This is a genomic window from Streptomyces sp. NPDC050164 (assembly GCF_044459945.1).
GTDB classification, from domain to species: Bacteria; Actinomycetota; Actinomycetes; order Streptomycetales; family Streptomycetaceae; genus Streptomyces; species Streptomyces coeruleorubidus_A.
On sequence record NZ_JBITJK010000017.1, the window covers coordinates 56,925 to 114,595 of the forward strand.

The following is a 57,671-nucleotide window of genomic DNA, read 5'->3' on the forward strand; positions in this document are numbered from 1 at the left end:
GCAAGCGCGCGTGCCGCGCGTACGCCCAGGTGAACAGGAACGTGGTCAGGAACTGCCCGAGCCCCGCCACCAGCGCCACGTTCACGGCTCCCGCCACCGGCCGGGCCATCAGCTCGGGGGCGGTCGTGGCAGCCACGACGTAGCCCACGTACCAGGCGAAGAAGGCCACGAAAGCCGGCACCACGAACCTCCGGTACCGCCGCCGCACCTCCTGGAAGGCCGCGCTGCGCTGCACCTCCAGATACACATCGGCCGCCGCGACCCCGGTCCGGCTCTCCCCGCGTGCCGACGGAACCACGGCCGGATCCGGCACCCCGACACCGGCCGAGTCGCCCCAGCCGGAGGCGAGGGCGTCGTACCAGGGATCGTCGTACCTGAGGTGTCCGGCCTCCTCGGCCGGGCCCGGGTCGACACCGTCGAGTCGCTCGACCGGACTTTCCTGACCAGCCCCATCTCTACCGGGACGGCCCTTGCTTGGCTGCATGCCCAAGGATGGACAGAACGGAAGATCCTCGACTCTTCTTCCCCTCGCTCTTCACCCCATCAGGTGACTCAATCCGCTGGTGGCCGCACCAGCCCCTTTCCGTACGCGTAACGCACCGCCTGCGCACGGTCCTTGAGCCCCGTCTTGGCGAAGAGGTTGTTGATGTGGGTCTTCACGGTCGCGGTGGAGACATGCAGCCTGCGGCCGATCTCCTGGTTGCTGAGCCCCTCGGCGATGAGGAGGAGCACCTCGGTCTCCCGCGCGGTGAGCCCGTCCGGCGCCTCCGGGGGCGCGGCCGGTCTCGTCTCGGTCTCCGCCAGACGCTCCAGCAGCCGCCTCTGAATGCTGGGCGAGAGCCCCGCGTCCCCCGACAGCACGCTGTGCACGGCCCGCACGATCTCCTCTCCGCCGGCATCCTTCGTGAGATAGCCACGCGCTCCCGCAGCCAGGGCCGGGAAGAGCGACTCGTCATCGGCGTACGTCGTGAGCACCACGACCTGCGTCCCCGGATACTCCGCGCGGATCCTGCGGGTCGCCTCCACCCCGTCGCAGCGAGGCATGCGCAGGTCCATCAGCACCACGTCCGGGGCGACTTCGGCGACGAGCCGTACCGCCTCCTCCCCGTCCCCCGCCGCACCGACGACCTCGATCCCGGGCAGCAGACCGAGCAACATCACGATGCCCTCCCGCACCACGGTCTGGTCGTCCGCGACCACCACCCGAGCGGGCTTCCGCTCGGCGTCCTCCGTCATACCGGCACCTTCAGCGTCACCACGAACCCCTCCTTGCCCGGCCCGGCCTCGAACGAACCGCCCAGCAACTCGGCTCGCTCCCGCATGCCCAGCAGACCGTATCCGGCTCCCGTACCGGTCAGCTCGCCCGGCGAGCCGCCCGAATCCCGCACATCCAGGGTTACTTCGCGCGGGCTGTAGTCGAGCCGCAGGCGCACCTTGGCGCCCGGGGCGTGCTTGCGGGCATTCGTCAGAGCCTCCTGAGCCGCTCTGCGCACAGCCTGTGAAGCCTCCACCGGAAGCGCCCTGCGTTCACCCGTGATGGTGATCTCGGCGCCGTCGGCCGTACCCACCAACTGGTTCAGGAACTCCTCCAGCGGGGTCAGATCCCCGCGCAGGGCGGAGAGCGCCTGCCGCGTCTCGGAGAGCCCACCGCGCGCCATCTCCCGTGCCGCTACCACTCGTTCGAGAACCTGCTTTCGTTCCCCGCCACGCTCGATCAGCAGCCGGGCCGCCTCCAAGTGCACGAGCTGGGCAGACAGGCTGTGCGCGAGCACGTCGTGAATCTCCCGCGCTATGCGCGCCCGCTCCGCGAGCGCCGCCGTCTCCGCCTCGGCGGCGCTCGCGGCCCGCTCCTGGGCGAGCAGCCGCTGAGCGCTGGCGCGGGCCTCGGCGTCCAAGCGCAGCGTGTATCCGGCCAGGGCGAGGCCGACGCCGGTGACCACGGACGTCAGCACTTCGTCGCTGTTGACGACTCCGAACGAACCGAGTGCCACGCCCGCTGCGCTGAGGGCGACTGCCGGTGGGAGCCGCTCCAGCGCCGAGACAGCGCATCCACACCACATGACCAGGGCCGCGACTTTGAAGCCCGACATCTGGGCCGCGACGGCGACACCCTGAAGCAGCGCGAGCGACGCCAGCGAAGGCCACAACTTGTGCTGGAGCGTGGTCCGGAAGAACACCCAGGCGAGCAGTGCCGCCAGAAGTACTCCTCCGGCTCCGGCCGCCGCCTTCCAGCCAAGCACCTCGCTCTCGGCGAAGGCACCCCACATCAGCACACCGAGGACCAGGGCCCTCACTGTCCAGGCCAGCAGGCACCGGGAGCGTGAGAGTCCCTCGCGGCTGAGCGCCTCCTGGGAAGGCCAGCGTGTCCAGGCGTTCTCCTTCACGCGTGCTCCTCCCCCGCAGGCGCCATCCTGCTGTCACCGTATGCCCAGCCCGAGTTCGCGGCAGGGCGCAGCAACTGACCGCGCCGGGCCAGGATTCCGGCCCGCGCGAGCAGGGTGCCGGCAAGTCCCAGCAGCAGGGCGGAGCTGTCCTGGTGAACGCCCACCGCGGCACCGAGCGCGAAGAGTCCGACACGCAATCCGATTCCGGCGCCCCAGACGGCGGCGCTCGCCCTGCTGCTCTTGCTCCACACGGTGCCGTCCGGCTCCACCCATATCCGGGTGGTCCAGGCCCAGCCCGCCCCGGTGGCCACGCCGAGCAGCAGTTCGGCGCCGAGCAGCAGCGCCGAGGCCGTGTGGTGATGGGCGTCGAGTATGCCGGGCTCGCGCAGTGCGACGACGGCCAGGATCGTGGGCAGGAGCCACCAGCGGCGCTCGCCCTCGATGGGGGTCGCCCGAGACTGCCGGGCGATCACCAGCACGGCAACGACCACGATCACCAGCGCGTCGACGAGCCCGGACATCACAACCTCCGTGAGCGAGAAAGGGGATGCCGGCAGCAGTGCCGCCGACGCCTTCGACGCTACGGAAATCGCCAGGTCACGGGATCGGAGTGCGGGTGGATCATGGGTGGATCCCCGACCGGGCGCTTCTCCACCCAGGGGTGGAGAAACGGCTCGGACACGGCGGCCTGAGCCGCCTGCGGGCCGGGGCGTCCAAGCCGGTCGGGCCGTACACCAGGCATGGCATGGACCATGCGCTTTCCAGCTGAGCCGGACCACCCGGAACCAGCTGGAACCAGCCCAAGCTCCCCGCCGATCCCTTGCTCTGTCAGCCCAAGCTCAGGCCCACACCAGGACCCAACCAGCACCGGCCCCGACCAGTACCCGACCCGCTCAGATCACCAGCACCCCAGTCCCGCCCTACCCGGCCAAAGCCCAGCGCAGCGGCTACGCATCGATCCGCGACCGATCCAGCGTCGCAGCCGAGTTGGAGATGAACTCCTTGCGTGGCGCGACGTCGTTGCCCATCAGCAGATCGAAGACCTGCTCGGCGGCCTCGAGGTCGGAGAGGTTGATCCGGCGCAGAGTGCGGTGGCGCGGGTCCATGGTCGTCTCGGCCAGCTGGTCGGCGTCCATCTCGCCGAGACCCTTGTAGCGCTGGATCGAGTCCTTGTAGCGGATGCCCTTGCTCTGGAGCTCCATAAGCGTGTCGCGCAGTTCCCGGTCCGAGTACGTGTAGACGTACTTGTCCTGGCCCTTCTTCGGCTGGACGATCTCGATGCGGTGCAGCGGCGGCACCGCCGCGAAGACCCGGCCGGCCTCGACCATGGGCCGCATGTAGCGGTGGAACAGGGTCAGGAGCAGCGTGCGGATGTGCGAGCCGTCGACGTCGGCGTCGGTCATCATGATGATCTTGCCGTAGCGGGCCGTGTCGATGTCGAAGGTCCGGCCCGATCCGGCTCCTATGACCTGGATGATCGCGCCGCACTCGGCGTTCTTGAGCATGTCCGTCACAGACGACTTCTGGACGTTGAGGATCTTGCCCCGGATCGGCAGCAGCGCCTGGAACTCGGAGTTCCGGGCGAGCTTCGCCGTACCGAGCGCGGAGTCGCCCTCGACGATGAACAGCTCGCTGCGGTCGACGTCGTCGCTGCGGCAGTCGGCGAGCTTGGCCGGCAGCGAGGAGGACTCCAGGGCCGTCTTGCGACGCTGTGCGTCCTTGTGCTGCCGTGCGGCGATGCGCGTACGGGCCGCGGCGACGGCCTTCTCCATCACGACACGGGCCTGCTGGGCGGCGTCCCGCTTCGTGGACGTCAGGAACGCCTTGAGTTCCTTGGTGATCACGTTGTTCACGATGCGGCGGGCCGCCGAGGTCCCGAGGACCTCCTTGGTCTGGCCTTCGAACTGCGGCTCGGCGAGACGCACGGTGACGACCGCGGTCAGGCCCTCCAGGGCGTCGTCCTTGACGATGTCGTCCTCGGCCACGCGCAAGAGCTTCTTGGCGCGCAGCACCTCGTTCATCGTCTTGGCGACGGCCTGCTCGAAGCCGGCGACGTGCGTACCGCCCTTGGGGGTGGCGATGATGTTGACGAAGGACCTGAGCGTCGTGTCGTAGCCGGTCCCCCAGCGCAGTGCGACGTCGACGCCGAGTTCGCGGGTGACCTCGGTGGGCGTCATCTGGCCGTGGTCGTCCAGGACGGGGACCGTCTCCTTGAAGCTGCCCTGTCCGGAGAAGCGGAGGACGTCGCAGATCGGCTTGTCGTTCGCCAGGTACTCGCAGAACTCGCTGATTCCGCCGTCGAAGCGGAAGGACTCCTCGCCCTTGCTGCCACCCTCGCCGAGCCCGTACTCGTCGCGCACGACGATGGTCAGGCCGGGCACCAGGAAGGCGGTCTGGCGGGCGCGCTGGTGCAGATTCTCCAGGGAGAGCTTGGCGTCCTTGAGGAAGATCTGGCGGTCGGCCCAGTACCGCACGCGCGTGCCGGTGCGGGTCTTCGGGATCTTCTTGGCCTTGCGCAGGCCGCTCTTGGCCTCGAACTTGGCGTCCGGGCCGTTCCCGGCGAAGGCGCCGGGGACACCGCGCCGGAAGCTGATCGCGTGGGTGTGTCCACCGCGATCCACCTCGATGTCCAGACGGGCGGACAGGGCGTTCACCACGGAGGCGCCCACGCCGTGCAGACCGCCGGAGGCGGCGTACGAGCCGCCGCCGAACTTGCCGCCGGCGTGCAGCTTGGTCATGACGACCTCGACACCGGAGAGGCCGGTCTTGGGCTCGACGTCGACCGGGATGCCCCGGCCGTTGTCCCGGACCTCGACCGAGCCGTCGTCCTGGAGGATGACCTCGATGTGGTCGCAGTAGCCGCCGAGGGCCTCGTCGACGGAGTTGTCGATGATCTCCCAGAGGCAGTGCATCAGGCCACGGCTGTCGGTCGACCCGATATACATTCCGGGGCGCTTCCGCACGGCCTCGAGCCCCTCGAGGACGAGCAGGTGCCGCGCGGTGTAGTTGGAACCGTCCCGGTCTGCTCCTGCCAGCAGAGCTGTGGACGGCACGGACGTTTCGGCGGTCACGCGGTTCGCTCCTCGCTGAATTTCAGATGGCGCCCTGATGGGTAAGGGCGCGGCTTCAGTCACCGGTGAGAGGGTACCGAGGCCTGGTAGAGCCGTTGTAACGCCACCCTCGTCGGAAACTCACCCTAGTCCAGACTCGCATGCCTGTTCGATCCCTCGTTGGAGTGAAGCACACATCACGTTCCCTTCCAGGCATGAACCATTTAGGCTCCGGGCACGTCCTCATGAACAACCGGCAACCCAGCCGGGAGGACCGACCACCGATACAACGCGAAGCCCCGTAAGACACATAGACACGCAATACGGCACATTCGCCGCCAACCGGCAGCAGACAGCCGCCTCGCAAAGATTTTTTCGAGGAATAGCCACGAGCGGGAACGTTTTCGGGCTGGTTGGATGTTGACCCTGGTACGACAGCTCGTCGAGCTAGAGAAGAGGCGACGTGACTACTGTTCTGACCCCTGCGAGCCAGTTGACGGCCGCTGATCGCTGCGACCGCTGCGGCGCCCAGGCGTACCTGCGCGTCGTCCTGCTCAGCGGCGGAGAGCTGCTCTTCTGCGCCCACCACGGGCGCAAGTTCGAGCCGGAACTCAAGAAGATCGCCGCTGAGATACAGGACGAGACGGAGCGGCTGACGACCGCTCCCGCGACTGCCTCCGAAGAAGAGCGCTGACACCTCGCGTCCGACGACGAGCCAGCCCGGCACAGGCCGGTGAACGGGCGGCTGCCTCCACTACCGAGGCAGCCGCCCGTCCTCGTCCCCACACGCCCGCGCAGGGCCTCCCGGACGCCCGCTACGCGGTTTCTTTCACACCGTGCCGGCCAAGCTTGCGCATAACCTTCACGCCCGTGCCCAGCCGAGCGTGCGCAGGATGTGGGACACACGCATGTACACCCCGGGACTGTCGGCCCGACCGCAGCCGATCCCCCAGGACACGAGCCCGATCAACCGCCCCTGGGCCACCAGCGGCCCCCCGCTGTCGCCCTGACAGGCGTCCCGGCCCCCCTTCGCTTCCCCGGCGCACAGCATGCTCCTGGCGTCGTAGACGCCGTCCGCGCCTCCCGGATACGCCTCCTCGCAGAGAGCATCGGGGAGCACACGCACGCGTGCCGCCCGCAGACTGTTCGGGTACTCCCCTGCGCCCGAGATGTCGCCCCATCCGTACACCGTCGCGTCCCGGCCCACGGCGTACGCGGGGTCACCGCCGGCCGCCATGCCGATGACCGAGCCGACGGGGAGAGGTTCGGCCAGCGTGAGTACGGCGAAATCCCCGGCGTTGCTGACACCGTCGTAGGCCGGGTTCACCCAGGTGTCTCGCACGGCCACCTCCCGGCCAGCGCGATCCGAGAGCAGGTCCGTGCGCCCCGCTATGACCCTGAGGTCGCGTACGCGCTCCGGTGGACCTCCCAGGACCTCCTCGTCCACGCAGTGGGCCGCGGTGAGCACGGTGCTGCGGCCGACCGCCACGCCGCCGCAGAACTGCCCCGCGCGCGTACCCCCGAACCGGTCACGACTGGACAGGGCCACCGCCCACGGGCTCTCCGACGCGTCGACGGGGAATCCACCTATGACGACCCTGTCGGCCGCCACAGGGGCACTGGAGCCCACTGACAGGGCGGATACCGCGGCTGCCACGACCAGCGATCGGGCCAGGGCCCGGGGAAATCGACGACGCATACACACTCCTCACTCCGTGGTGTCGGCGAGAAACCCAGAGTGATCCACCTTGTTGCGACCCGCACCCGCGGAGAGGCATGACGAAGGCCCGGCTCCCTGTGGGGGACCGGGCCTTCCGCGTCTACGACCGCGACGGGCCTCCGCCCCAGGCTGGACGAGCTTCCTGACGACAGGCGGGAACGGCTCGAAGCCTCGTGGGCCAAGGTCCTCAGCGAATCGCCACTGGCATCGAGCCCCACCTCCGGGACTGAGCGCCCTGTTGCCGCGCCTGTCCGGGCAGCAGTACGACCAGTAGCCGCCGTCCGAGACGCGGAAGCAGATACGGCAGGGCGTCAGGGACACGTCACCACTGAACACCGCCGATGCGACGCCGGCTCAGCCGCCTGCGCCTGCCTTGTCCTGCACCGACTCCGGTGCCCTGCCGGGCCAGAGGGTGGTCACCACCGGCCAGAGCAGGCTGTACACAAGGACCTTGGTGAGCGGGTTGAGCCAGACCAGCAGCGGGGCACCCTTGTCCGGGCCACCGACCAGCACCACCAGACCGAAGATCATGCCGACGCTGATCGCGTAGGCCAGCAGGAACCTGAACCAGGACTTCCACGCGTCCACCACGGCCGTAGAGCCTGGGACGCGGCGGAGTGGCGTTCCCGCCGAAGCGGCGGGCGAACTTCGCGTCGGCCCAGCGCACGGTGCGGTGGCCGTACACCACGGTGATGCCGAGATAGGCCGCGGACAAGCCATGCCAGACGGTCGGCTCCGCGCCGTCCCGGACGCTGAGGACGGTGACGCCCAGGAGCACGACGTCGATCAACGGGACGCAGCCCAGCAGTGCACCGCCCAGGAGCCGCCAACCGGCGGCGTAGCGCGCCGCCAGGCCGCCGACGAGGAAGACCCAGAACAGCACGTCACAAGCGAGAACCAGATAGAGGATGGCAAGCCCCCTTGAGCGAAAGTTCGATCGTCGTTGTCCGGGCTGGTCCCCGTCCGATATCCGGTTTCGGCCAGCCGGTTCAAGGGGAGGGCGCTGCATCCGGGGCGAGCAGAATCGTGAGGAGCGTGACCCCTTACCGGGCGCTGGACCTGCAGGGCCGAACATCGCCGTGGAAGTCGGTGGGACATCTGGAGCAGCAGCGTTGTGCTGGCACACGAAAGCGCCCCCAACCCGCAAAAAAAGCAGGTCAGGGGCGCCGGGTGGGAATCTGACTCAGTCGAGGTAGTCGCGCAGCACCTGCGAACGGGACGGGTGGCGCAGCTTCGACATGGTCTTGGACTCGATCTGGCGGATCCGCTCACGCGTGACGCCGTACACCTTGCCGATCTCGTCGAGGGTCTTCGGCTGACCGTCGGTGAGACCGAAGCGCATCGAGACGACGCCCGCCTCGCGCTCGGACAGGGTGTCGAGCACGGAGTGCAGCTGCTCCTGGAGGAGTGTGAAGCTGACCGCGTCGGCCGGGACGACCGCCTCGGAGTCCTCGATGAGGTCACCGAACTCGCTGTCGCCGTCCTCGCCCAGCGGGGTGTGCAGCGAGATGGGCTCGCGGCCGTACTTCTGGACCTCGATGACCTTCTCCGGGGTCATGTCGAGCTCCTTGGCCAGCTCCTCCGGGGTGGGCTCGCGGCCCAGGTCCTGGAGCATCTGGCGCTGCACGCGCGCGAGCTTGTTGATGACCTCGACCATGTGCACCGGGATACGGATGGTGCGGGCCTGGTCGGCCATGGCGCGGGTGATCGCCTGACGGATCCACCAGGTGGCGTACGTGGAGAACTTGTAGCCCTTGGTGTAGTCGAACTTCTCGACCGCGCGGATCAGACCGAGGTTGCCCTCCTGAATGAGGTCCAGGAAGAGCATGCCGCGGCCGGTGTAGCGCTTGGCCAGGGAGACCACCAGACGGAGGTTGGCCTCCAGCAGGTGGTTCTTGGCGCGGCGGCCGTCCTCGGCGATGATCTCCAGCTCACGCTTGAGCTTCGGGGCGAGCTTGTCGGCGTTGGCCAGCTTGTCCTCGGCGAACAGACCGGCCTCGATGCGCTTGGCGAGCTCGACCTCCTGCTCGGCGTTGAGCAGGGGGACCTTGCCGATCTGCTTGAGGTAGTCCTTGACCGGGTCGGCGGTGGCACCGGCAGCGGCGACCTGCTGGGCGGGCGCGTCGTCCTCGTCATCGTCGGACAGCACGAAGCCGGCGTTCTCCGTGCCCTCGGGCTCCTCGCCGGCCTTGCCGGGAGCGGCCTCCTCGAGAACCTCCTCTTCGAGAAGCTCGACGTCGTCCTTCTTGGCGCTGGTCTTCTTCGCCGCGGTCTTCTTGGCAGGCGCCTTCTTCGCGGCCACCTTCTTGGCGGTCGTCTTCTTGGCGGCCGCCTTCTTGGCGGGTGCCTCTTCCTCGACGGCCGGCTCGGCGGCGGGTGCCGCCGGCGAGGCGGTGGCGGTGGCCTTCCTGGTGGTCACCGCCTTGGCCGCGACCGTCTTGGTGGCGGTGCGCTTGGCGGGACTCTTCGCTGCGACGCTCTTTCGGGTGCGCTTGGGCTCTGCGGCACTGACCATCAGCGTCACACCCTCTTCCTCGAGGATCTGGTTGAGGCTGCGCAGTACGTTCTTCCACTGAGTGGCCGGAATCTGGTCAGCTTCGAAGGCCCGACGCACGTCATCGCCGGCGATCTGCCCCTCAGCCTTTCCCCGCTCAATGAGAGCCATGACAGAGACGGACTCGGCGATCTCCGGCGGGAGCGTACGGGATGTGCTGGCCGACACGAACAACCTCTCGGAACGTTGGAAAACGGCTTCCGGTCCCGTCCACAGTGGACAGGAGCCGACCGCCGGCTTTGGGGGTGGGCCGACGGCGCGGGCGGGGCCGGGAAGATGCACAGCGCCGTGAACGGCGTCTGTATTCCCTCCGCGGCTGTCACCTCTTAGGTCATCGCGTTCATCCCGCGAGCGTTACGCCCAATTCGCGTGGCCCGAGTCACACCCCGTAAGCGATCAAAAGCGATCAGATGCGGGCAAAGAGGGCCGCACCTGGCTGTTACCTGGCCGCTCCAGCGGATCTGCGGCCCCTTCGCGCCGTCGGACCCCGCGGGATCGCAAGGATCCCGCGGGGTCCGACGGGAGGCGGTTCACCGTACGGGCACTGCCACAGGAGGGGGGTGGCACACCCGGCCGCGCCGCCCGCGGAACGCGGTCAGTGCTCGCGCGGGGCGGGCACCACGCGTTCCACCTCGGGGTGGACCGTGAGGAGTTGCCGCATCGCCGCCTCGGCCGCGGCTCCGTCGCCGCTGGCGAGGGCGTCACAGATGCGGCCGTGGTGCGCCAGCGACGCCTCGTTCGGCCGGTCACAGCCCGTGACCGGACCGCCCGAGACCTGGAGGGCCGCGGACACGATCCCGGAGAGGTGCTCCAGCATGCGGTTGCCGGCGACCTGGATGAGCAGCGAGTGGAACTCGGAGTCGGCGCGGGAGAAGGTGAGCGCATCACCCTGGGCCATCGCGTGCCCCATGATCTCGACCATGTCCGTCAGGCGCTGCTGGACGTCCTCGCGCCCGTGCCCGGCGGCGAGGCGGGCGGCGAGCGGCTCGATCGTCCAGCGCAGCTCGCTCAGCTCGCGGCGCTGGTCGTCGCGCTGTGGCCCGAAGGCCCGCCACTCGATGATGTCCGGGTCGAGGAGGTTCCAGTCGCTGACGGGGCGCACGCGCGTACCGACGTTCGGGCGGGCGCTCACCAGGCCCTTGGCCTCCAGGACACGGAGCGACTCGCGGACGACGGTACGGGAGACCTCGAACCGCTGGCCGATCTCCTCGGGCACCAGCGGACGGTCGGCGCCCAGGTCGCCGGAGACGATCATCTGACCCAGCTGCTGGACGAGTTGGCCGTGCAGCCCGCGGCCGCGGCTGCCCGCGGTGCGCCTGCCCACCCGGCCAAGCTCGGGGTCCCCGCCGTCCCAGGCAGGGGCACCGACGCGGTCGACGGCGGGCGCCTCTGCGTAGGGGTAGCGGTCGAGTTCGCCCGGGCTCGTGAGGCCGGTGTCAGCGGAGCGGGCGGCGGTCATCATGGTGTGCGCAAGGGTACTCACGCATCCTTTGTCGGCGCCGTCTCCAACTCCCTTGAGGTCTTTGGTGAAAAGCACACGAAAGGGTGATCGCTCACCCCGTCGCAATTGACGCCTTATCGGAAAGAAATGGGCGCTCTGCGGGGAGTTGTGCGCATGGCCGGACTAAGGGTTACGGACAGTCGTCACCGGAACCGGCTCCGCAGTGCGCTGAGCAGATACGCGCAGAGCAGTGCGGTCAGCGACAACGTCAGTGCACCGCCGACAGGTTGGGAGATCATGCTCAGCGCGGCTTCCAGGTAGCGCTCTCCCCCGAAGGGCCATCGCGGCAGCAGAGCCTCGCGCAGCCGCATGGGAAGTCCCGCCGCGGTCCGCACGGACGGCCCCTCCAGGACCTTGTGCACCGCGGGTACGACGAGGAGCGGCACGGCGGCCACGGCGGCGAGCCCGGCCGTGGTGGAACGGAAGACGCCTGCGGCCAGAACGCCCGCCCAGGCGCAGCCGACCACCAGCCCGATCCAACTCGCACTGAGCGAAAGCCAGTCGGCGGGAACCTGGGCGAGCTCCCGTCCGTAGACGAGATAGAGCACCTCGGCGTCGCAGCCGACGGTGAGGGCGGCCAGCATCAGCGCGGTGGCCGTGGCGACGAGCAGTTTGGCGGCAAGCAACCCCAGCCGGCGGGGCACGGTGCCGCGGTCCGCGGCCAGGACGGGGTGGCGGAACTCGTCGCCGAAAGCCAGCGCGCCGAGCAGCCCCGCGCCGAGCGCCGCGGGGGGCAGGGGCAGCTCCTGTGGCCACGCGGCCAGCAGGCGCGGCTGCGGGGTGTGCCCGATACGGGCGAGCACGACGGCGGTCACGGCGGAGACGACGAGCACGGCGGCCCCGGTGATGAACCCGGTGCCGATCCCGGCGGCTCGGCGGATCTCGTAGCGGAGCGGGCGAAGGGGGCTGGGGGCGGGGCGGACGGAGATGGGAGGCGGCAGAGGGGGAAGTGCGTCGAGCGTGCGTGCCGTGCGGGCGTCGGCGGGGTGGGACGGGCGCGGTGTCGTCGTCCCCTGAGGGCGGGCCTCGGCATGGGGCGGGTGGCCGGCCGAGGACACGTCCGGACGCTCGTGCGCCTCTGCGGCGGGCTGCGCGTGCCCGGCGGAGGGCAGCGGCTCTTCGGCGACCGGTTTCGGTGCGTCAACGGTGGGTCGTGGCTCAACCGGGGGTCGCGGCTCGGTGGCCCCGGCCACGGGATCGGCTGTGACCGGGGCCGGCTTCGACGCGTCGAGGGTGGGTCGCGGCTCACCGTTGGAAGCCTGCGGCGCAACGGTCGCCCGGTGCGCATCGGCGACATGCCCTGACTCGGCACCCGCGCACTCCGGCTCCACGCCGACGTGCTCCAGCGTTTCGGCGGACGTTCGCGCTGCGCCGGCCCTGTGCAACTCGCCCGCCATCTGCCCTGCCTTGCCCAGGCCGGGGCCGCGGCCGCCATGCGGCTCGCCTGCCTGTGCTGTTCCCGCCCCGGGGCCCATGTCCCCGATTTCGTCGGCGAGTTGGTGGACGACGATGCCGTGACGGAACGCCGTCTCGCCAATCTCCGCGCAGGTACTGCCGTACACGGAGAGGCGGTTGCCGCCTTCTCGTACGACCTCGACGGAGCGCTGAGCGGTGCGGGCCTGCTTGGCCAGCAGAGCCGCCAGGCGGGCCGCGTGCGGGCTGCGTACGGCAACCCGGGGGCGCAGGCGGGTGCGCGAGAACTCCGCGGCCTCCTGGTCGGCCACGAGCCTGCCCTGTTCCAACGTGACGACGCGGTCGGCGGTGCGCGCGGCCTCCTTGGAGTCGGCGGTGGTGAATAGGACCGTGCCGCCCTGGGCGGCGTGTGCGCGCAGCATGCCGTGCAGCCAGTGGCTCTCGCGGGCGGACAGACCGTCGGCGGGATCGTCCAGGACGAGCGTGTGCGGGTCGGCCAGGAGGGCGCAGCCCAGGCCCAGGCGGCGGTCCATGCCGCGTGAGAGGGTGCCGAGGCGTTCGTCGCGCAGGCCCTCGAGCCCGACCGCCTCGAGTACTTCGTCGGCGCGCCGGACGGGGACCCCGGCGGCGGCACACAGCATGCGCAGATGACCGCGGACCGTGCGGGCCGGGTGCCCCGGCAGGTCGCCCAGCAGCACACCGACCTCACGCGAGGGATGGGCGATGCGGTGCAGGGGGCGTCCCCGGAAGTAGGTGATGCCCCGGCCCTGTTGGAGTTCCAGCATGAGTCTGAGGACTGTCGTCTTGCCTGCGCCGGGTGCTCCGAGCAGCGCGGTGACGCGGCCCGCTCGCGCCTCGAAGGTGACGTCGTCGGCTGCGGGCGGAAGCTCTTTGCGGGGGTTGCTGGTCAGTCCGATGGCCTGGATCACCCGCAGCAAGATAGCGCGCTATGTCCGGTTTTTCGGGCAGCGCAAGGCCTGTCCAGGGCACGACGATCACCCTTGTCCGGGCCGCGGCAGCGTGGCATTCCGGACCCGTGTCAGACCTCGGGGCGCAGCATCGGGGGGTTGAGCAGAGTCGCGCCACCGGCACGGAAGAGCTGAGCCGGGCGGCCGCCCTGGCGGGTGGTCGTCCCTCCGGTGGGGACGAGGAAGCCCGGTGTGCCCGTGACCTTGCGGTGGAAGTTGCGCGGGTCGAGCGCCACGCCCCACACCGCCTCGTAGACGCGGCGCAGCTCTCCGACGGTGAACTCGGGCGGGCAGAAGGCCGTGGCCAGGGACGAGTACTCGATCTTGGAGCGAGCACGCTCCACTCCGTCCGACAGGATCTGCGCGTGGTCGAACGCGAGCGGCGCGACCGGCTCGGCGTCACGCCCGTAGCCGCCCTGCTGCAGCAGTTCCTCCACCGGAGCCCAGCGCGCGTTGCTGGCGTCGCCACCTGCCCTGGGCGCGGGCAGATCGGGAGCGAGCGCGAGGTGGGCGACACTGACGACCCGCATCCTGGGGTCCCGCTTGGGGTCGCCGTAGGTGGCGAGCTGTTCCAGGTGTGCCCCGTTGTCCTGGGCGGGGACGGACGGGTCGTGGACGCGCAGCCCGGTCTCCTCGGCCAGCTCGCGTGCCGCGGCCTGCGCCAGGTCCTCGTCGGCCCGTACGAAGCCGCCGGGGAGCGCCCAACGCCCCTGGAACGGCGGTTCGCCCCTGCGTACCGCCAGCGCACACAGGGCATGGCGGCGCACGGTCAGCACGACCAGGTCCACGGTGACGGCAAAGGGCGGAAACGCTGACGGGTCGTAGGGCATGCGGCGATCATAGTCGTCTGCCTGACGATAAGCACTCCTTTCGCCGGTCGCATCGGCGACTGATCCACTCCGGTCGGATATGGACTCCGCTGTCCGGCCCGGTTGTCCGGCGGTTGAACGTCGTACCAGGTCACACCCCCAGTTGAAGTCCGTCGGCCGCTTCCTCGACCATGGCGAGGCCGAGCCGGTTGACCCGCACGGAGAACGGGGCGCCCGCAATCCGCAGTCCCGTGAAGCCGATCTCGCCGAGGGGCGCGCTGCGCATGGGGCGCAGGGTGACCGTCCCGGCCGGGGCGTCGGGGCGGATGCCGACGAGCGTGGTCAGCAGCAGCACTCCGGCGGCCGCCGGTGTGGCCGCGGGGCGGCAGGCCGCCGGGTGCGGGAGGGGAGCGCTCCCCTCCGTGCGCTGTTCCCCCGCGTACATGTCGGGCAGCCGGTGGGCGAAGGTCTCGGCGGCCGCGAGTACGCCGCGCAGCAGCGAGGTCGCCTCCTTCTCGTAGCCTGCGGCGGCCAGGCCCGCGACGGCGAGTGCGGTCTCCTGGACCCGTACGGCCCCGGCGCGGTGGCCGAACGGATTGAATCCCGGTTCCTTGGCGCCCAGTCCGCGCAGGCCCCAGCCCGAGTCCATGACAGGGCTGCCGAGGAGTCGGGCGAGGTTCCCGGTCTGAACCTTGTCGAGCAGACCGGGCGCCAAGGCTCCCCCGCCCAGCAGGCCGGTGTCGAGGAGGTGGACGGTGGCCGCGCCCAGATGGGGCACGGGCCTGCCGTCCGGGGCACGGGCTGCCGCGGGCCGGCCGCCCCCGAGGTCGTCGACCCAGAAGTCCCTGCGGAAGGCGGTCCGTATGGCCTGCGCCCACTGCCGGAGTGCCGGTCCGCCCGTGCGGCCGCAGGCGTCGAGCAGGTCGGCGCCGAGGAGCGCGGCACGGTGGGCGTGGGCCTGTGTCTCGCAGCGGACGGGACCGCCGGGGTGCGGGTCGCGCAGGTACGTGCCGTCGCCCACGGTGGTTCGCAGCCAGGTCAGACAGCGCTCGGCGGCGGGCAGCAGCTCCTCCGTCTCCTGCTCACCCAGGCCCCATCGGCGGGACTCGGCGAGCAGTGCGGGGAAGAGCAGCGTGGCCTCCGTACCGGTGCACTGCGGCGGAAGGTGTGGGCCTGCGTCCCGTCTCGGGCCGGGGATCATCCCGGACTGTGCTCCCGGGCCGGTGAGTTGGGTACGGGCGAGGATCCGCAGCGTCCCCGCTGCCAGGCCCGTACCGAGCGGCAGGGCCATCCGGGCGGCCACGAGCGCGTCGGCGGGGGCCAGACCGCAGCGCCAGGGCGCCCCGGCCGCGAGGTGGGTGTCGGCGGGGTTCGCCGCATCGCGCAGCAGGAGGGCCTGGAGGTCCTCGATGCTCGTCCTCAGGAGTGCGGGGACTTTGGGGTCGTCGCCTTCCGCTCGCGCGGCGGCGAGGGGGCTGGTCGCCGCGCGGCCCATGGCTCGGAGGGGACCGGCGCCATCCGGCCGCACCCGCAGTTCCACGCTTCTGCTGCCGCCCGGCGGCAGGTCGAGCTCCCACCGCAGCAGCCCGGCCGAGGCCAGGGCGTCCGAGGGAGGCGGTGCGGCCGAGACGGACGCGTTGCCGGTGGCGCAGGACCAGCGCAGGCCGGAGTCGTGGACACTGGCGGGAAGCTCGGGTCCGGCGCGGCCCGAGGCGATCGCCCCGAGGTCGGCCAGGTCCGTGCCCAGGGAGACCTCGACCGGCAGACGCAGCGGGCGGGGAGCCGCGCTGTGCAGGGTGATCCTCTCCGTGCCGTCCGCGAGACGGTTGCGTTCCACGACCACGTCCGGATCCGGGCCTGCCTGCGACGACGTGCGGAGCGTGCCCACGAATCTGGCGCGGTCGGCCGCAGCCATGCGGGCCTGCACGGCGAGCGGTTCCCGTCCGGCCACGCGGATCTCGCACCGGGAGAGCACGCGCCGGCCTGAGCGGTAGAACCCTTCCAGACCCCGGCCGGTCATCTGCCCTCCCTCCGTCGAGATGGCCAGGCCGGGAAGCGCGACGCAGATCATCATGGTGTGTGCGGGCGGCAGGTCGGCAGACCAGCGCAGTCCGGGGATCGTGGCGCCCCGGGGAGGCGCGGCGGGCTGCCCGGTGGCGGAGGGGCCCCGGCTCTGAGCCAAGTGCGGCGAGGGCGAGCCGTACCCCGATCCGGAAGCCATGCGACGGCTCTGGCCCGCCCCATGGGGTGACGGACGGCCTCGGTCCGGTGTCGAGGGCGGGCACGAGTCCGGGCCGGTGGGCAGCACGGCGGGTGAGGCACCCCCGGGGAACCTGGGCCCGAACCCGTCGACACGTGCCGCCGGCCGCGGAGGGGCATCGTGGTCCCCCGTCCGCGGCGCCCGGGCCCCGGGCAGGCCGGGGCCCGAACCGCGGGGCGGTGGGGGCCCGTCCGGGGTGTGGCGGTCGTCAGCGGCGGAGGAGGGCGGAGTCGGCTGATGCATGGAGAGGCTTCCTCTGCGCTCTGTGCGCCTCGATCGGGTTCGGCGCCGGTGCCGGAGGGCTCCGACGGGGCAGGGGCGGTGCGGCGTCACGCCCCGTCCAGGCGTTCCGCCACTCAGGTGAACGGCGTGAACCTGCTCCGGGTCACGCCCGCGTCCCCGCCCCAGGCGTCGAGGCCACCAGAAGGACACTCACTCCTCCCCCTCCGGGCCCTGGCCGGGCTGCACGCCTTCCTGGCCCGTGTCCCGGCACGGCATGGCCGCCTTCCCCGGCGTACGCGCACGTGTGCCGCCCGTGCGTGCGCTACCGGCCCGTGCAGTACCCGCGGTCGCTCGTCCGGTACGTGTGCCGGTTTCTGCGGCACCGGCAGGGCGCGTAGTGCCGGTCGGGGTACGCCGACGGGGAGCCCGGGCGCTCGGGACACGGTCTCCCGTGCGGATACCGCCCTGGGCCGCGCCGGCGGCACCGGCGGAACGGGTACGGCGTCGACGACGTGGGGGCACCGCCGTGGACGCGCCTGCGGGCTCCGGCTCGAACTCGGGCGCGGCTGCCTCGCCCGTGGCGACCTCGTCGGCGTCCGACCGAGCCGGGGAGCTGTCCTGCTGCGCGACGGGGCTGTCCACCCGCCCGGCCGAGTCGTCCGCCACAGCCCGGAAGCTGTCCGCCCGCTCGACGCAGTTGTCCGCCCGAGCCAGGGAACCGCCCACCGGCTCGACGCAGTCCTCCGCCGGAACCAGGGAGTCGTCCGCCCGCTCGACACGCTCTTCCGCCGGAACCAGGGAGCCGCCCACCCGCTCGACACACTCATCCACCCCAGCCAGGGAACCGCCCGCCCGGGCACTCAAGCCGTCGGTCCGAGCCGTCGAACCGGCGGCTCCCTGGCGCCCACGGCCTTCGCGCTCCGCGCGCAGGCAGCTGCGGATCGACTCCGGGTCGAGTCCTTCGTTGCAGGCCTGGTGGAGGAGACGGGCGAAGAGGTAGTCAGGATCCGCGCTCAGGGCCATGGCAAGGGCTTCCCGGGCCTCCAGTTCGTCGCCGGTGGACCATGCGACCCAGCCGGCGAGAGTGAGCGGCGCCGCGGCGTGCTCGCCGTACGGTCCGACGCAGCGGCGGGCCAGCGACCGCCAGAGGCGAAGGGCGTGTCCGGCCTCGTCGCCCTCCATCCACTCAGCCGCCCGGTCACGGGTCGCGCGGTCCTGGAGGCCGAGGATCAACCGGGCTGCCTCGTCGTGCCGGAGAAGTTCATCGTCGCGGAGATCCGCCAGGAGCATGCCGGAGACGGGCTGTGCCCCGGCGAAGCGGTCCAGGATCCGCCCGGCCAGTTCCAGTGTCTCGTCGGCCACGTCGGCGCGGCCGGCGTCGTCCAGGATCCTCGGGACCAGCGCCAGGCTGGCGGTGTCCAGGGCGCTCTCCTGCTCGAGAGCGGCGGCGTTCTCCCAGGGGAGCAGCCGGGCCCGCAACTCCCGGAGCGTGCCGCGCACCTGGATCCCCGCGTAGGTGGCAGCGGCGGCCAGCACCGATGTGCCGGGCAGGCCCATGGAGGCTCCCTCGGGCGGGCAGCATGCCGCGTTGTCACAGCAGTACGACCAGTAGCGGCCATCGGAGATGCACAGCGCCTCGACCACCGTCACGTCCAGGGAGCCGCACTCCACGCGCAGCCTGTGGGCCAGCGGCCTCAGCCGCTCCATGATCTGTCGGCCGGACTCGCCCTTCTCCGGTTCCTGGCAGAGGAAGGCGACCATCGACTCGGGGCGGGCGCCTCGGCGCTCGCTGCCTGTCACCAGCCCGTGGGCCAGTTGCCGGGCCGCCGACGACCAGTCGTCAGCGTTGGCGGGGATGCCGAGCCGGGCCCGGCCCCCGAACCGCCCGCGTCCGTCCCTGTCGTGCAGGGCGACCAGGACGATGCTGTCCTCGGGGCGGTATCCGAGCAGATACGGCAGGGCGTCGGCCAGCTCGGCGGGGGTGCGCAGGGTGACCTGGTGCTCGCCGCCGTGGCCGTCGTGCGCGGGGTTTGGGACGTGTGGCCCCGCTTTCGCGTCGCTCCCCCGCTTCTCCTGTCCACCGTCCTTGTGCCTGCCGTGCCCGTCGGGCCCGGTGATGTCGCCGTTTTCAGAGGATCCAGTCGCTTCGCTGTGGTTCGTCATGCGGAGACGATCTCGCGGAATCCGAAGCTCCGCTTGACCCTGTGGATAACTCCGATCAGGGACACGTCACTCGAACGGCGAGGAGCCTGATTACCTCGTGCACCGCTCGCGCTGTCAGTGCCGTCCTGTTGTATGGAGCGCATGGAGCACACGAGCAACGCGGATCTCCGGGCGGCGGCCGACGCTGTCCTCGCCCGTCTCGTCGGGGACGTCTCGGGAACGGCCCGGCTGCGCGAGGACCAGTGGCGGGCCATCGAGGCACTGGTCGCCGACAGACGCCGCGCCCTGGTCGTCCAGCGCACGGGCTGGGGCAAGTCCGCGGTCTACTTCGTGGCGACCTCGCTGCTGCGGGCCCAGGGCAGCGGTCCGACCGTGATCGTGTCCCCGCTGCTCGCGCTCATGCGGAACCAGGTCGAGGCAGCGGCCCGGGCCGGCATCCATGCCCGGACCATCAACTCCTCCAACACCGAGGAGTGGGACGCCGTTCAGGACGAGATCGCCGCGGGTGAGGTCGACGTCCTGCTGGTGAGTCCTGAGCGGCTCAACAACCCGGACTTCCGGGACCAGGTGCTGCCCCGGCTCGCGGCCGCCACCGGGCTGCTGGTGGTGGACGAGGCGCACTGCATCTCCGACTGGGGCCACGACTTCCGGCCCGACTACCGTCGGCTGCGCACGATGCTCGCCGACCTCCCGCCCGGTGTGCCGGTGCTCGCGACCACCGCCACCGCCAACGCGCGCGTGACGGCCGACGTCGCGGAACAGCTCGGCACCGGCGGCAGTTCGGACGCCCTCGTGCTGCGCGGTCCGCTGGACCGGGACAGCCTGAGCCTGAGCGTGCTCCGGCTGTCGGACGCCGCGCACCGGATCGCCTGGCTCGCCGAACACCTCGACGAACTGCCGGGTTCTGGGATCATCTACACGCTCACCGTCGCCGCCGCCGAGGAGGTCACCGCCTTCCTCCGGCAGCGCGGGCACACGGTCGCCTCGTACACGGGCAAGACGGAGAACGCCGACCGTCAGCAGGCCGAGGAGGATCTGCTCGCCAACAAGGTGAAGGCGCTGGTCGCCACCTCGGCGCTCGGCATGGGCTTCGACAAGCCCGATCTGGGCTTCGTGGTGCACCTCGGGTCGCCCTCCTCCCCGATCGCCTACTACCAGCAGGTGGGCCGTGCGGGACGCGGTGTGGAACACGCCGAGGTGCTGCTGCTCCCCGGGAAGGAGGACGAGGCGATCTGGGAGTACTTCGCGTCGCTCGCCTTCCCCTCGGAAGACCTGGTGCGTCGCACGCTCGACATCCTCGCGCACGCGGAGAAACCCCTGTCGCTGCCCGCCCTTGAGCCCCTGGTGGAGCTGCGCCGCTCCCGCCTGGAGTCCATGCTCAAGGTCCTCGACGTGGACGGGGCGGTCAAGCGGGTCAAGGGAGGCTGGATCGCGACCGGGCAGCCCTGGACGTACGACGCCGAGCGGTACGCGTGGGTGGCGCGACAGCGCAAGGCCGAGCAGCAGGCGATGCGCGAGTACGCGTCGACGGCGGACTGCCGGATGGAGTTCCTGCGGCGCCAGCTGGACGACGAGGCCGCCAAGCCGTGTGGTCGCTGCGACAACTGCGCGGGCCCGCGCTTCGCCGCTGACACGTCCGTGGAGGCGCTCGACGCCGCGCGCGTGGACCTGGGGCGGGCGGGTGTCGAGGTGGAGCCGCGCCGGATGTGGCCGACCGGGCTGCCGGCGATCGGAGTGGACCTCAAGGGACGTATCCCGGCCGGGGAACAGGCCGCTCCGGGGCGTGCGTTGGGGCGCCTGTCGGACATCGGCTGGGGCAACCGGCTGCGGCCCATGCTCGCGGCCCAGGCCCCCGACGAGCCCGTGCCGGACGACGTGGCGAAGGCCGTGGTGGGCGTGCTGGCCGACTGGGCCAGGGGACCCGGCGGCTGGGCCCCGGGCGCGTCGGATCCGCAACCTCGCCCGGCGGGCGTCGTCACCGTCGTCTCCCGCACACGGCCCCGGCTGATCCACTCCCTGGGAGCGCGCATCGCGGAAGTCGGCCGGCTGCCGCTGCTGGGCGCCGTCGAGTACACGGGCGACGTGTACCCGGGGCCCCGCAGCAACAGCGCCCAGCGGCTGAAGGCGCTCGACGGGGCACTGACCGTGCCGCCGGCCCTCGCGTCCGCCCTCGCCGAGGCACAGGGCCCGGTCCTCCTCGTGGACGACTACACGGAGACCGGCTGGACCCTCGCGGTCGCGGCCCGCATGCTCCGACGCTCCGGTGCGCAGGGGGTGTTGCCGCTGGTGCTGGCCGTGCAGGGCTGACCGAGCGTCGAGAGCGACAGCCGCCACCGCCCTGCCCGCCATCGGCCCTCTGACCGGGCACCGCCACCTGCCCGGTCGCGCACACCTCTGGACGCCGCGCACCCCCGTGACGTACGAACGTGTCGTGCTCGAACGCCCCATGGGTGGCCCGGTGACGCACAGGGTGGGGATATTAGCCGCGCATCATCTGATAACGGTCGGCTGACCCAATTGCTCGTTGCCGCATTCAAGTTCGACAGGAAGAATTGAGGTCCGCTCCCGCACGGCACGACCGCCGATCCGGTAGGGCTTCGCTGCGGTGCGCGCTCCCAGAATCCGACCCCGCCCGCAGTGTGGGCGCGTAGCCGAAGGGAGGACCGTGACCTTCGGATTCGCTCCGGCCTCGGCAGCGGCGTCGACATCCGCCGCTTCCGCCAACCGCTTGCTCGAACCCGCGGAATGGGCCGCCGCCGGGATCCCGCTGCTCCGAAACCCCCGTGAAGTCGTCAGCGGACTGCACGCCCGGCACCACCCGCAGCCGGCGACCGCTGTCATCGCCGTGCTCGACCCGGACGAGCGGCTGCGGGCGAGTGCCTCGTTCGTCCGCCGACCTGCCCCGGCCGACGGCTGGATGTTCCGCAACGTGCTGCTGGCGCAGCTGCGCCGGATCATTCCGCACGACCTGCGGCGCCGGACACCGGTACGCACCGCCGTGCTCCTCTACTGCCGTGAGGGCGACGCCCGTTGGACGGAGGAGGACGGCGCGTGGATGTGGGGGCTGCGCGACGCCTGCACCCTGCACGGGCTGCGCTGCGGGGCATTCATCACGCTGACCCGTGACGGCTGGCAGGTGCTCGGCGAGGGCCGCGGCGGACGCCGCCCTCACTCGGCCTCGGAACCGGAGCCGTTCGCCACGTCGGAGGCACCGCCGCCGCTGCCGCGCACCGGCGGCGCCGCCTCCGAGGTGCTGCGCCGCGCTGCGGCGGCACGCTGAGGCCACTGGGCAGACCGTCCCTGGACAGGCCGTTCCGCACGGACTCGGGGCCGTACCCCGTCGTACGGCTCACCACCTTTTCCGGTGACCGACAGTCGGAACGCCCTCCGAACGGCATTGAGGCCACCCGGGAAGGACCGCACGCAACCACGGCGTCCAGCCCTCCGGGCACGCCGAACCACCCTCCGTGCACAGCCGCCGCAGCGGCGCCTGAAGTCAGCCCAGGGCGCCCGACCGGACGCCGCGGCACCGGCTCAGACGCTCGTACCCAGCACCGAGTTGATCCGCTGCGGATCACCGCAGACGATCAGCAGGGCGGTGGCCCGGGAGTGGGCCAGGGACAGGGCGCTTGCGGCTGCGGCCTCGGCACCGCCGTTGACGGCGACCACGACCACCGGACGAGACGCGGCGCGGCCGGCGACGGTGGCATCCGTGTAGAAGACGTCGTCACCGGCATCGTGCTGAGCCCAGTAGGAGGTCTCGCCGAAGGACAGCTCGTGGGCGGCCCACGGGTGCTGTTCGCCGGTCGTGATCACCAGGACGTCGCCGGGGGCGCGACCGGCGTCCAGGAGCAGGTCCACGGCCTCCTCGGCGGCGTCGAGCGCGCCTTCGGCGGAAGCCGGGATCAGCTGGATCTGCGGGGCGGCCGGAGCGGCGGCACCGGCTGCGGGGCCCGACGGACCGGGCTTGGCGGCCGCGTCACGCGGCGTGCGCTGCGCCGGCGGCGCGGGCCGGAGAGGACCGGGACGACCGGGACGCGACGGAGCCGCGGGACGGGGGCCGGGTACGGGGCGAGGGGTCGGCGCGGTGCGGCCGCTGGCCGGAGTGGCGCGGGGACCCTGGGCACTCTCGTGAATCTGAGGCTCCTCGGGAATGAGAGGCATGGGTTGATATTTATCAAACGTTGGTACGGCCCGCTTCGGCGGGTGGCGCATGCGTGCGAACGAAACCGTCAGAAATCGAAGCCGAGCTGACCCTCGATTTCCGGAACGCTTCCGTCCGTCAAGCTGCGGACCTTCTTGAGGTGCCGCCACTGGGGCAGCGCATCAAGATACGCCCACGACAACCGGTGGAAGGGGGTGGGGCCCCGCTCCGCCAGTGCGGCCTTGTGCACGGGTGAGGGGTACCCGGCGTTGTCCGCAAAACCGAAGTCTGCATGGTCGATACCCAGTTCGGCCATCATTTTGTCGCGCTGGACCTTGGCGATCACCGAGGCCGCCGCGACCGCCACGCACGACTGGTCGCCCTTGATCACCGTGCGGACCCGCCAGGGTGCACCGAGATAGTCGTGCTTCCCATCGAGAATGACGGCGTCGGGGCGGACCGGCAGGGCGTCCAGGGCACGTCCCGCGGCGAGCCGCAGCGCGGCCGTCATCCCCAGGTCGTCTATCTCCTCCGGGGAGGCGTGGCCCAGGGCGTATGACGTCACCCACTTCCGCAGTTCCTCGGCGAGTTCGGTGCGTCGCTTGATGGTGAGCAGCTTCGAGTCGGTGAGACCCTCGGGCGGCCGGCGCAGTCCGGTGATCGCCGCGCAGACGGTGACGGGACCGGCCCACGCGCCGCGCCCCACCTCGTCGACACCTGCAACGATCTTCGCTCCGGTCGTGGCTCGAAGGGAGCGCTCGACGGTGTGAGTAGGCGGTTCGTACGGCATGGCGACCCTAGGTTACGCCGCCCGGAACCGCCCGCGACACCCCGGTCGGCCCCAGCGATGCCACGGTCTTCGCCGACCCCTGTCAGGCGCCGCTCGACCGCAGCAGCGGAACCATCAACTGGTCGATCATCTCCTCGACTTCCTGGTCACGCCATTCGCAGCCGCACATCTTGGAGCGGTACATCATCATCGCCGGGATGGCGTCGAAGACATACCCGTTCGCAGCGTCGGAACGCACCTCGCCTCGCTTGATCCCGCGCTCGATGACCTCCCGCAGCATCTTGATAGTGGGCTCCACGACACCCTCGAAGATCACGGCATGGAAGCGCTCGGCCTGCGTCGTGTCGCACTCGTGAATCACCGAGCGAAGCGCGAAACCTGGACGGGAGAACATCGCGTCGCGGGCCCTCCGGCACAGCGCCAAGAGGTCCTCACGCACGCTGCCCTCGTCCGGCACCGCGTCGAAGTGCGGCAGTCCGGCACGCAGGGCGTCGGCGACGAGATCCTCCTTGGACGGCCAGCGCCGATAGACGGCGGCCTTTCCGGTCTGGGCACCGGCGGCGACGCCCTCCATCGTCAGGCCGTTCCAGCCGACGGTGCTGAGTTGATCCAGCGCGGCGTCGAGGATCGCGCGTTCGAGCACGGCGCCGCGGCGGCGGGCGGCCGTCTGAGCGGGGGCATCCGCCCAGCTCGGGGTAACCATCGGACTCTCTCCAAGGAGCAGATGAAGCGGGGATTTCGGGGATGGGGGGCGCGCCGGACGGCGGCAAAGGGGGACGTACCGCACGACGCCGCGAGTGAACGCTTGCGTTCACTGTCGGGGACTCACTACCGTTGACGCGACAGTGAACGCGAGCGTTCACTAATGCACTCGTGGGGGACCCATAGTGACAACCTCTCCATTGCTCAAGGAACAGAAGCCAGGTGCGGCACGCCGGGAGGGACGCCCCGGCATCGCGCTCACCGTCATCGCGGCCTGCCAACTCATGGTGGTACTCGACGCGACGATTGTGAACATCGCGCTCCCGCACATACAAGACGCGCTCAAGTTCAGCACCACCGACCTCACCTGGGTCGTCAGCTCCTACACACTCACCTTCGGCGGACTGCTGCTCCTCGGCGGCCGCGCCGGTGACATCCTCGGGCGCCGCCGGGTGTTCATGACCGGCATCCTGCTCTTCACCTTCGCCTCGCTGCTCGGCGGGCTCGCCCAGGAGCCGTGGCAGTTGCTGGCCGCACGGGTCCTCCAGGGCGTGGGAGGCGCGATCGCGTCGCCCACCTCGCTGGCGCTCATCACCACCACGTTCCCCGAGGGGCCGGAGCGCAACCGGGCCTTCGGGGTCTTCGCCGCCGTGTCCGCGGGTGGTGGTGCCATCGGCCTGCTCGCGGGCGGCATGCTCACCGAGTGGCTCGACTGGCGCTGGGTGCTCTTCGTGAACGTGCCGATCGGCGTGCTGATCGCCGTGCTCACACCGCTCTACATCGGCGAGTCCGAACGGCACACCGGCCGCTTCGACATAGCCGGCGCGGTGACCTCGACCGCGGGCATGGCGTCCCTCGTCTACGGCTTCATCCGGGCGGCGGACGAGGGCTGGCGGGACGGCCTCACCATCGGGTCCTTCGCCGCCGCGGTGGTCCTGCTGGTGGCCTTCGGGATCATCGAGTCCCGGGCCAAGGAGCCGATCACCCCGCTGCGGATGTTCACCGACCGGAACCGCTCGGGCACGTACGTGATCATGCTGAGCCTCGCGGCGGCGATGTTCGGCATGTTCTTCTACATCGTGCTGTTCGTGCAGAACGTGCTCGGATACAGCCCGATCGAGGCAGGGCTCGCCTTCCTGCCCGTGACGGTCGTGATCGCGCTCGGTGCGGGCCTGTCGCAGCGGTTCCTGCCGGTGCTGGGCCCGAAGCCGTTCATGCTGCTTGGCTCGGCGCTCGCGGCGATCGGACTGGCCTGGCAGGCGCTCATCAGCTCCGACAGCTCGTACGTGAGCGGAGTTCTCGGTCCGATGCTGGTGTTCGGCTTCGGCATGGGGCTGAACTTCGTGACGCTCACCCTCACCGCCGTCTCCGGTGTCGCCCAGCACGAGGCGGGCGCCGCGTCCGGGCTGCTCAACACCACGCAGCAGGTGGGCGGATCGCTGGGTCTGTCCATCCTGACGACCGTCTTCGGCACGGCGACCAGGGACGAGGCGGAGAAGCAGCTTCCGCAGTTCATGGCCGAGGGCTCCGCGGAGCAGAAGGCGGAGTTCGCCAGGACGCATCAGCTGCCCGCGCCGTGGGGGCACGAGGTGCTGGCCCAGGGCATCTCCGCTGCCTTCATCCCGGCCGCGGCGATGGCCGTCCTCGCCCTGGCCACCGCCTGGTTGGTGATCCGGGTCCGCAAGAGCGACCTGGAGGCGCTCTCCGGCTCGGCCGGGCCGGGGCTGGGCTGACGCCAAGGCATCGCGAGACGGCTTCGACGGCTCGCCGGCGGTCCGCGAACAGGCCGGCCGGCGACTGTCGGGCCGGTCCGCGACCGGCCGCGGTTGGCCGCACCGTGCCGGGGGGACGGGCGGTGAGGGCAGCGGTCCGGCCGTCCGCTCATGTCCCAAGCGGCGTGCGAACGCGTCCCACCAGCGGATCAGAACAGCGAGCAGGACCTCCATGATCACCCCCTTCGCGCTCCCTGCACGTATCTCCGGTGTGTGCGGCCTCCTGGCTGGCACAGCGGATGTCACGACAACGAGCAGACGGTCACGGAGAGTTCCCGAGATGTACGGAGAGTTCTGATCTCCAGGTCGATGCCCCCGAGACCGATGCATGCGGGTGTGATCGCTGAACCGACGCGGGAGGGTTCTGACCGCTAGACCGACGCGGGCACCCAGTCCGGCAGCGGCTCCGTCCGCTCCACCCACTCGGCGGGCGGCGCCCCCGCCTTCCCCGAGGCGATCACGCCGCCCACGATGGCGCAGGTGGTGTCGACGTCCCCGCCGACCTGGGCGGTCGTCCAGAACGCCTGCTGGTAATCGCCGAGGCTTCGCGCTGCCGACCAGATGGCGAAGGGCACGGTGTCGTGCGCGGTCGTCCGCCGTCCGCACCCCAGTACCGCCGCGACCGTGGCCGGGTCGCCGTAGTCGAGCATGTCCCGGGCCCGGCGCAGTCCCGCGCCGACCGCGCTCTTCGGTACCAGGTCGATGACCCCGTCGAGGAGGGCCTCGGCACCGGGCGGCCCGCCGGGGGCGGCGGCGAACGCGGCGGCCGCGGAGACGGCCATGGCGCCGACGACGGCCTCGCGATGCTGGTGGGTGATGTAGGCCGAGATCTCCGCCTGGTGGGTCGCCTGCTCCGGGTCGTCCGCGTACCAGGCGCCCAGCGGGGCGATCCGCATCGCGGCGCCGTTGCCCCAGGACCCCTGTCCGTTGAAGAGCGCGGCGGCGAGTTCGCGCCAGTCGCCGCCCTCCCGGACGAGCCGCAGCAGGCGGTTGACCGCGGGACCGTAGCCCCGGTCGAAATCGTGGTGCTCTGCGAAGGAGCGGGCCAGGGCGTCCTGGTCGATGCGGTGGTGAGCGACCAGGACGGCGACGACGGAGCCGGCCATCTCCGTGTCGTCCGTCCACTGCCACGGCCCGGACGGCACTTCGCGGCGCTTCAGCAGCGGGTAGTTCACCGGCACGAAGTACTGGGAGCCCAGGGCGTCCCCGACGGACAGTCCGCGCAGGCTGGCCAGGGCGCGGTCCAGGCGCACGTCGGGGGAGGAGTCAGCGGTCATCGCCCTGCCACTCTATCCGGTGATCCCGTAGGGCTCGGGATCTCGCCAGCGGTCGAACGGCCGGTCAAGCGTGTACTTGCCGTCGTCTCCCAGAACGAGCATCCGCACCTCGCCGTTCCCCGGGTTCGACAGCGACTCGAACTCCGCGACCGTCCAGTGGAACCACCGCATGCAGAACAGCCGCATGGCCAGACCATGGGTGACGATCAGGACGTTCGGCGGATGGTCGGGGTCCTCGAAGCTGCGGAACAGGCTCTCCAGGAAGCCGCCGACCCGGTCGTAGACGTCGGCGCCGGACTCACCCTGGGCGAAGCGGTAGAAGAAGTGGCCGTAGGCGTCACGGTAGGTCTTCTGCAGGCGGACCTCGTCCCGGTCCTGCCAGTTACCCCAGTCCTGCTCGCGCAGCCGGGGTTCCTCGCGCACCCGTATGAGCCCGGGGTCGAGACGGAAGGCGCGCAGCGTCTCGTGGGTGCGGCGGTACGGGGAGACGTACACGCTGACGCGCTCGCCGCCGAAGAGCTCGCGCAGCTGATCGCCCGTCGCCTCCGCCTGCCGTCGGCCCCGCTCGGTCAGCGCCAGGGCGTGGTCGGGCTCACGCTCGTACACGGAGTCATCAACATTGCCCGTTGACTCGCCGTGCCGGACAAGGACGATGCGCCGTGGTCGTGCCATGCCAAAACCCTAGATCGGGTGAGGGCCCGTCGAGCACTGGTACCGCGCCCATACAACGTAGGTCACACACATCCTGCACCACAGATCACGCCGGTCGCACACCTGTCCGACCGGGATCAATCGGTCCGGAGCTGTCCGACCCGCCCGCAGTCAGACCGTCCAGCTCGGCTCCATGTCCACGACGTCCCCGGTGAGCGCCGCCACGTCCGCCTCCGTCTGGGCCCGCAGGGCGAGCCGCTCCACGCGTTCGGTGCGGTACTTGCCGTGCTCGGCGGCCGACCGCCACATCGACAGCACCATGAACTCGTTCCCCGGCGCCTCCCCGAACAGCCCGCGCACCATGCCGGGCGAGCCGGCCATCGCCGGGTTCCAGACCTTCTCCTGCATCAGCACGAAGTGCTCGACCCGCTCCTCGTGGACCCGGCAGAGCGCCACACGCAGCAGGTCGGCGTCCGTGAAGCGCGGTTCGAAGCCGGTCTTCACGTCGAAGCGGTAGTCGAAGAGCCTGACCTGGGCGTCCTTGAACGTGCCCGACTGGGCCGACGCGAGCCGGTCGTGAGACCGGGCCATGAAGGAGTCGTAGAAGGCGCGGCTCTCCCAGAACGCGAAGATGTGTGCCACGTCCGGCCGCCCCCGGCTCCAGCCACCCCCCTGTCCCCGAAACCCCGGCTCCCCCAGAAGCCCCGCCCACTTCCGCTGCCCCCGCTCGAAACCGCGGCGGTCCACCACGGTGCAGCGAATCCACTTGACCAGCACCGCGCCATGGTAAGGCCACGGAGCGTGGCGCCGGTCACTCTCGGCTGGGCCGCTCTCCGGCGCGCACACCCGCACGCGTGGCAGGATGGACAAGCAGTCGTGAGTGCCCGGCAGTTGAGGCGGACGGGCGGGTCGTGCGGGGAAGGGGACGCTGGTGGACGGGCTCAACAAGGGGCTTCGCAAGGTCGAGATCGCGGTGCGGTGGGATCCCAGTCCGGCGGGGCAGCCGTCCACCGACCTGGACCTCGTCGCGGCGACCTATCCGGCGGACGATCCGCACGGCGATCCCGCTTATGTGGTGCACTTCGACAGCCGCTCCCCCGACGGCACCATTTATCTCAACCGGGACAGCAAGGACGGCCAGGGCTTCGGCTACGACGAGGTCATGACGCTGGAACTCGACCGGCTCGACGGCCGGTACGCGCGCGTGGTGGTCGGTGTCGTCATCCAGCAGCGCCCGGCGGAGCGCACTTTCGTCAGTGTGGTGAACCCCGGACTGCGCATCCGCGAGGGGTACACCGTCCTGGCCGAGGACGACTTCGGGGGTGTTCTGGGGGCCACGGCGGCGACGGTCGCGGAGTTCGTCCGTGAGGGTTCCGGTCCTTGGGACCTCAACCCCGGCCTCCGTGGTTTCGAGGGTGACCCGGTGGACTTCGCCAGGACGATGGGTGCCGCACACCGGCCCTGAGTCTCCACCGCGAGCCCGCAGGAGCCAGGGGTGAACCGGGTGTTCCCGGACGGCTGGGACTGCGAGGCCCGGCTGGTCGACGGCCGCTGGGTCGAACGCCGTCCCCGCCGCCCGGATGTGGAGCGGCAACTTCGGACGGAGACCCGCCTGTTGCCATGGCTCGCGCCGTACGTGCCGCTCGCTGTGCCAGTGCCCCATATCCTGGCAGGCGATCCGCTCATCGTGCGGCACGCCCTGGTCCCGGGCGAACCCCTGGCAGAGCCGGACGCCTCCCAGGGACGCGTCTTGGGGCTGTTCCTGCGGGCACTGCACAGTGCAGACACCGAAGAGGCCGTGCGACGCGGCGTGCCGCCCGCGCGGGAAGTGCTCCGGGAACGCGCCGCCCTGGCGGACGACTTCCGGGCTCGCGTGCTGCCCCTCCTGCCGCCGGATCGGCGCGCCCCCGCCTCCGACCTGCTGAAGGCCGTCGTCGCGCTGCCCACCGAGGCCCTCGTCCACGGGGATCTCGGACCTGAGCACCTGCTGGCCCAGGACGGTGCCCTCACCGGCGTCATCGACTTCGGCGACGCGCACATCGGGGACCCCGCCATCGACCTGGCATGGGCGCTCAACCGCACCTCACCGGCGTCGCCGAGGCCTGCGCCACTGCCTACGCGGCACCGCCGGCGCTGCGCGAACGCTCCCGTCTCTGGCACCGCCTGGCCCCTGGTACGAGGTCACGCACGGGTTGGACATCGGCGACCAGGACACCGTCCGTTCGGGGCTGGACGGCGTACGGGACAGGCTCTCCGACGTCCGCGGCCCGTGACGACAAGAGGGGCACCGGCCCGAAGGCGGTGCCCCTCTGTCATCGGCTCAGGCGCTCGGCGTCAGCTGCAACCGCTGGTAGAGCCGCAGCCCTCGCAGATGTAGCAGGAACCGGCGCGCTGCATCTTCGTACCGCAGGAGAAGCACAGCGGGGCGTCGGCCTGGATGCCCAGCTGCATCTCCACCAGTTCGGCGCTGGTGTGGGCCTGCTGCGGGGCGGGCGTGGCCGTCTCTTCGTTCTTCGGCGCGGAGACGGCCTTCAGCTCCTGGGCGCGCGGCGCCGACTGGGCCAGGCCCTCGACGTCGACCTCGTCCTCGTTCGGCTCGTACGAACCGGTCTCCAGGTGACGCTGGCGCTCCTCGGCGGAGTGGATGCCGAGCGCGGAGCGCGTCTCGAACGGCAGGAAGTCCAGCGCCAGGCGGCGGAAGATGTAGTCGACGATCGACTGCGCCATCCGCACGTCCGGGTCGTCCGTCATACCGGCCGGCTCGAACCGCATGTTCGTGAACTTCGAGACGTACGTCTCCAGCGGGACGCCGTACTGGAGGCCGACGGAGACCGCGATGGAGAAGGCGTCCATCATGCCCGCGAGGGTCGAGCCCTGCTTGGACATCTTCAGGAAGACCTCGCCGAGACCGTCGTCCGGGTAGGAGTTGGCGGTCATGTAGCCCTCGGCGCCGCCGACCGTGAAGGACGTCGTGATGCCGGGACGGCCCTTGGGGAGGCGCCTGCGGACCGGGCGGTACTCGACGACCTTCTCGATCTGGGGCTCGACGGCGGCGGGCTCCTCGGCCTTCTCCTCCCACTTCTTGGTGGAGAGCGGCTGGCCGACCTTGCAGTTGTCGCGGTAGATCGCGAGCGCCTTGACGCCCAGCTTCCAGGCCTCGAAGTAGATCTCCTCGACCTCCTCGACGGTCGCCGTCTCCGGCATGTTGACCGTCTTGGAGATGGCGCCGGAGATCCACGGCTGGATCGCGGCCATCATGCGGACGTGGCCCATCGGGGAGATGGCCCGCTCGCCCATGGCGCAGTCGAACACCTCGTAGTGCTCGGGCTTGAGGCCCGGGGCGTCGATCACGTTGCCGTGCTCGGCGATGTGGGCGACGATCGCCTCGATCTGCTCTTCCATGTAGCCCAGGCGGCGCAGGGCCTGCGGGACGGTGCCGTTGACGATCTGCATCGAGCCGCCGCCGACCAGCTTCTTGAACTTGACCAGCGCAAGGTCGGGCTCGACACCGGTGGTGTCGCAGGACATCGCGAGGCCGATGGTGCCGGTCGGGGCGAGCACGGACGCCTGGGAGTTACGGAAACCGTTCTTCTCGCCGAGGCGCAGCACGTCTCCCCAGGCCTCGCTGGCGGCGGCCCACACCGGGGTGTCCAGGTCGTCCATGCGGACGGCCTTGTCGTTGGCGTCGCAGTGCTGCTTCATGACGCGCTTGTGGGCGTCGGCGTTGCGGGCGTAGCCGTCGTACGGGCCGACGACCGCGGCGAGTTCGGCGGAGCGGCGGTACGCCGTGCCGGTCATCAGGGAGGTGATGGAACCGGCGAGCGAGCGGCCACCGTCGGAGTCGTAGGCGTGGCCGGTGGCCATCAGCAGGGCGCCGAGGTTGGCGTAGCCGATGCCGAGCTGGCGGAACGCGCGCGTGTTCTCGCCGATCTTCTGGGTCGGGAAGTCCGCGAAGCAGATCGAGATGTCCATCGCGGTGATGACCAGCTCGACGACCTTCTGGAAGCGCTCGGCCTCGAAGGACTGGTTGCCCTTGCCGTCGTCCTTCAGGAACTTCATCAGGTTCAGCGAGGCCAGGTTGCAGGACGTGTTGTCCAGGTGCATGTACTCGCTGCACGGGTTCGACGCGGTGATCCGGCCGGACTCGGGGCAGGTGTGCCAGTTGTTGATGGTGTCGTCGTACTGGATGCCGGGGTCGGCGCAGGCCCAGGCGGCCTCGGCGATCTTACGGAAGAGCGACTTGGCGTCGACCTCCTCGATGACCTCGCCGGTCATCCGGCCCCGCAGACCGAACTGGCCGCCCTGCTCGACGGCCGTCATGAACTCGTCGTTCACGCGGACCGAGTTGTTGGCGTTCTGGTACTGGACGGACGCGATGTCGTCGCCGCCCAGGTCCATGTCGAAGCCCGCGTCGCGCAGGACGCGGATCTTCTCCTCTTCCTTGACCTTGGTCTCGATGAAGTCCTCGATGTCCGGGTGGTCGACATCGAGGACGACCATCTTGGCGGCGCGGCGGGTGGCGCCACCGGACTTGATCGTTCCTGCGGAGGCGTCGGCACCGCGCATGAAGGAGACCGGGCCGGAGGCGTTGCCGCCGGAGGACAGCAGTTCCTTGGAGGAACGGATCCGGGAGAGGTTCAGGCCGGCACCGGAGCCGCCCTTGAAGATCATGCCCTCTTCCTTGTACCAGTCGAGGATCGACTCCATGGAGTCGTCGACGGACAGGATGAAGCAGGCGGAGACCTGCTGGGGCTGCTTGGTGCCGACGTTGAACCAGACAGGGCTGTTGAAGCTGAAGATCTGGTGCAGGAGGGCGTACGCCAGCTCGTGCTCGAAGATCTCGGCGTCGGCGGGCGAGGCGAAGTACTTGTGGTCCTCTCCGGCCTTCCGGTACGTCTTCACGATGCGGTCGATCAGCTGCTTGAGGCTGGTCTCGCGCTGCGGGGTGCCCACGGCACCGCGGAAGTACTTGCTGGTGACGATGTTGACCGCGTTCACCGACCAGAAGTCGGGGAAATCGACGCCGCGCTGCTCGAAGTTGACCGAGCCGTCGCGCCAGTTGGTCATGACGACGTCACGGCGCTCCCAGGCCACCTCGTCGTACGGGTGGACCCCAGGGGTGGTGTGAATGCGCTCGATACGCAGGCCCTTGCTCGCCTTGGTGCTCTTGGCGCGGGAACTCCGTGCCGGACCACTCGCCGTCTCTGTCATGCCGCCTCCCTGTACGGGCGAAAACGCCCTGAAGTGCCCCGTTGTTCCCGTGGCACGGTGTTCTGTCTGGTGTTCCGGGCGCCCACTCACATCGCCCGCAACAGGTCTTCACATCGCCGCCGCCCGGCCGGGCCCGGAGCTGCCGTCCGGGTCCGGCCCGCCGGTCAGTCGGCGGCGCCTGCGGGCTCGGGGACGTGTGTCGCCCCTCCGGGCCCGCGGTCGTCTTCCTGGCTCCCCGCCCCCGCGTCGTCGCGGTCTCCGTCGTCCGCTTCGGGGCGTCCCGTCTCTTCCCTGAGCTCCGCGATGGCCGCCTCGAAGTCCTCGAGCGAGTCGAACGCCCGGTAGACGGAGGCGAATCGCAGATACGCGACGAGATCGAGCTCCTGCAACGGGCCGAGTATGGCCAGCCCCACGTCGTGGGTGGTCAGCTCGGCGCTTCCGGTGGCCCGCACCGCCTCCTCGACCCGCTGGCCGAGCTGGGCGAGCGCGTCCTCGGTGACGGGTCGTCCCTGACACGCCTTGCGCACACCATTGATGATCTTGGTACGGCTGAAGGGTTCGGTGACTCCGGACCGCTTGACCACCATGAGCGAGCACGTCTCCACGGTCGTGAAACGACGGGAGCAGTCAGGGCACTGGCGGCGCCTGCGGATCGACGTGCCGTCGTCGGTCGTACGGCTGTCGACGACACGGCTGTCGGGGTGCCTGCAGAAGGGGCAGTGCATGAACTCCAACCCTCCTCACAGCAGACTCAATAGCCTCGCTGGGTCTCTTGCGCCCCACGAAGCAGCCCCAAGCATAGGCGATGACCATGGGCGCGAAGACCCGGGGGACCACAACTTGTGGGCTGCTGCTGCAATCCAACCACTAGATGTGGGGATTGGCTCATACATGCACGCCGTACGCGCGTGTCGCGCGCGTAGCCGCAGGTGACGCGCGACCGACCCGGCCGCGCCGGCCTCGTACGCCCGCAGCAGTACCGCGAACACGCCCGGCCACACACCTTCCAGCACATCCGTTCACGCACACCCGTATCGCTGCGGCATATGCGGAGATACCGTGGGCGCCGCGAGGAGGGGACGTGGGACTCCCGCACAGATGAGGGCTGGTCCCGGGGCAGGAGAATGCCGGATGGCAGACTGGGGCAACAGCCCCGAGGCGATCACCCCGGCGGTGAAGAGTACAGCAATGGGCGCTTTTGCCCGCCAGGTGGAGCGGTAGCCAATACACCCGGACACATGATCGCGTCAGCCGATTCGCGATTTTTCACTCGAACGTGTGTTTGGCGCAACCTTTCGAAAGCAACTACCGTTGTCCAGCAGGGAGACCATCGAGAGGGGCCGACGTGACCACCACCGCAGACAGTGCCGCCATCACTGCTCAGGACCGCTCCCAGGGCCGACTGGAGCCGGTGCACGCGATGAACGAAGCCACGAACCCGGAGGGGCACAAGCGCTCCCTGCCAGGACGACCTCCCGGCATCCGGGCGGACAGTTCCGGACTCACCGACCGCCAGCGTCGCGTGATCGAGGTGATCAGGGACTCGGTGCAGCGGCGCGGCTACCCGCCGTCGATGCGCGAGATCGGCCAGGCCGTCGGCCTGTCCAGCACGTCTTCCGTCGCACACCAGCTGATGGCACTGGAGCGCAAGGGCTTCCTGCGCCGTGACCCGCACCGCCCGCGTGCCTACGAGGTGCGCGGTTCCGACCAGGCCGCCTCCGTGCAGCCCACGGACACGGCGGGCAAGCCGGCCGCGTCGTACGTACCGCTGGTCGGCCGTATCGCCGCCGGTGGCCCGATCCTCGCCGAGGAGTCCGTCGAGGACGTCTTCCCCCTCCCCCGCCAGCTCGTCGGCGACGGAGAGCTGTTCGTCCTGAAGGTCGTCGGTGACTCGATGATCGAGGCCGCCATCTGCGACGGCGACTGGGTCACGGTCCGCCGTCAGCCGGTCGCCGAGAACGGCGACATCGTGGCCGCGATGCTCGACGGAGAAGCCACCGTCAAGCGCTTCAAGCGGGAGGACGGCCACGTCTGGCTCCTGCCGCACAACGCGGCCTACGAGCCGATCCCCGGCGATGACGCGACCATCCTCGGCAAGGTGGTGGCCGTACTGCGCCGCGTCTGACACCGCGCACCGCGTCGGGTGGGCCCAGTCGGCCCGCCCTCTGACCGGGCCCCGGGACCCCTGCGCCGGTTCCGGGGCCCTGCGCTGTCCGGACCAGGTACGCGCTGTCCGGACCCGCCGCGTGGGGCCGGGGCGGCCCCGTGGGGCGGGGTCGGCCCGCGGCGGCTCCGTCGCCGCAGACCGGCCCCCGTGGCTCAGTCGGCTTCTACCTACTTCGCCGCCGCGTCGATCGCCGCCAGCGACTTCCGCACCTGGTTACGGTCCGTCGTGTACCAGAAATCGGGCAGTGACGCCTTCAGATAACCCCCGTACCGGGCCGTCGCCAGACGCTGGTCCAGCACGGCGACCACACCGCGGTCGCCCGAGGCCCGTACGAGGCGGCCGGCGCCCTGGGCCATGAGCAGTGCGGCGTGGGTGGCGGCGACCGCCATGAAACCATTGCCGCCCGCGTCCTCCACGGCCTTCTGGCGGGCGCTCATCAGCGGGTCGTCGGGGCGCGGGAACGGGATCTTGTCCATGACGACCAGTTGGCAGCTCGGTCCGGGGACGTCCACGCCCTGCCACAGCGACAGGGTGCCGAACAGGCAGGTCCGAGGGTCGGCCGCGAAGTTCTTGATGAGCTCGCCGAGCGTCTCCTCCCCCTGGAGGAGGATCGGGAACTCCGGGATCCGGGAACGCAGTTCCTCGGCGGCCACCTGCGCGCCCCGCATGGAGGAGAACAGGCCCAGCGTGCGGCCGCCCGCCGACTGGATGAGCTCCGTGAGCTCGTCGAGCATGTCCCCGCGGTCGCCGTCCCGCGCGGGACGGGCCAGGTGCTTCGCGACGTACAGGATGCCCTGCTTGCGGTAGTCGAAGGGCGAGCCGACGTCGATGCCCTTCCACTGCGGGAGGTCATCGCCCTCGGTCCCTTCCGGAGCGAGCCCTAGGGAAGCACCGACCCCGTTGAAGTCGCCGCCCAGCTTCAGGGTCGCCGACGTCAGGACCACGGAGCGGTCCGCGAAGAGCTTCTCCCGCAGCAGTCCCGAGACGGACATGGGGGCGACGCGCAGGGAGGCACCGAAGCGGTCATGGCGCTCGTACCAGACGACGTCCCACTCGGAGCCGTTCGTGATCCGCTCCGCCACGTCGTGCACGTTCTCCACGGAGGCCAGCGCCTGCTTGCGGACCGCGTCCTCGTCCTGGACGGACTTGTCGCGGGTCGCGCCGATGGCGGAAATGACGGTGCGGCACGCGTCGCGCAGTGCCATGAGGGCGTAGCCGAGGTCCTCGGGGATCTCCTCGAGGCGGCCCGGCAGCGCGAGCTCCATCAGCCGCTCAAACCCCTCGGCGGCGGTCTGGAGCTGGTCCGCCGCCTTCTCGTTGACGAGTTTCGCGGCCCGGCGCACCGCGCGATTGACCTGGCCGGGGGTGAGCTCGCCGGTGGCGACTCCGGTGACGCGCGAGACCAGCTCATGGGCCTCGTCGACGATCAGCACCTCGTGTTGCGGAAGGACCGGGGCGCCCTCGATGGCGTCGATCGCGAGCAGTGCGTGATTGGTGACGACGACCTCGGACAGCTTGGCGCGCTCGCGGGCCATCTCGGCGAAGCATTCCGCGCCATAGGCGCACTTCGAGGCGCCCAGGCACTCCCTCGACGACACCGACACCTGGGCCCAGGCCCGGTCCGAGATGCCGGGAGTGAGGTCGTCGCGGTCGCCGGTCTCGGTCTCGTCGGCCCAGTCGCGCACCCGCAGCAGGTCCTGGCCCAGCTTGCTGGTGGGCGCGGCCGCCTCGAACTGGTCGAAGAGGCCCTCCTCCTCGTCCTGCGGGACACCCTCGTGCAGGCGGTGCAGGCACAGGTAGTTCGACCGGCCCTTGAGCATCGCGAACTCCGGGCGGCGGCGCAGCAGGGGGTGCAGCGACTCGACAGTTCTCGGAAGGTCGCGCTCCACCAGCTGGCGCTGAAGGGCCAGGGTGGCGGTCGCGACGACCACACGCTCCCCGTGCGCGAGCGCGGGCACCAGGTAGCCCAGCGACTTGCCGGTGCCGGTGCCGGCCTGGACCAGCAGGTGGGATCCGCTGTCGATCGCTTCTGCGACGGCTTCGGCCATGGCCACCTGGCCGGGGCGCTCCGTACCGCCGACGGCAGTGACGGCAGCATGCAGGAGTTCGGGGAGTGAGGGCTTCGTCATAGCGCGACCACCCTACGACCCGGCACTGACAAACGGGTGATCAAGGCGGGGACGGGGGACGGGATCAAGACCTTGGGCTCCTCGGTGGGGGTGGGGCGGATGGGCGGATGCGCGGATGGGTGGCGGGGTCCCGGGGGGCGCAACCGGTTCGGGACGGGCAGGGCGGCGCGTGCTGTGGGCGGGGCAGGGTGACGGGGCAGGCTGGCGCGAACTTTGGGCGGGGCGGGGTGGAACGGGCCCCGGGCGTCCGCTGCGGCCATGCGCTCTGGCCGTCCGCTCTGGCCGTGCGCGTGCGCCGACGAGCGGCTCAAAAATCTCTGCGGCATGAGTGGGAACCGCGGCCGCACGCTCCGCGTTCAATGAGTGATGGCGCGGTGACACAGCGCTACAGCAGACGCCGAAAGGCTCGGTCTCGGACCATCAGGGCGGCTCGCTTGTCGGGCAGGTCGACCTCGGCGGAGAACCGGAAGCCGGCGGTCAGAAAGGCGGCGATGGAGGGGGTGTTGCGAATGTCGGGTTCCGCGATGACACGTGCGCAGGAAGGCCGCTGCGCGAATACGAGATCGGCCACGGCTCGGAGCAGCAGACCGCCGAGACCACGCCCTCGGTCGGCGACAGCACCGACCAGCAGGTGGAGCCCCGTGTCGTGAGGCCGGGCGGGGTAGTGGCGGGCCAGCGGATCCAGGTCCGCCCGGTAGATCTCCCAGTAGCTCATGGGCGTTCCGCTCAGCACGCCGACGCACGGCACACTGCGTCCGTCGCCGGCCAGCTGGGCCAGCACGTGGTCCTCGGTCACGCTCTGGGGTCCGGACAGCTCCCAGAATGCCGCAGCTGCGGGGTCGTTCATCCAGCGGCTGATGAGCGGAAGATCACGTTCGACGCGCACGGGGACGAGGTGGAAGACGCCCAGAGGTGTGTCGGTCGGGCCCCATTCTGCGACGCGGTCGAGGAGATCGTCCTGCGTCGGGCGAACGGAGGGGAGCGAGAGGACCGAGGCCTCACGGGTCGCGGCGATGGAGACGGAGGGCTGTGCCGTGTCCTGATCCGGCCGCCGTGCTCCGTGGCTGTGGGACACCTCGTCCGCGATGAGGGCGAGGAGTTCGTCCGGGAGCCGTAGGTCCATGGTGTCTTCGCCGTGACCGCTCGCACCGGAATCGGCACCGGAGGCGGCACCCGAATCCGCACCGGGGTCCGCGTCGGCTCGCGCGCTGGAGTCGACGTCGGAACCGGCATCGAAGCGGGCGTTGGAGCCGGCCGCGGTGTCGTTGACGTCGGCCGTGGCGGGGACAGCGGTACCGGTGTGGGTGGTCGGGTCGGCGGAAGGCACCAAACGCTCCTCTCAAGAAGGGGGTGAGGCGTGTCCTCAGGGATGAAGGAGGTCGGCTGTGGTCTGGGGCGGTCAGGGTGATCAGTGGTGCAGGGGGTTGGCGATGGTGACGTAGACGGACTGGGTGTCGACCGGGCCGACGAGTTCGTCGAGGCCGTGGAGCCGGGTCAGCAGGTTGGCCTTGCAGCGCAGGACGGGTGAGTCCAGCAGCCGGGTCGGTAGCGAGGAGCGCAGCCGGGCCGGGCCGGAGGCGACGTTTCCGAGGAAACGGCGGAAGGCGGCGAGCAGCAGCCGCTCGTCGGCCAGTCCCTGGGAGCCGAACGCGCCGATGAGGCCGAGGACGTTGTTGACCGCCAGGTAGTAAGCGAAGCGCTCGTCGGTGACCTCGTCGCGGACGAATGTGTCGCTCCGCTCTCCGATGCCGGGCAGCCGGGCGTCGAGGTCCGCGCGCCGGGACTCGCGGAAGTAGTAGCCCTGGTTGTCCCGGTAGCGGCCGCCCGTGGGCCATCCGTCGGCGTCCAGCAGGACCAGGGTGTTCTGCTGGTGAGCCTCCAAGGCGATGCCGGCCTCACCGTCCAGCCACAGGACGGGACGCACGACGTGGTCGAGGTAGCGCAGGAACCACTCGGCGGCGACGGCTCCGCAGGGCCGGCCGGTCCCACGGGCGAGACGCGTGACGACCTCGGCCAGCCGGGACCGGAGGACCGGGCCGTGGATCTCCGGGCGGTCGGGAGCGGTTCCCGGCCGAGCAGGGGAGCACGGACGCGGCGAGACGAGGCCGGCGACGCAGGAGACATCGTCCGAGGGGCTGAACGGGTTGTGGCGGATCACCACGTCCAGTCCTGGCAACGGGACGCTGCCGGATCCATCAGATCCATCGAAGACATCGGAGCCACCGGAGGCACCGGCCCCGGCACCGGAAGCATCGACAGCGATCCAAGCCGGGTCGCGAACGATGTCGAAACACGGATGCACGGCCCGCCATTGCTGCGCGAGTCCGCTGCGGAGCAGGCGGTGGACCTCGACGCCGCGGTGGAGTTCCTTACGGAGGTTCTCGCGACGGGAGTTGGTGATGCGCAGGCCCAGCGACAGCTTGAGCATCGCGGGGGCACCGGTTTGGTAGACGGTTCGTACGGAGGAGGTGGGTTGCCAGGGAGTGCCATGGGTGCCGAGGTCGCGGAGCAGTCCGCCGTCGAGCAGGGCAGCGGTCTCCGGGCGGTGCCGGATCTCGCGTGCCTGCCAGGGGTGCAGGGGCAGTAGCGCGTATCCCTCCGGCAGCGGCAGGCCGGTCCCGGCCAGGCGTGCGGTGAGTCGGGCCGCGGCGACAGGGCGGCCGCGTTCGGTCCAGGCGGAGTCGGTGGCGAGGACGGAGGGGGCGACAGCCATCCAGTGCAGAGGGAAGGATCCGCGCAACTCGGGCGAGTACAGCCGTGCTTCGGCCTCGGAGAGACCCTCGCGGCTCTTCGGGGTTGGGTGCAGGGGGTGTCCGAGGAGGAGTGACTGTTCCGCGGCCAGGAAGAGGTCGGGGCCAGCGACCGGGTGTTCACGGCGGTCGCTGAGGTAGGAGGTGACGCGGCGGACGGAGTCGGCAACGCCCGCGACGAGTCCGACACCGTCACCGTTACTGTCGCCGTCACCGTCGCCGTCACCGTGGCCGTGGCCGTGGCCGTCTGCGGGCGTCTCCCGGGAGAGCAGAGCGGCGACCGTGACGGCGTCGGCCGGTGGGGCGTCGTCGGGAGCGTCGGCCAGACGTGGGAGACCGAAGCGGTGCCAGCCCGTCGGGGACCAGTAGCGGACGGGGGCGAGCAGGGCCGTGCCGCTGGCGGGAAGCGGGATGCGGAGGATGCCGTCGGCGGGGGCGGGCTGGTTGGTCTCGTGCACCCAGCAGCGGAGCAGTGTCTCCACGGCTGCTGCCCGGGCGTCGGCGTTCGGCTCGGGACGCTCCAAGAGGTCGACGGTGGCCCGCCCAGCCCTGACCTCACTGCTCCGCACTTCGCCCTCCCTCACCTCACCGCCCCGCACCTCACCGCCCCGCACCTCGGCGAGCTGCGCCTCAGGCCTCTGGCCGGGGGCCGCCGGGACCGCCGGGTTCGCCGGGACCACCGGGTTCACCGGGACCACCGGGTTCACCGGGACCACCGGGTTCACCGGGTTCACCGGGACCATCGGGTTCGCCGGGGTCTTCGCCGACACCCCCAAGGCCCGGACCTCAGCAGAGCCTCGTCCCGGCGTCGTGGCGTGGTCGTCGGGCTGGGAGATGGCGTTCAAGACAGGTACCTCGTCGGGTGGTTCCGGGGCGTGCGATCGGGGCCTGCGAGCCGGGGGCCCTACACAGGCTCACGGCGTGTACGGCTCTGCTGCGGCGCCCCCATGGCAGCGAGCCGCCGCCCGGACAGCGTCGGCCAAGCGGTCCTGCACGGCGGCCGCCTGTTCGTCGGTGATCGTCAGGGGCGGCAGCAGCCGGACGACGCTGGCATGACGGCCGCCGAGGCCGACGATGAGGCCGCGCCGCAGGCACTCCCGCTGGACCGCAGCCGCCAGTTCGGGGGCGGCGGGGACAGGCTCCCCCGCAGCCTCAACCACCCGCCCGGCTCCTCCGCCCGCCCCCTCCGGATCCACGAATTCCACCCCGATCATCAACCCCCTCCCCCGCACATCGCCCACGCACGGAAACTCCCCCGACAGCCCCTGGAGTTGGCGCAGCATGCGTGCCCCGAGGGTCGCCGCGCGTTCGGCGAGGTGGTTTTCCCGGACGTGGGTGAGGGTCGCCGTGCCGGCGGCCATGGCGAGTTGGTTGCCGCGGAAGGTGCCGGCGGGGGCGCCGGGTTCCGGGGCGTCGAGGTCGTCGCGGTAGACCACGACGGCCAGCGGCAGACTGCCTCCGATGGCGTTGGACAGGACCATCACGTCGGGGATCACTCCGCTGTGCTCCACGGCCCAGAAGGCGCCGGTCCGCCCGACGCCCGTCTGGATCTCGTCGGCGATCAGCGGGACGGACCGGTCGGCCGTGAGCTGGCGCATGCGCCGCAGCCAGGCGTCCGGTGCGGGGATCACCCCGCCCTCGCCCTGGACGGGCTCGACGATCACCCCGGCGGGGAGCGCAGCGCCCGGCCCGGGGTCGTCGAGGACGGACTCGGTCCAGCGGGCGGCGAGGTCGGTCCCGCGATCACCCTCGACGCCGAAGGGGCAGCGGTAGTCCTGCGGGTAGGGCAGGCGGGCGTCCCGTACGTCGTGGGCGCCGGCGGACGCGTCGAGTGCCCCGGCCGTCCTTGCGTGGGAGGCGCCGGTGAACGCGATGAGGCCGGTCCGGCCGGTCGCCGCGCGCACCAGTTCGCAGGCGGTCTCCACGGCGTCGCTGCCGGCCGGTCCGCAGAACCGCACGCGGGCCCGGTCGGCGAGCCCTGGGGGCAGGGTGCGGAAAAGCTCGGTGATGAAGGCGTCCCTGACGGGTGTGGCGAGGTCGAGGACGTTGAGGGGCGCGCCGGAGTCGAGGACCTTGCGGATGGCTTCCAGGACGACCGGGTGGTTGTGCCCGAGGGCGAGCGCGCCGGCGCCGGAGAGGCAGTCCAGGTAGCGGCGGCCGTCCGCGCCTTCGATGGTCAGTCCCCGGGCCCGCACCGGCACGATCGGCAGGGCGCGGGCGTAGGTGCGGGCCGCGGACTCGCGCGCGGACTGGCGGCGCAGGATCCCCTCTTGCGCGGCGCGCGCTCCCGGTGCCGTGCCGTCGACGGCACTTGGGAGGGCCCTCACCGGCATACGCCCCACAGCGGCCTCCTCGGACGCAGATCCCGCATGGGTGGATTCCGCCACGACTTCCCTGACCTCCCATTGGGCACGGGGACAGAGGACCGCACACAGACAGCAGGCCCCCCACCGCTACCAACCCCGGTCCGCCCACCGGGTTACGGGTTGCCTCAAGATCCTTTCCGTGACGGAACTGTTGCGGTTCCGTCGGGCCGCCCCCACAGCCACCGCATAGTGTGTGGTGCCGTTCCCGGACGCCGTGAGCTCGGCCTGAACTCCCCATGAGTCGGCGGAAACCAGGCCGAGGCACCGGTTCGTCCATGTTCGTTCCACATCAGGGGGAGTCACATCATGCGATCCACACGGCCGTCGTCCATCGCCAGCCGAGGGGAGAGGGCGCGCCGCAGGAACTCCCCCGTGCTGGCCGCCGTTGCCCTCGCCTCGGCGCTCGCGCTGACCGCCACCGCCTGCGAGTCGGGCGACGCCGCGGCGGGCGGTGAGGCCTCCGCGTCGGCCGGCGCCTCCGACGACGGCAAGCTGAGGATCCCGGACGACATCAGGGACCGGCTCCGCGAGCACGGGATCGACATCGACAAGTGGAAGAACGGCGCCTGGAAGAACTGGGACCGGGACGACTGGCTGCGCGAGGCCAACGAGTACATCAACCCGATCATCGAGGGCCTCTGGGACCCGGACCGCATGCGGGAGGCCGAGGAGTCCGACCAGGGCGTGGACGACAGCGACCTCGCCGGTGACCAGGGCGTGACCGATGCCACGCCCGAGCCGGTCCAGGCGCAGGCCGTGCCGCCGTCGTACCACGCAAGCGCGCCCACGGCCGGGAAGGTGTTCTTCGACTCCCCCAAGGGCTCGGCCGTCTGCTCGGCGACGGTGGTGAAGGACCCGGCCCACCCGGGCAAGTCCAACCTCGTGTGGACGGCGGGCCACTGCGTGCACGCGGGCAAGAAGGGCGGCTGGTACCGCAACATCGCGTTCGTGCCGTCGTACAACGACGACGGCAAGCCGGTCGCGGAACTGGAGAACGCCACCAGGGAGGACGTCGCTCCCTACGGCGTCTGGTGGGGCGACTGGGCGCAGACCTCGGACCAGTGGATCGAGCAGGGCGGCTCGACGGGCGGGGACGGCGCGCCCTACGACTTCGCGGTCATCCATGTGACGCCGGAGAAGGGCAGCGGCGGCAAGTCGCTGGAGGAGACGGTCGGTTCGGCGCTGCCGGTCGACTTCAAGGCTCCCGCCGTACCGAAGTTGAAGAGCGTCACGGCGATCGGCTACCCGGCCGCGGCGCCGTACGACGGGCAGAAGCTGTACCGGTGCCAGGACCAGCCGGGCCGACTGTCGGTCACCGCGTCGGACCCGACGATGTACCGCATCGGCTGCACGATGACCGGCGGTTCGTCCGGTGGCGGCTGGGTCGCGACGGGCTCGGACGGCAAGCCGGCGCTGGTGTCCAACACCTCGATCGGCCCGGTGACGTCGGGCTGGCTGGCCGGTCCGCGCCTGGGCGAGGTGGCCAAGGGCGTGTACGACTCGGTCAGCGAGAAGTTCGCGGGCCGGTGACAGTCCGCTGAACACGTCGGCGGTGGGGCATGCACCAACGGGGGTCATCGCACCATGCGTTCCACACGTACGCCCGCGGCACCGAGGCGCGTGCGGCGCACCGTGCTGGCCGCCACCGGGCTCGTCGCAGCTCTGGCGCTCACCGCGACCGCCTGTGAAGGTTCGGCGGACTCGGCGAGCGACAAGCCCGACGCCACGACCTCGCAGGCTGCGGACGCCGGCGGAAAGGTCAAGATCCCGGCCGACCTCGCGGGCAAGCTCAAGGAGCACGGGATCGACGTCGACCAGTGGAAGGACGGCGGCTGGAAGAACTGGGACAAGGACAAGTGGCTCAGTGACGCCAAGGACTTCGTCAATCCGGTGATCGAGGGCCTGTGGAAGCCGGAGCGGATGCAGTCCGCGAAGGAGGCCGACAGACGGTCACGACGAAGGACGCGTCGGCCGGCCAGGGCGTCAGCGACCCGGATCCGGCGCCCGTCCGGGCGCAGGCCGAGAAGACTCCGTACCAGCGGAACGCCGCCCCGGTCGGCAAGGTCTTCTTCGACTCCCCCGACGGCCCGGCCGTCTGCTCCGGCACGGTGATCAAGGACGTCAACCACCCGGGCAAGTCCAACCTGGTGTGGACGGCGGGCCACGGCGTGCATGCCGGCGGCAACGGCGGCTGGTACCGCAACCTCGTGTTCGTCCCGGCCTACGACGACCTCGGCAAGTCCGAGGCGGAGCTGAGCAACGCGAACCCGACGGAGGTCGCCCCGTACGGCAACTGGTGGGCGGACTGGGCCTCGACCTCGAACCAGTGGATCCAGGGCGGCTCGGAGACCGGCGGTGACGGGGCCGCGTACGACTACGCCGTGCTGCACGTGAAGCCCGAGCAGGGTGCCAAGTCCCTGGAGGAGACGGTCGGTGCCGCGCTGGACGTGGACTTCTCCGCGCCGTCCGCGGCCGAGGCCGCCAAGGTGGGCGCCTGGGGCTACCCGGCGGCGCAGCCCTACAACGGCCTGAAGATGTTCAAGTGCGTCGACGTCCCGGGCCGGTTCTCGCTCAGCCCGAGCCTGCCGACGATGTACCGCATCGGCTGCACCATGACCGGCGGTTCGTCGGGCGGCGGCTGGTTCCGGGTGCTGAACGGCAAGTCCGTGCTGGTGTCCAACACCTCGATCGGCCCGGCCGACAACAGCTGGCTGGCCGGCCCGCAGCTGGGCCGCGATGCCGAGGCGCTCTACCAGAACATGAGCAAGACGTACGGCGGTCGCTGACCGGGACATGCTGAAGGCCCGCTCCCTGTCCGCAAGGAGCGGGCCTTCTCACATCAGGGTCGACCGTCAGAGCGCCGGCGCCGGGACGTACGGCGCGAGCTCCGCCGCCAGTTCCTCGTGCACCCGCACCTTGAGCAGGGTGCCCTCCGGGGTGTGCTCCTCGGAGAGGATCTCGCCCTCGTCGTGAGCACGGGCGACGAGCTTGCCGTGCGTGTACGGCACGAGCACCTCGATCTCGACCGACGGGCGCGGCAGCTCGTTGTCGATGAGCGCGAGCAGCTCGTCGATGCCCTGGCCGGTGCGGGCCGAGACGGCCATGGACCGTTTCTCGACGCGCAGCAGCCGCTGGAGCGTCAGCGGGTCGGCCGCGTCGGCCTTGTTGATCACGACGATCTCGGGTACGCCGGTGGCGCCGACGTCCCTGATCACCTCGCGTACGGCGGCCAGCTGCTCCTCCGGGTTCGGGTGCGAACCGTCCACCACGTGCAGGATCAGGTCGGACTCGCCGACCTCCTCCATCGTGGAGCGGAACGCCTCGACCAGGTGGTGGGGCAGGTGGCGGACAAAGCCGACCGTGTCGGCCAGCGTGTACAGCCGTCCGCTCGGGGTCTCGGCCCGGCGCACGGTCGGGTCGAGGGTCGCGAACAGGGCGTTCTCGACCAGCACGCCCGCGCCCGTGAGACGGTTGAGCAGCGAGGACTTGCCGGCGTTGGTGTAGCCCGCGATGGCGACCGAGGGCACCTTGTGGCGCTTGCGCTCCTGGCGCTTGATCTCGCGGCCGGTCTTCATGTCCGCGATCTCCCGGCGCATCTTCGCCATCTTCTCGCGGATCCGCCGCCGGTCCGTCTCGATCTTGGTCTCACCGGGACCACGGGTGGCGAGGCCGCCGCCCTTGCCGCCGCCCATCTGCCGGGACAGCGACTGACCCCAGCCGCGCAGCCTCGGCAGCATGTACTGCATCTGCGCGAGCGCGACCTGCGCCTTGCCCTCTCGGGACTTGGCGTGCTGGGCGAAGATGTCCAGGATCAGGGCCGTACGGTCGATGACCTTGACCTTGACGACGTCCTCGAGGTGGATCAGCTGGCCGGGGCTGAGCTCACCGTCGCAGATGACGGTGTCCGCGCCCGATTCGAGGACGATGTCGCGCAGTTCCTCGGCCTTGCCGGAGCCGATGTAGGTGGCCGCGTCGGGCTTGTCGCGGCGCTGGATCACACCGTCGAGCACCAGCGCGCCGGCCGTCTCCGCGAGGGCGGCGAGCTCCGCGAGGGAGTTGTCCGCGTCCTGCACGGTTCCCGTGGTCCAGACGCCGACGAGCACGACCCGCTCCAGGCGGAGCTGGCGGTACTCGACCTCGGTGACGTCCTCGAGCTCGGTGGAGAGGCCCGCCACACGGCGCAGAGCCGCGCGCTCGGAGCGGTCGAACTGGTCGCCGTCCCGCTCTCCGTCGATCTCGTGGCTCCAGGCGACGTCCTCTTCCATCAGGGCATCGGCCCGAAGACCCTCGGGGTGGCTGTGCGCGAAGCTCTTGGTGTCCTGGGAAGGGGAAGAAGAGGAGGTCATTGGATCCTTACGTAGCTGGGGAACCGTTTACGGCGACGGAGCGCTGTGAGCTTTCCGTCACCCGGCATAACGCGCGAGCACTCCGGGAGATTCCCGGCGCTCGTGCCGCGCCGACCTGAAGATGGTCGCACGGCACGGGGCGTCTCGTCACCGTGTTATCGAGCGGCGGCCTTCGCGGGTGGAGCAGGTTTCGCTGGTGCGGCCGGCTTCCAGTCCGGGTGCCCGGGCATCGGCGGGGTCTTCTCCCCGTACAGCCAGCCCTGGAAGAAGCCGTCCAGGTCGCGCCCGGAGATCTCGGCGGCCAGCCGGACGAAGTCCTCCGTCGTCGCGGTGTCGTCCTGGTACCGGCCGACCCAGGCGCGTTCCAGGCGCTCGAAGGCCGGGCGGCCGATCTCCTCGCGCAGGGCGTACAGGACGAGCGCGGCCCCGTCGTAGACGTTGGGCCGGAAGATGCCGGTCTTGCGGCCCGGCTCGGGGGCTTTCGGGGCGGCGGGTGGGCCGCCGGCCGCGCGCCAGCGGTCGGAGGCGCCGTACGCGGCCTTCATACGGTCCCGCATCGGCTTGCCGGCCCGCTCCTCGGCGTACAGCGCCTCGTACCAGGTGGCGTGTCCTTCGTTGAGCCACAGGTCGGACCAGGTGCGGGGGCCGACGCTGTTGCCGAACCACTGGTGGGCCAGCTCGTGGACCATGATCGCCTCGACGTACCACGCGGGGTAGACGGGCTCGGTGAACAGCTCCCGCTCGAAGAGGGAGAGCGTCTGGGTCTCCAGTTCGAAGCCGGTGGAGGCGTCGGCCACGAGCAGGCCGTACGTCTCGAAGGGGTAGCGGCCTGCCTTGCTCTCCAGCCAGGCGATCTGCTCCGGGGTCTTCTCCAGCCAGGGTTCGAGCGCCTTGCGGTGCCTGGTCGGGACGACGTCCCGTACGGGCAGTCCGCGCGGGCCGGTGCGGTGCAGCACGGTGGAGCGGCCGATGGAGACCTGGGCGAGCTCGGTGGCCATGGGGTGCTGGGTGTGGTACGTCCAGGTGGTCGACCCGCCGGACTTGTCCACCCCGGCGGACAGGCCGTTGGCGACGGCCGTGTGACCGTCGGGCGCGGTGACCCGGATGGTGAACATCGCCTTGTCGGAGGGGTGGTCGTTGCACGGGAACACCAGGTGCGCGGCGTCGGCCTGGTTGGCCATCGCGAGGCCGTCCGCGGTGCGCACCCAGCCGCCCTCGCGGCCCTCGGCGGGCACGGGGTCACTGGTGTGCCACACGGTGATCCGCATCCAGTTGCCGTCCGCCACCGAGTCCTCGGGCGTGATCACCAGGTCCTCGCCGGCGGTGCTGAAGGTGGCGGGGTCGCCGTCGACCTCGACCGAGTGGACCGTGCCGTGGGCGAAGTCCAGGTTGACGCGGTCCAGGTCGGCGGTGGTCCAGGCGTCGATGGTGGTCACGGCCCGCAGCGGCTCGCTGTTGTTGCCGGGGTAGGTGAAGGAGAGGTCGTACGACGCGACGTCGTAGCCGGGGTTGCCCAGGTACGGGAAGAGGCGGTCGCCGACGCCGAGCGGGACGGCGGGGGCGCTCGCGGCGACGAGGCAGACGGAGACGGCCGAGGCGAGCAGCGCCGCGGACGTCCGCCGACGACGGGAACGGGTTCGGGTGCGGTGGGGGGTGACGCGCATGCCTCACGGCTATCAGCGCGCGCGTGCGTGACGGGGACGGCGCGCGTCCGGCCCACCCGAACCGGGGACCGGTGCCTGCGCCGGGTGCCGTCCCGTGTCCGGTCGCCGGCGTCCCGGCGGCTCAGCCGCCCTGTGTCTGTGGCTGTGCCCGGGTGACGTCGTACACCCCGGCCACGTTGCGCATGGCGCGCATGAGGGCGGGCAGGTGGGCCGCGTCCGGGAGCTGCACGGTGTAGGTGTGACGGACCTGCTGCTGGGTCGGGGGTTCGACGGTCGCGGAGACGATCTCGGCGCCTTGGAGGGCCATGGCCTCCGTGAGGTCGGCGAGCAGATGCGGACGGACGAACGATTCGGCGACCAGCGTGACCCGGCACTCGGTGGCCTCGCCCCAGCACACGCCGACCTCCGTGCGCCCCCCGTCCTTCATACGGGCCACCGCGGCGCACTCGGCGCGGTGCACGGTGACCGCTCCCCCGCGTACCGCGAAGCCGGTGATCTCGTCGGGCCGTACGGGTGTGCAGCAGCCGGCGAGCCGGACGGTCGCGCCGGGCCGGTCGGTGAGGACGTTGCCGGTGGCGGGGCGGACGGCCGCCTGCTCGGATGCGTCGGCGCTCGTGGGCCGGGCAGCCGCAGCGCGCTCCTCGGACTGCCGGTTCCCCTCGGACTGCCGGTTCTCCCGGGCCTCGGTCCGCTGGGCCTCGGCCTGCGCCGGGTGGGCTGCCAGCCAGCGCTGGATGGCGATCCGGGCCGCGGGCGTGTGCGCGTGCTCCAGCCACTCCCGGGAGGGCTCGGACGCCGGGTCCTGGCCCATGAGGAGCTGGACGGTGTCACCGTCCTTCAGCACGGTGCTCAGCGTGGCCAGTCGGCCGTTGACACGTGCGCCGATGCAGGCGTGCGCGTCCTCTCCGTACTGCGCGTACGCGGCGTCCACGCAGGTCGCCCCCTCGGGCAGGCCGAGCGTGCCGCCGTCGGGCCGGAAGACGGTGATCTCGCGGTCCTGGGCGAGGTCCTCGCGCAGGGTCGACCAGAAGTGGTCCGGGTCGGGTGCCGCCTCCTGCCAGTCGAGGAGCCGGGAGAGCCAGCCGGGGCGGGTGGGGTCGACGCGCTCGCCGTCGGCCGGGTCGTCGGAGGCCGGCGCGTACGGGTTGCCGAGCGCGACGACTCCGGCCTCGGCGACCTTGTGCATCTGGTGGGTGCGGATGAGGACTTCGACGACCTGGCCGTCCTCGCGGGCGACCGCCGTGTGCAGTGACTGGTACAGGTTGAACTTCGGTACGGCGATGAAGTCCTTGAACTCCGAGACGACCGGCGTCATGCAGGTGTGGAGTTCGCCCAGGACGCCGTAGCAGTCGGCGTCCTCGTTCACCAGCACCAGCAGGCGGCCGAAGTCGGAGCCGCGGAGCCGGCCGCGTTTGCGGGAGACGCGGTGCACGGAGACGAAGTGGCGGGGCCGGATGAGGACTTCGGCCGGGATGTCCGCCTCGCGCAGCACGGTGCGCACCTCGTCGGCGACCTCGGCGAGCGGGTCGTCCGCGCGGGCGGCGTTGCGGACGATCAACTCCCTTGTGTGCTCGTACTCCTCGGGGCGCAGGATCGCGAAGACGAGGTCTTCCAGTTCGGTCTTGAGCGCCTGGACGCCGAGCCGTTCGGCGAGCGGGATCAGCACGTCATGGGTCACCTTGGCGATGCGCACCTGTTTCTCGGGGCGCATGACGCCGAGGGTGCGCATGTTGTGCAGCCGGTCGGCGAGTTTGATCGACATGACGCGGACGTCGTTGCCGGTGGCGACGAGCATCTTGCGGAAGGTCTCGGGCTCGGCGGCGGCGCCGTAGTCGACCTTCTCCAGTTTGGTGACGCCGTCGACGAGGTAACGGACCTCCTCGCCGAACTGCTCGCCGACCTGGTCGAGCGTCACGTCCGTGTCCTCGACGGTGTCGTGGAGCAGGGACGCGGTCAACGTCGTGGTCTCGGCGCCGAGTTCGGCGAGGATCAGGGTCACGGCGAGCGGGTGTGTGATGTACGGCTCGCCGCTCTTGCGCATCTGGCCGCGGTGCGAGGACTCGGCCAGGACGTAGGCGCGGCGCAGGGGTTCGAGGTCCGCGTCGGGGTGGTGGGCGCGGTGGGCGTCGACGACGTGGCTGATGGCGTCGGGCAGCCGGTCGCGGGCGGCGGGGCCGAGCAGCGCGGCTCTGCCGAGGCGGCGCAGATCGATCCGGGGGCGGGCCTTTCTGCGCGGGGCTGTCGGCGTCACCGGTCCTGACACCGCGCCCGGCATCGGGCCTGGGGTCACGGAATTCGTGGCCTCCGCACTCATGGGCACCTCCGGCTGCGTGGACCGGCGGACGGGGTGCCCCAGGGCGGACACGGCTCAGGGGGCGGCTTCGGTCCCCCGTCCGGGCCGGTGCTTGATGCTACCGAGCCCACCACGCCCGACTGACCGCCTCTCGCCGAGCGTGAAACTGATCACCCATTCGAGGGATGAATGTGAGGTTTGTGCCCTCGTACGCCATGACCTCAATGGTCGGTTTCACGCCAAGTGGCCGGTTACTGAAGGCTGTTTCGGATCGAGTGGCCGACAGCGCGTGGGTGTTTCAGGCCGGCCGGATCCTGCTCATGCCGCCGCGGCCGCTTCCAGCCACTCCGCGTCGATCTCGCCCTCGGCCACGATCACGGCAGGGCCCGTCATCTCGATCTCGCCGTCGGGCCGCTCGGTGATCACCAGGGTGCCGCCGGGCACGTCCACGGTGTACGTCGCCGGGGTACCGGTGGCCGTCGGGTCGGCCCCGTCACGGCGCGCGGCGGCCACGGCGACCGCGCACGCGCCCGTGCCGCAGGAGCGGGTCTCGCCGGAGCCGCGCTCGTGCACGCGGAGCGCGACGTGCCCGGGACCGCGGTCGACCACGAACTCGACGTTCACACCGTCCGGGTAGGCGGCGGCCGGGCTGAAGGGCGGCGGGGAGAGCAGGTCACCGGCGTGGGACAGGTCGTCCACGAAGGCGACCGCGTGCGGGTTGCCCATGTTCACGTTCCGCGCGGGCCAGCTGCGCTCGCCGACGCTCACCGTGACGTCGCCCTCGGGGAGCACCGCCTTGCCCATGCCCACGGTGACGTCACCGTCCTTGGCGATGTGCACGGTCTTCACGCCCCCGCGCGTGGCGACCGCGAGGTCTCCTTCGGTGACATGTCCGGCGCGCTGGAGGTAGCGCGCGAAGACCCGCACGCCGTTGCCGCACATCTCCGCGATCGAGCCGTCGCCGTTGCGGTAGTCCATGAACCACTCCGCCTCGGCCGCCATGTGCCGGGCCTCGGGGTGCGCGGCGGACCGCACCACGTGCAGCAGTCCGTCACCGCCGATGCCCGCGCGGCGGTCGCAGAGGATCGCGACGGCGGCCGGGGGCAGGTCGACGGCGTTCTCGGGGTCCGGGACGATCACGAAGTCGTTCTCGGTGCCGTGGCCCTTGAGGAAGGCGATCCGCGTGCTCATTCCTCGATCGTACGGGGCGCTCCGCGGGTCGGGCCGAAGGAGGGTGCCAGGGGGTTTCGCGCAGTGAGTCGGTGCGAGTCCGTCGTGGCCTGTCGCGCCCACGCGGCGGAGCCGCATGTCGACACAGCCCCGCGCGCCTTAGGGGGCGCGCCTCAGCGGAGCCTCGCCACTCGCCACACGGCCAGCACTACCACCGCAGCCACCATGACGGCGTACGCGAGTACGATCCGCCAGTCCGGTCTGCGGCCGGAACCCCGGGCCGGCAGGCCCGGCCAGGTGTGGCCCACGCGGCGGGCGGCCATCATGCCCCAGCCGGCCGCGCACGAGCAGATCAGCAGCCCGAGCATGGCGATCACGGCCCCGCTGTCGCCGAAGTCGAAGGCGAGCGGGAACGCGAACATCAGGGAGCCGAGCGCGGCCAGGCTCACGATGGGCGCGAGCTGCCAGATGCGCAGCCGGCGCTGCGGGCGCAGCTCGACCTCGACCTCGCCCGCGAACATCTCCTCGGGCTCGGGGCCGTCGTCCGTCACGCCCTGCGTCTCGTCGGGCCCGTCGGAGCTGAGACGGTCCGACTCCTGGTCCGGTCCGTCCCCGAGCTCCGGGTCGTTCCGGCGTTCCGGTTCATCCCGGCGCTCCGGTTCATCCCGGTCGGCGGTGATGTGATCGGTGCCTTGTGCGGTGTCGCGAGGGCCGGCCTCCATCGCCACGCGCCCTCCCAACTAGGACTCAACTCGGTCGATCGAAGCTCGATGATGGCACGCCGTCGCAGGCACGGATGACGGCCTGGGCGTCCCGATGCCATGACGTGATCAGGCTGTAACCGGTCGGTCGACCAAAGACAGCGCGAGCTGCGGAAGTTCTGTGAGATCGGCCGCAGCCCCACTCAACCAGTGCACCCGGGGATCGCGCCTGAACCATGAATCCTGACGGCGCGCGAAGCGCTTGGTGGCACGCACGGTCTCGACCCGCGCGTCCTCCAGCGTGCACTCCCCGGCGAGCGCCGCGAGCACCTGCTGGTAGCCGAGCGCGCGTGAGGCAGTACGCCCCTCGCGCAACCCCCGCGCCTCGAGTGCGCGCACCTCGTCCACGAGACCGGCCTCCCACATCCGGTCGACCCGGCGCGCGATGCGCTCGTCCAGCTCGGGCCGGGCCACGTCGACGCCGATCTGGATCGTGTCGTACACGGAGTCGTGGCCGGGGAGATTGGCGGTGAAGGGCCTGCCGGTGATCTCGATCACCTCCAGGGCCCGGACGACCCGGCGGCCGTTGCTCGGCAGGATCGCCCGCGCGGCCTCGGGGTCGGCGGCGGCCAGCCGGGCGTGCAGCGCGCCGGAGCCGCGCAGCGTGAGTTCCTCCTCCAGGCGGGCGCGGACCTCGGGGTCGGTGCCGGGGAACTCCAGGTTGTCGACGGCCCCGCGCACATACAGTCCGGAGCCGCCGACCAGGATCGGCCAGCGGCCCTCGGCGAGCAGGGCCTCGATCCGCTCGCGGGCCAGGCGCTGGTACTCGGCGACGGACGCCGTGACGGTCACGTCCCAGATGTCCAGGAGGTGGTGGGGGACGCCGCCGCGCTCCTCGGGCGTCAGCTTGGCGGTGCCGACGTCCATCCCTCGGTAGAGCTGCATGGAGTCGGCGTTGACGACCTCACCGCCGAGACGCTGGGCCAGGAAGACGCCCAGATCGGACTTTCCGGCCGCAGTTGGTCCGACGACGGCGATGACGCGGGGGGCGGGGGGTGCACTGCTCACCGACCCAGTCTCGCAAACCTCGAACCCTGCTCTCGAACGAGTTACGTGACGCCACGACCCCAGGGTCGTTGCCCGTTGCGAGGTCCCTGCCGCCGGATCGCTGAGGCGGTGGCCCGGGTCGCGCAAACCGACGCACCGGGCGACGCGGGATTTCGCCCGCACGAGTAACGTATGGAGTGGATATGGGCGTTTTTGCACGGCTTCTCCGGCGGTCCAAGGCCACGGAGGAGGCGCCTGCTGCCGAGGCTCAGGCCGACAAGGCGACGGCCGGGACCGAGGCGGAGGAAACGGCAGGGGCAGAGGCAGCGGTGAAGGGGGCTGACGGGGTAGCGGAAGCGGCCGCCCCGGCGGCTGCGGCGGCCGAGGCCACCGAGAGCGAAGGCGTCGACATCCCGAAGCAGCAGTCCACCGACAAGGCGGCCGACAACGAGGCCGGCGAGGGCGCCCGTACGTGACCGCCCCGCGCGAGGGAAGGTGAACCATGGGTCTCCTGGACAATGTGAAGGCCAAGCTGGGCCCGGCCAAGGGCAAGGTCTCGGACCTCGCGCAGCGGCACGAGGACAAGATCCAGCACGGCCTCGACAAGGCCGCGCAGGTCGTCGACAAGCGGACCAAGGGCAAGTACAGCGACAGGATCCGGTCGGGCACGGGCAAGGCCAAGGGCGCCATGGACCGACTCGCGCACCAGGGCGACAGCGGACCGGGCGCGGGCCGCACGCCACCGCCGCCCGGCGCGGGTGGCACCACGCCGCCGGGTGCGGGTGGCACCACGCCGCCGGATACGGGCCGTACGGCGCCGCCGCGGGACGCCGGAGGCACCCCGCCGCCGGACGCACCACCGCCCACTTCCTGAGGGCCTGTCGACGCAGAAGGTCCTGAACACACACCGGCACACCGAAGGGCACATCGGCGGACGGCCGTGGAGCACGAGGGCTCCCGGCCGTCCGCCGTTTCCCGTGCCCGCCGTCGGTGCGGCCGCCCTGCCGCCGGGTCTACGCCCAGGTGGCCACGATGTATCCCACCCCGTACGGCGCGTCCTCGTACAGCAGTGATCCGCCGACGTCCGCGCCCTCGGCCGCGCCCGCCAGGACCTGCCAGGGGGCCCGGCCGGAGGCCTTCAGATCGTGCGCCAGTCCTGTGTCCAGGGTGGTGAGCGCGGCCACGTCCGCCGTGCCGAGTGCGCGCGCGATCTCCGCGTCGAAGGGCGCCGCGCGTTCGTCCAGATATCCCGGGGCCTTGAGCGTCCGGCAGGCGCTGGCGTCACCCATCACCAACAGCGCGACCCGCTCGGCCGATGCTGCGAGGTCCCGTCCGATCCGGGCACACCGCTCGGGCGCGAGCCGGTCCCCCACGCCGAGTCCCTCGACCGGGGCGTCGGACCACCCCGTCCGCTCCAGCAGCCAGGCGGCCACCGCCAGCGAGTACGGCAGCCGTTGTTCCGTGGGCATGCCCTCGTCCGGTCCCAGCCGTACGTCGAGATCGACGCCGAAGCCCCGCAACGAGCCCCGCGTGCCCTCCGGGTACGTCTCGGGCCCGGCGCTCTCCACCGGCCCGACGACCACGAGCCGGCCGGGCCGGGCCGCGGCGAGCACGCCCAGCGCGTCCCTGCAGGCGGCCCGCGCGGCGTCCAGCTCCGGGGCGGCGCCCGCGGCCACGTCGGGCACCAGGAGGGGTGGGCAGGGGCAGACGGCGGCGGCGACAAGCATGATCGGCAGGGTAACCCTCGGGGGCCGCCCGCACGCAGGTGGCGGCCCCGGCCTCACGCTGGCCGCAGGCGCCGGACGCAGCCCGGCCCGACACGAAGGCAGCAGGTCACAAGCCCGGCCGGACACAGGACGCCGGCCCGGCAGCACACGGGCCGAGTGCCCCAGCCCCGGACCGACTCCGCCCCAGCGGGGACTCAGCCGCCGCCGGAGGCAACCACAGCCTGAGCCGACCGCAGCCAGGCCCCAGTCGCGTCATTTCACCGGCCGCGGCCGCAGTTCGGCTCAGGCGCAATCAGCACCGGCCGCAGCCCGACCCAGCCGCACTCAGCCCCAACCCCAGCCCGGCTCAGTCGCAGCCGCAGCCCGTCGTCGCCACCGGGAGCGGCTCGGGGACGCCGATCTTCGGCAGGCCCAGGAGCACGCCGGCCGGCTGGGCCGGCTTGCCCGTCTTCTCGGCGTTGCGCTTCTCCCAGGCGTCGCCCGCGCGCGTGCGGCGCACGTCCAGCACGGGGCCCTCGGCGAGGAGGTGGTGCGGGGCGGCGTAGGTGATCTCGACCGTGACCACATCGCCGGGGCGGACCTCCTGGTCCGGCTTGGTGAAGTGGACCAGGCGGTTGTCGGGGGCGCGGCCGGACAGGCGGTGGGTGGTGTCGTCCTTGCGGCCCTCGCCCTCGGCGACCATCAGCTCCAGCGTGCGGCCGACCTGCTTCTTGTTCTCCTCCCAGGAGATCTCCTCCTGGAGGGCGACCAGACGCTCGTAGCGCTCCTGGACGACCTTCTTGGGGATCTGGCCGTCCATCTCGGCGGCCGGGGTGCCCGGGCGCTTGGAGTACTGGAAGGTGAAGGCCTGGGCGAAGCGGGCCTCGCGCACCACGTGCAGGGTCTGCTCGAAGTCCTCCTCGGTCTCGCCGGGGAAGCCCACGATGATGTCCGTGCTGATCGCCGCGTGCGGGATGGCCGCCCGGACCTTCTCGATGATCCCGAGGTAGCGCTCCTGGCGGTAGGAGCGGCGCATGGCCTTCAGGACCGTGTCCGAGCCGGACTGGAGCGGCATGTGCAGCTGCGGCATCACGTTCGGCGTCTCGGCCATAGCGGCGATGACGTCGTCGGTGAAGTCACGCGGGTGCGGGGAGGTGAAGCGGACGCGCTCCAGGCCCTCGATCTTCCCGCAGGCGCGCAGCAGCTTGCTGAAGGCCTCGCGGTCGCCGATGTCGGAGCCGTACGCGTTGACGTTCTGCCCGAGCAGCGTGATCTCGGAGACCCCCTCGCCGACCAGGGTCTCGATCTCGGCGAGGATGTCGCCGGGGCGGCGGTCCTTCTCCTTGCCGCGCAGGGCCGGGACGATGCAGAACGTGCAGGTGTTGTTGCAGCCCACGGAGATGGAGACCCAGGCCGCGTACGCGCTCTCGCGCCGCGTCGGCAGCGTGGAGGGGAACGCCTCCAGCGACTCGGCGATCTCGACCTGCGCCTCCTCCTGCACGCGTGCGCGTTCCAGCAGGACCGGCAGCTTGCCGATGTTGTGCGTGCCGAAGACGACGTCCACCCAGGGCGCCTTCTTCACGATGGTGTCGCGGTCCTTCTGTGCCAGACAGCCGCCGACCGCGATCTGCATGCCGGGGTGGGCGGCCTTCTTGGGCGCCAGGTGGCCGAGGTTGCCGTAGAGCTTGTTGTCGGCGTTCTCACGCACGGCGCAGGTGTTGAAGACGACGACGTCGGCGTC

The 57,671-nt window shown here is 71.1% G+C and carries 43 protein-coding genes and 1 pseudogene (2 of these 44 cut by a window edge); 11 read left to right on the top strand and 33 right to left on the bottom strand.

The features are described from left to right. The 5 genes from ACIBNA_RS22815 to ACIBNA_RS22835 form a co-directional block, all read right to left on the bottom strand. On the bottom strand, positions 1–484 hold the 5' portion of the coding sequence (locus ACIBNA_RS22815) for a DUF485 domain-containing protein (protein WP_399166978.1). It extends 77 nt beyond the left edge of the window; only the first 484 of its 561 coding nucleotides appear in the window; its start codon is at positions 482–484; its stop codon lies off the left edge, out of view. 68 nt (positions 485–552) lie between these two features. Further along, a complete protein-coding gene (locus tag ACIBNA_RS22820) occupies positions 553–1,236 on the bottom strand; it encodes a response regulator (protein WP_399166979.1) in 684 nt (227 codons plus the stop codon). Next, positions 1,233–2,384: a sensor histidine kinase gene (locus tag ACIBNA_RS22825; RefSeq protein ID WP_399166980.1), complete on the bottom strand. Its 1,152-nt coding sequence runs from the start codon at positions 2,382–2,384 to the stop codon at positions 1,233–1,235. Before ACIBNA_RS22825 ends, ACIBNA_RS22820 begins: the two co-directional genes overlap by 4 nt. Next, entirely contained in the window at positions 2,381–2,905 is a 525-nt protein-coding gene (locus ACIBNA_RS22830; RefSeq protein WP_399166981.1) for a DUF1453 domain-containing protein, read from the bottom strand. Before ACIBNA_RS22830 ends, ACIBNA_RS22825 begins: the two co-directional genes overlap by 4 nt. A 426-nt stretch (positions 2,906–3,331) precedes the next feature. Beyond that, positions 3,332–5,455 (bottom strand): type IIA DNA topoisomerase subunit B, encoded by a 2,124-nt coding sequence (locus tag ACIBNA_RS22835; protein WP_399166982.1) that lies wholly within the window; start codon positions 5,453–5,455, stop codon positions 3,332–3,334. Between the two features lie 442 nt (positions 5,456–5,897). Here ACIBNA_RS22835 and ACIBNA_RS22840 point away from each other — a divergent pair, with 442 nt between their 5' ends. After that, the gene (locus ACIBNA_RS22840; protein WP_399166983.1) at positions 5,898–6,128 is read left to right on the top strand and encodes a hypothetical protein; all 231 of its coding nucleotides are present in this window, start codon (positions 5,898–5,900) and stop codon (positions 6,126–6,128) included. Positions 6,129–6,296: 168 nt separating this feature from the next. Here ACIBNA_RS22840 and ACIBNA_RS22845 read toward each other — a convergent pair whose 3' ends face one another. From ACIBNA_RS22845 to ACIBNA_RS22880, 8 genes are all read right to left on the bottom strand, one after another. Continuing rightward, positions 6,297–7,133 carry a S1 family peptidase gene (locus ACIBNA_RS22845; protein WP_399166984.1) on the bottom strand — a complete coding sequence of 279 codons (837 nt, stop codon included), beginning with the start codon at positions 7,131–7,133 and terminating at the stop codon, positions 6,297–6,299. Positions 7,134–7,508: 375 nt separating this feature from the next. Next, entirely contained in the window at positions 7,509–7,745 is a 237-nt protein-coding gene (locus tag ACIBNA_RS22850; protein WP_399166985.1) for a hypothetical protein, read from the bottom strand. A gap of 592 nt (positions 7,746–8,337) precedes the next feature. Then, on the bottom strand, positions 8,338–9,876 hold the full coding sequence (locus ACIBNA_RS22855; protein ID WP_399166986.1) for an RNA polymerase sigma factor: 1,539 nt from the start codon (positions 9,874–9,876) through the stop codon (positions 8,338–8,340). A gap of 427 nt (positions 9,877–10,303) precedes the next feature. Beyond that, entirely contained in the window at positions 10,304–11,191 is an 888-nt protein-coding gene (locus ACIBNA_RS22860; RefSeq protein WP_399166987.1) for a FadR/GntR family transcriptional regulator, read from the bottom strand. Positions 11,192–11,352: 161 nt separating this feature from the next. After that, positions 11,353–13,551, bottom strand: a complete 2,199-nt coding sequence (locus ACIBNA_RS22865; protein WP_399166988.1) for an ATP-binding cassette domain-containing protein — start codon at positions 13,549–13,551, stop codon at positions 11,353–11,355. 110 nt (positions 13,552–13,661) lie between these two features. Next, complete coding sequence (locus ACIBNA_RS22870; RefSeq protein WP_184989227.1) at positions 13,662–14,420, bottom strand: NUDIX domain-containing protein; 759 nt, start codon at positions 14,418–14,420, stop codon at positions 13,662–13,664. A gap of 130 nt (positions 14,421–14,550) precedes the next feature. Next, entirely contained in the window at positions 14,551–16,470 is a 1,920-nt protein-coding gene (locus ACIBNA_RS22875) for a glycogen debranching N-terminal domain-containing protein (RefSeq protein ID WP_399167046.1), read from the bottom strand. A 621-nt stretch (positions 16,471–17,091) separates the two neighbouring features. Continuing rightward, positions 17,092–19,044 carry a DUF4192 domain-containing protein gene (locus tag ACIBNA_RS22880; RefSeq protein ID WP_399166989.1) on the bottom strand — a complete coding sequence of 651 codons (1,953 nt, stop codon included), beginning with the start codon at positions 19,042–19,044 and terminating at the stop codon, positions 17,092–17,094. 141 nt (positions 19,045–19,185) lie between these two features. Between ACIBNA_RS22880 and ACIBNA_RS22885 the strand changes: the two genes are divergently transcribed. Then, on the top strand, positions 19,186–21,351 hold the full coding sequence (locus tag ACIBNA_RS22885; protein ID WP_399166990.1) for a RecQ family ATP-dependent DNA helicase: 2,166 nt from the start codon (positions 19,186–19,188) through the stop codon (positions 21,349–21,351). A 358-nt stretch (positions 21,352–21,709) separates the two neighbouring features. Then, positions 21,710–22,324: a hypothetical protein gene (locus ACIBNA_RS22890; RefSeq protein ID WP_399166991.1), complete on the top strand. Its 615-nt coding sequence runs from the start codon at positions 21,710–21,712 to the stop codon at positions 22,322–22,324. Between the two features lie 254 nt (positions 22,325–22,578). On the opposite strand, the gene ACIBNA_RS22895 is transcribed toward ACIBNA_RS22890, so the two are convergent. The 3 genes from ACIBNA_RS22895 to ACIBNA_RS22905 all read right to left on the bottom strand — a co-directional run bounded on the left by ACIBNA_RS22895 (position 22,579) and on the right by ACIBNA_RS22905 (position 24,681). Next, the gene (locus ACIBNA_RS22895; RefSeq protein WP_399166992.1) at positions 22,579–23,208 is read right to left on the bottom strand and encodes a hypothetical protein; all 630 of its coding nucleotides are present in this window, start codon (positions 23,206–23,208) and stop codon (positions 22,579–22,581) included. Between the two features lie 68 nt (positions 23,209–23,276). Continuing rightward, positions 23,277–23,978: a ribonuclease HII gene (locus ACIBNA_RS22900; protein WP_274820286.1), complete on the bottom strand. Its 702-nt coding sequence runs from the start codon at positions 23,976–23,978 to the stop codon at positions 23,277–23,279. An 82-nt stretch (positions 23,979–24,060) separates the two neighbouring features. Beyond that, complete coding sequence (locus tag ACIBNA_RS22905) at positions 24,061–24,681, bottom strand: TetR/AcrR family transcriptional regulator (RefSeq protein WP_399166993.1); 621 nt, start codon at positions 24,679–24,681, stop codon at positions 24,061–24,063. Between the two features lie 184 nt (positions 24,682–24,865). Between ACIBNA_RS22905 and ACIBNA_RS22910 the strand changes: the two genes are divergently transcribed. Next, positions 24,866–26,413: an MFS transporter gene (locus tag ACIBNA_RS22910; RefSeq protein ID WP_399166994.1), complete on the top strand. Its 1,548-nt coding sequence runs from the start codon at positions 24,866–24,868 to the stop codon at positions 26,411–26,413. Positions 26,414–26,823: 410 nt separating this feature from the next. Here the strand turns inward: ACIBNA_RS22910 and ACIBNA_RS22915 are convergent, their stop codons facing one another. The 3 genes from ACIBNA_RS22915 to ACIBNA_RS22925 all read right to left on the bottom strand — a co-directional run bounded on the left by ACIBNA_RS22915 (position 26,824) and on the right by ACIBNA_RS22925 (position 29,157). Continuing rightward, entirely contained in the window at positions 26,824–27,729 is a 906-nt protein-coding gene (locus tag ACIBNA_RS22915) for an ADP-ribosylglycohydrolase family protein (protein WP_399166995.1), read from the bottom strand. Positions 27,730–27,741: 12 nt separating this feature from the next. Next, the gene (locus tag ACIBNA_RS22920; protein ID WP_399166996.1) at positions 27,742–28,401 is read right to left on the bottom strand and encodes a histidine phosphatase family protein; all 660 of its coding nucleotides are present in this window, start codon (positions 28,399–28,401) and stop codon (positions 27,742–27,744) included. Positions 28,402–28,551: 150 nt separating this feature from the next. Continuing rightward, positions 28,552–29,157: a YdbC family protein gene (locus ACIBNA_RS22925; RefSeq protein ID WP_307177836.1), complete on the bottom strand. Its 606-nt coding sequence runs from the start codon at positions 29,155–29,157 to the stop codon at positions 28,552–28,554. A gap of 154 nt (positions 29,158–29,311) precedes the next feature. Between ACIBNA_RS22925 and ACIBNA_RS22930 the strand changes: the two genes are divergently transcribed. Both ACIBNA_RS22930 and ACIBNA_RS22935 read left to right on the top strand, forming a co-directional pair. Further along, a complete protein-coding gene (locus tag ACIBNA_RS22930) occupies positions 29,312–29,845 on the top strand; it encodes a TerD family protein (RefSeq protein ID WP_399166997.1) in 534 nt (177 codons plus the stop codon). A gap of 39 nt (positions 29,846–29,884) precedes the next feature. Continuing rightward, a complete protein-coding gene (locus ACIBNA_RS22935; RefSeq protein ID WP_399167047.1) occupies positions 29,885–30,757 on the top strand; it encodes a phosphotransferase in 873 nt (290 codons plus the stop codon). On the opposite strand, the gene ACIBNA_RS22940 is transcribed toward ACIBNA_RS22935, so the two are convergent. Beyond that, positions 30,715–33,591, bottom strand: coding sequence for a vitamin B12-dependent ribonucleotide reductase (locus ACIBNA_RS22940; protein ID WP_399166998.1), 2,877 nt, complete (start codon positions 33,589–33,591; stop codon positions 30,715–30,717). The two genes, ACIBNA_RS22935 and ACIBNA_RS22940, sit on opposite strands and share 43 nt — an antisense overlap. A 164-nt stretch (positions 33,592–33,755) precedes the next feature. Then, positions 33,756–34,316 carry a transcriptional regulator NrdR gene (gene nrdR, locus ACIBNA_RS22945; RefSeq protein ID WP_274820278.1) on the bottom strand — a complete coding sequence of 187 codons (561 nt, stop codon included), beginning with the start codon at positions 34,314–34,316 and terminating at the stop codon, positions 33,756–33,758. A 620-nt stretch (positions 34,317–34,936) separates the two neighbouring features. Here nrdR and lexA point away from each other — a divergent pair. Continuing rightward, entirely contained in the window at positions 34,937–35,716 is a 780-nt protein-coding gene (lexA, locus tag ACIBNA_RS22950; protein WP_030845416.1) for a transcriptional repressor LexA, read from the top strand. Positions 35,717–35,925: 209 nt separating this feature from the next. Here the strand turns inward: lexA and ACIBNA_RS22955 are convergent, their stop codons facing one another. From ACIBNA_RS22955 to ACIBNA_RS22970, 4 genes are all read right to left on the bottom strand, one after another. Beyond that, positions 35,926–37,887 (bottom strand): ATP-dependent DNA helicase, encoded by a 1,962-nt coding sequence (locus tag ACIBNA_RS22955; protein WP_399166999.1) that lies wholly within the window; start codon positions 37,885–37,887, stop codon positions 35,926–35,928. 385 nt (positions 37,888–38,272) lie between these two features. After that, positions 38,273–39,214, bottom strand: coding sequence for a GNAT family N-acetyltransferase (locus ACIBNA_RS22960; protein WP_399167000.1), 942 nt, complete (start codon positions 39,212–39,214; stop codon positions 38,273–38,275). 81 nt (positions 39,215–39,295) lie between these two features. Next, complete coding sequence (locus ACIBNA_RS22965; protein ID WP_399167001.1) at positions 39,296–41,482, bottom strand: IucA/IucC family protein; 2,187 nt, start codon at positions 41,480–41,482, stop codon at positions 39,296–39,298. Between the two features lie 69 nt (positions 41,483–41,551). Then, positions 41,552–42,970 carry a diaminobutyrate--2-oxoglutarate transaminase family protein gene (locus ACIBNA_RS22970; protein ID WP_399167048.1) on the bottom strand — a complete coding sequence of 473 codons (1,419 nt, stop codon included), beginning with the start codon at positions 42,968–42,970 and terminating at the stop codon, positions 41,552–41,554. 339 nt (positions 42,971–43,309) lie between these two features. On the opposite strand from ACIBNA_RS22970, the gene ACIBNA_RS22975 reads away from it, so the two are divergent. Beyond that, positions 43,310–44,533 carry a trypsin-like serine peptidase gene (locus tag ACIBNA_RS22975; RefSeq protein ID WP_399167002.1) on the top strand — a complete coding sequence of 408 codons (1,224 nt, stop codon included), beginning with the start codon at positions 43,310–43,312 and terminating at the stop codon, positions 44,531–44,533. Between the two features lie 54 nt (positions 44,534–44,587). Beyond that, positions 44,588–45,789: pseudogene (locus ACIBNA_RS22980) on the top strand (trypsin-like serine peptidase). Between the two features lie 66 nt (positions 45,790–45,855). Here ACIBNA_RS22980 and hflX read toward each other — a convergent pair. From hflX to miaA, 6 genes are all read right to left on the bottom strand, one after another. After that, on the bottom strand, positions 45,856–47,349 hold the full coding sequence (gene hflX / locus ACIBNA_RS22985) for a GTPase HflX (RefSeq protein WP_399167003.1): 1,494 nt from the start codon (positions 47,347–47,349) through the stop codon (positions 45,856–45,858). A gap of 155 nt (positions 47,350–47,504) precedes the next feature. Next, a complete protein-coding gene (locus tag ACIBNA_RS22990) occupies positions 47,505–49,013 on the bottom strand; it encodes a M1 family metallopeptidase (protein WP_399167004.1) in 1,509 nt (502 codons plus the stop codon). A 121-nt stretch (positions 49,014–49,134) separates the two neighbouring features. Further along, positions 49,135–51,327 carry a RelA/SpoT family protein gene (locus ACIBNA_RS22995; protein WP_399167005.1) on the bottom strand — a complete coding sequence of 731 codons (2,193 nt, stop codon included), beginning with the start codon at positions 51,325–51,327 and terminating at the stop codon, positions 49,135–49,137. A 297-nt stretch (positions 51,328–51,624) separates the two neighbouring features. Further along, entirely contained in the window at positions 51,625–52,497 is an 873-nt protein-coding gene (gene dapF, locus ACIBNA_RS23000; protein WP_399167006.1) for a diaminopimelate epimerase, read from the bottom strand. 152 nt (positions 52,498–52,649) lie between these two features. Next, a complete protein-coding gene (locus ACIBNA_RS23005) occupies positions 52,650–53,198 on the bottom strand; it encodes a hypothetical protein (protein WP_399167049.1) in 549 nt (182 codons plus the stop codon). Between the two features lie 108 nt (positions 53,199–53,306). Next, positions 53,307–54,245, bottom strand: coding sequence for a tRNA (adenosine(37)-N6)-dimethylallyltransferase MiaA (gene miaA, locus ACIBNA_RS23010; RefSeq protein ID WP_399167007.1), 939 nt, complete (start codon positions 54,243–54,245; stop codon positions 53,307–53,309). 182 nt (positions 54,246–54,427) lie between these two features. On the opposite strand from miaA, the gene ACIBNA_RS23015 reads away from it, so the two are divergent. Together ACIBNA_RS23015 and ACIBNA_RS23020 are read left to right on the top strand one after the other, a co-directional pair. Further along, on the top strand, positions 54,428–54,700 hold the full coding sequence (locus ACIBNA_RS23015; protein ID WP_399167008.1) for a hypothetical protein: 273 nt from the start codon (positions 54,428–54,430) through the stop codon (positions 54,698–54,700). A gap of 26 nt (positions 54,701–54,726) precedes the next feature. Beyond that, complete coding sequence (locus tag ACIBNA_RS23020) at positions 54,727–55,098, top strand: antitoxin (RefSeq protein ID WP_399167009.1); 372 nt, start codon at positions 54,727–54,729, stop codon at positions 55,096–55,098. 139 nt (positions 55,099–55,237) lie between these two features. Here ACIBNA_RS23020 and ACIBNA_RS23025 read toward each other — a convergent pair whose 3' ends face one another. Continuing rightward, positions 55,238–55,951, bottom strand: a complete 714-nt coding sequence (locus tag ACIBNA_RS23025; RefSeq protein ID WP_399167010.1) for a class III extradiol dioxygenase subunit B-like domain-containing protein — start codon at positions 55,949–55,951, stop codon at positions 55,238–55,240. Positions 55,952–56,297: 346 nt separating this feature from the next. Next, positions 56,298–57,671, bottom strand: partial view of a tRNA (N6-isopentenyl adenosine(37)-C2)-methylthiotransferase MiaB gene (miaB, locus tag ACIBNA_RS23030; protein ID WP_399167011.1) — the 3' portion only. Its footprint extends 162 nt past the window's final position; only the last 1,374 of its 1,536 coding nucleotides appear in the window; the start codon falls outside the window, past its right edge; the stop codon is at positions 56,298–56,300.

What these genes read in the sequence shown, in the direction of transcription:
- ACIBNA_RS22820 (WP_399166979.1), bottom strand. Translation starts at nt 1,236, where the DNA reads ATGACGGAGGACGCCGAGCGGAAGCCCGCTCGGGTGGTGGTCGCGGAC.
- ACIBNA_RS22830 (WP_399166981.1), bottom strand. Translation starts at nt 2,905, where the DNA reads ATGTCCGGGCTCGTCGACGCGCTGGTGATCGTGGTCGTTGCCGTGCTG.
- ACIBNA_RS22845 (WP_399166984.1), bottom strand. Translation starts at nt 7,133, where the DNA reads ATGCGTCGTCGATTTCCCCGGGCCCTGGCCCGATCGCTGGTCGTGGCA.
- ACIBNA_RS22870 (WP_184989227.1), bottom strand. Translation starts at nt 14,420, where the DNA reads ATGCCCTACGACCCGTCAGCGTTTCCGCCCTTTGCCGTCACCGTGGAC.
- ACIBNA_RS22875 (WP_399167046.1), bottom strand. Translation starts at nt 16,470, where the DNA reads ATGATCTGCGTCGCGCTTCCCGGCCTGGCCATCTCGACGGAGGGAGGG.
- ACIBNA_RS22880 (WP_399166989.1), bottom strand. Translation starts at nt 19,044, where the DNA reads ATGACGAACCACAGCGAAGCGACTGGATCCTCTGAAAACGGCGACATC.
- ACIBNA_RS22885 (WP_399166990.1), top strand. Translation starts at nt 19,186, where the DNA reads ATGGAGCACACGAGCAACGCGGATCTCCGGGCGGCGGCCGACGCTGTC.
- ACIBNA_RS22895 (WP_399166992.1), bottom strand. Translation starts at nt 23,208, where the DNA reads ATGCCTCTCATTCCCGAGGAGCCTCAGATTCACGAGAGTGCCCAGGGT.
- ACIBNA_RS22900 (WP_274820286.1), bottom strand. Translation starts at nt 23,978, where the DNA reads ATGCCGTACGAACCGCCTACTCACACCGTCGAGCGCTCCCTTCGAGCC.
- ACIBNA_RS22905 (WP_399166993.1), bottom strand. Translation starts at nt 24,681, where the DNA reads ATGGTTACCCCGAGCTGGGCGGATGCCCCCGCTCAGACGGCCGCCCGC.
- ACIBNA_RS22915 (WP_399166995.1), bottom strand. Translation starts at nt 27,729, where the DNA reads ATGACCGCTGACTCCTCCCCCGACGTGCGCCTGGACCGCGCCCTGGCC.
- ACIBNA_RS22920 (WP_399166996.1), bottom strand. Translation starts at nt 28,401, where the DNA reads ATGGCACGACCACGGCGCATCGTCCTTGTCCGGCACGGCGAGTCAACG.
- ACIBNA_RS22940 (WP_399166998.1), bottom strand. Translation starts at nt 33,591, where the DNA reads ATGACAGAGACGGCGAGTGGTCCGGCACGGAGTTCCCGCGCCAAGAGC.
- nrdR (WP_274820278.1), bottom strand. Translation starts at nt 34,316, where the DNA reads ATGCACTGCCCCTTCTGCAGGCACCCCGACAGCCGTGTCGTCGACAGC.
- ACIBNA_RS22955 (WP_399166999.1), bottom strand. Translation starts at nt 37,887, where the DNA reads ATGACGAAGCCCTCACTCCCCGAACTCCTGCATGCTGCCGTCACTGCC.
- ACIBNA_RS22970 (WP_399167048.1), bottom strand. Translation starts at nt 42,970, where the DNA reads ATGCCGGTGAGGGCCCTCCCAAGTGCCGTCGACGGCACGGCACCGGGA.
- ACIBNA_RS22975 (WP_399167002.1), top strand. Translation starts at nt 43,310, where the DNA reads ATGCGATCCACACGGCCGTCGTCCATCGCCAGCCGAGGGGAGAGGGCG.
- hflX (WP_399167003.1), bottom strand. Translation starts at nt 47,349, where the DNA reads ATGACCTCCTCTTCTTCCCCTTCCCAGGACACCAAGAGCTTCGCGCAC.
- ACIBNA_RS22990 (WP_399167004.1), bottom strand. Translation starts at nt 49,013, where the DNA reads ATGCGCGTCACCCCCCACCGCACCCGAACCCGTTCCCGTCGTCGGCGG.
- ACIBNA_RS22995 (WP_399167005.1), bottom strand. Translation starts at nt 51,327, where the DNA reads ATGAGTGCGGAGGCCACGAATTCCGTGACCCCAGGCCCGATGCCGGGC.
- dapF (WP_399167006.1), bottom strand. Translation starts at nt 52,497, where the DNA reads ATGAGCACGCGGATCGCCTTCCTCAAGGGCCACGGCACCGAGAACGAC.
- ACIBNA_RS23005 (WP_399167049.1), bottom strand. Translation starts at nt 53,198, where the DNA reads ATGGAGGCCGGCCCTCGCGACACCGCACAAGGCACCGATCACATCACC.
- ACIBNA_RS23015 (WP_399167008.1), top strand. Translation starts at nt 54,428, where the DNA reads ATGGGCGTTTTTGCACGGCTTCTCCGGCGGTCCAAGGCCACGGAGGAG.
- ACIBNA_RS23020 (WP_399167009.1), top strand. Translation starts at nt 54,727, where the DNA reads ATGGGTCTCCTGGACAATGTGAAGGCCAAGCTGGGCCCGGCCAAGGGC.
- ACIBNA_RS23025 (WP_399167010.1), bottom strand. Translation starts at nt 55,951, where the DNA reads ATGCTTGTCGCCGCCGCCGTCTGCCCCTGCCCACCCCTCCTGGTGCCC.